At 47.1% G+C, this 41,655-nt stretch carries 34 protein-coding genes and 1 riboswitch; of the genes, 29 read left to right on the top strand and 5 right to left on the bottom strand.

The features are described 5' to 3' along the window. Window positions 1–160: 160 nt before the first annotated feature. Window positions 161–1,819, bottom strand: coding sequence for an adenine deaminase (gene ade, locus AOQ32_RS02605; protein ID WP_059393463.1), 1,659 nt, complete (start codon window positions 1,817–1,819; stop codon window positions 161–163). Between the two features lie 238 nt (window positions 1,820–2,057). Here ade and glmS point away from each other — a divergent pair, with 238 nt between their 5' ends. The 24 genes from glmS to AOQ32_RS02485 all read left to right on the top strand — a co-directional run bounded on the left by glmS (window position 2,058) and on the right by AOQ32_RS02485 (window position 33,243). Further along, window positions 2,058–3,863: a glutamine--fructose-6-phosphate transaminase (isomerizing) gene (gene glmS / locus AOQ32_RS02600; RefSeq protein WP_059393462.1), complete on the top strand. Its 1,806-nt coding sequence runs from the start codon at window positions 2,058–2,060 to the stop codon at window positions 3,861–3,863. A gap of 146 nt (window positions 3,864–4,009) precedes the next feature. Then, entirely contained in the window at window positions 4,010–4,795 is a 786-nt protein-coding gene (locus tag AOQ32_RS02595; protein WP_083994365.1) for an isoprenyl transferase, read from the top strand. A 92-nt stretch (window positions 4,796–4,887) separates the two neighbouring features. Further along, the gene (locus AOQ32_RS02590; protein WP_047975237.1) at window positions 4,888–5,685 is read left to right on the top strand and encodes a phosphatidate cytidylyltransferase; all 798 of its coding nucleotides are present in this window, start codon (window positions 4,888–4,890) and stop codon (window positions 5,683–5,685) included. Window positions 5,686–5,765: 80 nt separating this feature from the next. Beyond that, a complete protein-coding gene (rseP, locus tag AOQ32_RS02585) occupies window positions 5,766–7,019 on the top strand; it encodes an RIP metalloprotease RseP (RefSeq protein ID WP_059393461.1) in 1,254 nt (417 codons plus the stop codon). A 78-nt stretch (window positions 7,020–7,097) separates the two neighbouring features. Then, entirely contained in the window at window positions 7,098–8,834 is a 1,737-nt protein-coding gene (locus AOQ32_RS02580; RefSeq protein ID WP_059393460.1) for a proline--tRNA ligase, read from the top strand. A gap of 55 nt (window positions 8,835–8,889) precedes the next feature. Beyond that, window positions 8,890–13,203 (top strand): PolC-type DNA polymerase III, encoded by a 4,314-nt coding sequence (locus AOQ32_RS02575; protein ID WP_059393459.1) that lies wholly within the window; start codon window positions 8,890–8,892, stop codon window positions 13,201–13,203. Between the two features lie 246 nt (window positions 13,204–13,449). Continuing rightward, window positions 13,450–14,901: an NCS2 family permease gene (locus AOQ32_RS02570; RefSeq protein ID WP_047975241.1), complete on the top strand. Its 1,452-nt coding sequence runs from the start codon at window positions 13,450–13,452 to the stop codon at window positions 14,899–14,901. Between the two features lie 121 nt (window positions 14,902–15,022). Further along, a complete protein-coding gene (locus AOQ32_RS02565) occupies window positions 15,023–15,238 on the top strand; it encodes a cold-shock protein (protein ID WP_059393458.1) in 216 nt (71 codons plus the stop codon). Window positions 15,239–15,240: 2 nt separating this feature from the next. After that, entirely contained in the window at window positions 15,241–15,849 is a 609-nt protein-coding gene (locus tag AOQ32_RS02560; protein WP_059393457.1) for an NUDIX hydrolase, read from the top strand. Continuing rightward, a complete protein-coding gene (locus AOQ32_RS02555) occupies window positions 15,806–16,114 on the top strand; it encodes a hypothetical protein (RefSeq protein ID WP_059393456.1) in 309 nt (102 codons plus the stop codon). The genes AOQ32_RS02560 and AOQ32_RS02555 overlap by 44 nt, the downstream gene beginning before the upstream one ends. Before the next feature lie 21 nt (window positions 16,115–16,135). Further along, window positions 16,136–16,813 (top strand): 5'-methylthioadenosine/adenosylhomocysteine nucleosidase, encoded by a 678-nt coding sequence (locus AOQ32_RS02550; RefSeq protein WP_059393455.1) that lies wholly within the window; start codon window positions 16,136–16,138, stop codon window positions 16,811–16,813. A 51-nt stretch (window positions 16,814–16,864) separates the two neighbouring features. Continuing rightward, window positions 16,865–17,521 (top strand): YtpR family tRNA-binding protein, encoded by a 657-nt coding sequence (ytpR, locus tag AOQ32_RS02545; RefSeq protein ID WP_059393454.1) that lies wholly within the window; start codon window positions 16,865–16,867, stop codon window positions 17,519–17,521. A 14-nt stretch (window positions 17,522–17,535) separates the two neighbouring features. After that, window positions 17,536–18,870, top strand: a complete 1,335-nt coding sequence (gene murC, locus AOQ32_RS02540; RefSeq protein ID WP_059393453.1) for a UDP-N-acetylmuramate--L-alanine ligase — start codon at window positions 17,536–17,538, stop codon at window positions 18,868–18,870. A gap of 82 nt (window positions 18,871–18,952) precedes the next feature. Further along, complete coding sequence (locus tag AOQ32_RS02535; RefSeq protein WP_059393452.1) at window positions 18,953–19,678, top strand: Bax inhibitor-1/YccA family protein; 726 nt, start codon at window positions 18,953–18,955, stop codon at window positions 19,676–19,678. Window positions 19,679–19,759: 81 nt separating this feature from the next. Continuing rightward, window positions 19,760–22,450: a DNA polymerase I gene (gene polA / locus AOQ32_RS02530; protein WP_059393451.1), complete on the top strand. Its 2,691-nt coding sequence runs from the start codon at window positions 19,760–19,762 to the stop codon at window positions 22,448–22,450. A 31-nt stretch (window positions 22,451–22,481) separates the two neighbouring features. Then, entirely contained in the window at window positions 22,482–22,820 is a 339-nt protein-coding gene (locus AOQ32_RS02525; RefSeq protein WP_059393450.1) for a MerR family transcriptional regulator, read from the top strand. A gap of 136 nt (window positions 22,821–22,956) precedes the next feature. Next, a complete protein-coding gene (glnA, locus tag AOQ32_RS02520; protein WP_059393449.1) occupies window positions 22,957–24,309 on the top strand; it encodes a type I glutamate--ammonia ligase in 1,353 nt (450 codons plus the stop codon). Window positions 24,310–24,432: 123 nt separating this feature from the next. Continuing rightward, a riboswitch (FMN riboswitch) is annotated at window positions 24,433–24,563 on the top strand. 153 nt (window positions 24,564–24,716) lie between these two features. After that, the gene (gene ribD / locus AOQ32_RS02515) at window positions 24,717–25,775 is read left to right on the top strand and encodes a bifunctional diaminohydroxyphosphoribosylaminopyrimidine deaminase/5-amino-6-(5-phosphoribosylamino)uracil reductase RibD (RefSeq protein WP_059393448.1); all 1,059 of its coding nucleotides are present in this window, start codon (window positions 24,717–24,719) and stop codon (window positions 25,773–25,775) included. Between the two features lies 1 nt (window position 25,776). Next, window positions 25,777–26,379 carry a riboflavin synthase gene (locus tag AOQ32_RS02510; protein WP_059393447.1) on the top strand — a complete coding sequence of 201 codons (603 nt, stop codon included), beginning with the start codon at window positions 25,777–25,779 and terminating at the stop codon, window positions 26,377–26,379. Further along, window positions 26,372–27,574 carry a bifunctional 3,4-dihydroxy-2-butanone-4-phosphate synthase/GTP cyclohydrolase II gene (locus AOQ32_RS02505; protein ID WP_059393446.1) on the top strand — a complete coding sequence of 401 codons (1,203 nt, stop codon included), beginning with the start codon at window positions 26,372–26,374 and terminating at the stop codon, window positions 27,572–27,574. Before AOQ32_RS02510 ends, AOQ32_RS02505 begins: the two co-directional genes overlap by 8 nt. Before the next feature lie 215 nt (window positions 27,575–27,789). Continuing rightward, a complete protein-coding gene (ribH, locus tag AOQ32_RS02500; protein ID WP_059393445.1) occupies window positions 27,790–28,263 on the top strand; it encodes a 6,7-dimethyl-8-ribityllumazine synthase in 474 nt (157 codons plus the stop codon). A 367-nt stretch (window positions 28,264–28,630) separates the two neighbouring features. Continuing rightward, window positions 28,631–29,815, top strand: a complete 1,185-nt coding sequence (locus AOQ32_RS02495; protein ID WP_059393444.1) for a metallophosphoesterase family protein — start codon at window positions 28,631–28,633, stop codon at window positions 29,813–29,815. Next, window positions 29,805–32,210: an AAA family ATPase gene (locus AOQ32_RS02490; RefSeq protein WP_059393443.1), complete on the top strand. Its 2,406-nt coding sequence runs from the start codon at window positions 29,805–29,807 to the stop codon at window positions 32,208–32,210. The genes AOQ32_RS02495 and AOQ32_RS02490 overlap by 11 nt, the downstream gene beginning before the upstream one ends. Continuing rightward, on the top strand, window positions 32,203–33,243 hold the full coding sequence (locus AOQ32_RS02485) for a 3'-5' exoribonuclease YhaM family protein (protein ID WP_083994362.1): 1,041 nt from the start codon (window positions 32,203–32,205) through the stop codon (window positions 33,241–33,243). Before AOQ32_RS02490 ends, AOQ32_RS02485 begins: the two co-directional genes overlap by 8 nt. Window positions 33,244–33,433: 190 nt before the next feature. On the opposite strand, the gene AOQ32_RS02480 is transcribed toward AOQ32_RS02485, so the two are convergent. Genes AOQ32_RS02480 through AOQ32_RS02470 form a run of 3 tightly spaced genes read right to left on the bottom strand, consistent with a single transcriptional unit; the run spans window position 33,434 to window position 35,054 of the window. Continuing rightward, complete coding sequence (locus AOQ32_RS02480) at window positions 33,434–34,333, bottom strand: peptidylprolyl isomerase (RefSeq protein WP_059393442.1); 900 nt, start codon at window positions 34,331–34,333, stop codon at window positions 33,434–33,436. 49 nt (window positions 34,334–34,382) lie between these two features. After that, entirely contained in the window at window positions 34,383–34,622 is a 240-nt protein-coding gene (locus AOQ32_RS02475; RefSeq protein ID WP_059393441.1) for a hypothetical protein, read from the bottom strand. 3 nt (window positions 34,623–34,625) lie between these two features. Beyond that, window positions 34,626–35,054 carry an HIT family protein gene (locus tag AOQ32_RS02470; RefSeq protein WP_059393440.1) on the bottom strand — a complete coding sequence of 143 codons (429 nt, stop codon included), beginning with the start codon at window positions 35,052–35,054 and terminating at the stop codon, window positions 34,626–34,628. Between the two features lie 96 nt (window positions 35,055–35,150). Here AOQ32_RS02470 and AOQ32_RS02465 point away from each other — a divergent pair, with 96 nt between their 5' ends. From AOQ32_RS02465 to trmB, 3 genes are read left to right on the top strand one after another with little or no spacing between them, the layout of a single operon-like run. Next, window positions 35,151–35,861: an ABC transporter ATP-binding protein gene (locus AOQ32_RS02465; protein WP_059393464.1), complete on the top strand. Its 711-nt coding sequence runs from the start codon at window positions 35,151–35,153 to the stop codon at window positions 35,859–35,861. Beyond that, window positions 35,858–37,144, top strand: a complete 1,287-nt coding sequence (locus tag AOQ32_RS02460) for an ABC transporter permease (protein WP_059393439.1) — start codon at window positions 35,858–35,860, stop codon at window positions 37,142–37,144. Before AOQ32_RS02465 ends, AOQ32_RS02460 begins: the two co-directional genes overlap by 4 nt. A 12-nt stretch (window positions 37,145–37,156) precedes the next feature. Beyond that, entirely contained in the window at window positions 37,157–37,816 is a 660-nt protein-coding gene (trmB, locus tag AOQ32_RS02455; protein ID WP_059393438.1) for a tRNA (guanosine(46)-N7)-methyltransferase TrmB, read from the top strand. 194 nt (window positions 37,817–38,010) lie between these two features. Here trmB and AOQ32_RS02450 read toward each other — a convergent pair whose 3' ends face one another. Next, on the bottom strand, window positions 38,011–38,256 hold the full coding sequence (locus AOQ32_RS02450; protein ID WP_059393437.1) for a hypothetical protein: 246 nt from the start codon (window positions 38,254–38,256) through the stop codon (window positions 38,011–38,013). Window positions 38,257–38,616: 360 nt separating this feature from the next. On the opposite strand from AOQ32_RS02450, the gene AOQ32_RS02445 reads away from it, so the two are divergent. Next, window positions 38,617–41,067 (top strand): hypothetical protein, encoded by a 2,451-nt coding sequence (locus AOQ32_RS02445; protein ID WP_059393436.1) that lies wholly within the window; start codon window positions 38,617–38,619, stop codon window positions 41,065–41,067. 329 nt (window positions 41,068–41,396) lie between these two features. Then, window positions 41,397–41,561: a hypothetical protein gene (locus AOQ32_RS08635; RefSeq protein WP_158531858.1), complete on the top strand. Its 165-nt coding sequence runs from the start codon at window positions 41,397–41,399 to the stop codon at window positions 41,559–41,561. Window positions 41,562–41,655 lie beyond the last annotated feature (94 nt).

The raw sequence follows: 41,655 nt of genomic DNA, 5'->3' as shown, positions 1-41,655 counted from the left end.
GCCGGCCCCCGCCATGGCTGACGGCAGGTGGCGGTCCTGATTTTCCTTGGCAACCAGGAGGAACTGGCCGGTCATCTTTTCGTCAGCCGTGACTTCTTGGCCGGCGAGGACGTTGAGTAATTCGGTTGGGGTAATATTAATAGCTTGCATGAGAAATAGTTTAATCCTGAATTTGAATAAAGGCAAATTGCGCGAAGTCAAAGAGTCCTTGGTCGGTAATTTTTAGCGAAGGAATCACGGGTAGGGCCATGAAAGAAAGGGTCAAGAATGGGTCGAAGGCTAGTGGTGAAATTTTGGCAAAGGCTTCATTTAGGGTCTGCTGCTTTTGAATTAATTCTTCGTAAGGCAAATCAGACATCAAACCGCCGATAGGCAATGGTAAGGTCGTTACCTGACCGTTTCTGACAACCACTTGGCCACCACCGATTTTCTTGAGGGTTTCAACAGCCAAGACCATATCGTCATCATTGACACCAGCAACAATCAAGTTGTGGGAATCGTGGGCAATGGTGGAAGCGATAGCGCCATCTTTTAGAGAAAGACCCTTGATGATACCTAGACCGTGGCCGAGGTCGTGGTAGCGCTCAATCACGGCTACCTTGGCGAAGGTTTCGTTTGGTGCAAATTGGCCGTCTTCATCAACTGGCACCATTTCTACCTGGTGCTTCGTGGTGATGTGGTGGGGCTCAATTTCAATCACGTGGGCTTTTTTGCTGGCATCTAATGGCAAGGCCAAATCGGCTTTGCTAAAGGTCAAATTGATTTGTTGACCGGGAAGGCGCAAGACGTTCTCTTGCTTGTTTTGAAAGAATTGGCCACCGACCATGACCTGGTCAATGGTAACTTGCTTTGGATCAGTCAGCATGACCAAATCCGCCTCGAAACCTGGAGCTAAGGCACCAACATTTTGCAGGTGGTGGGCGGTTGCACCGTTATAGGAAGCCAGGGTGTAGGCCAATTCGGGCTTTAACCCATTCTGGATGGCCAAGGCGATATTAAAGTTGATGGAGCCTTCTTTTTGGATATCTGCAGCTGATTTATCATCGGTAGCGAAAGCAAAGTGACCTTCGTTGGCCTTTGTCACGGCTGGGAGAAGGGCGAGCTCATCGCGTTCAACGGTTCCTTCGCGCAAGAAGACGGCCATACCGGCGTTGACACGGTCTAGAGCTTCTTTTTTACTCGTTGCTTCGTGGTCGGTATCAATACCGTAGGCGCGGTAGATAGCTAGTTCGGCAGGACCTAATCCAGCACCGTGTCCGTCAACGTGCCGGTGGGCTTCCTGGGCGTCTGCAATTTTTTGCAACATGTCGGCCTGGCCGTTAGCGACTGCTGGAAAGTCCATGACTTCGGCTAAACCAGCGATTTCTGGATGCTGGTAGAAGGGCCGCAGGGCGTCCGCATTTAAGATGGCACCAGCGTGCTCAAAGGGAGTGGCTGGCACGGAGGATGGCAACATATAGTGGATGTGTAATGGTGTCTTCTTGGCGGAATCGAGCATGTACTGGATACCCGAAATACCGGCCACGGAAGCAATTTCGTGTGGGTCAGCGAAGATTCGGGTAACGCCGTTTTCAAGGGAAAGACGGCCGAATTCAGAAGGGGTTAGCAAAGACGATTCGATGTGAAGGTGCGCATCGATAAAACCGGGCACGAGCCAGCGACCGTGGTAATCGATAGTGGTCTTGGCCTCCAAGTCCTGGTTATCACCGACAAAGACAATCTTTTCGCCTTTAATCCAGACATCCTTTTCCTCAAATTCCTGATTAAAGACGTTTAAGACTTGACCGCCGGTAAGACGGTAATCGACTTGCTGTACCATTGTGCACTCCTTTTTTCGTTTTGAATTTTATCTAGTTTAGCACATGTCAGCCAGGCTTTGGAACTGATTTAAACGCCTGGAAAATCAGCTTTGTGAAGAAAGTTGACTACTGCTGGTCATTTAGTCTATACCAATTATTAATTTTGGGATTGACTAAGCTATGAATACTGATAAAATAGCAGTTGTTAACTTAAAAAGTATTACCAAACCAATTTTTTTTGAAAGCGAGAAATTTTGTATGTGTGGAATTGTTGGAGTAACCGGTGTTGAACAGGCTTTGCCATGCCTTTTGCATGGTTTGCAAAAGTTGGAATACCGTGGTTACGATTCTGCCGGTGTTTATCTGATGGATAATGCAGGCAATGATGCCTATATTCGTGAGAAGGGACGGGTTGCCAAATTAGCTGAAAAGGCGAAGGCCAACGGCTTTATTGGTACTTCTGGTATTGCGCACACTCGTTGGGCAACCCACGGGAATGTGACGATTGAAAACGCCCACCCACAAAAGTCAGCCGATGACCGTTTTTACTTGGTTCACAACGGTGTCATCGAAAATTACCAAGAGTTGAAGGCTGAATACTTGCCAGGTGTTCACTTTGTTTCTGAAACTGATACGGAAGTCGCTGTTCAATTGGTTGACAAGTTTGCTACTGAAGAAGGCTTGTCAAACGTTGAAGCTTTCCGGAAGATGATTTCTTTGTTGGGTGACAACTCAGCTTATGGTTTCTTGTTGATTGATACGAAGGAACCTGGTACTTTGTTTGCCGCTAAGAAGAAGTCACCACTTTTGGTTGGTGTCTCTGACCATGGTAACGTGGTAACGTCTGATGCCGCAGCCATGATTGACGTGACCAAGGAATTCATCGAATTGCGCGATGGGGATATCGCCATCATTAAGCCAGATTCAGTGGCTGTTTATGATGCTAATGAAGAACCAGTTGATCGTGAACACTTTACATTGGAAATTGACCCAGAAGACACGGACAAGGGCGCTTACCCTTACTACATGTTGAAGGAAATCGATGAACAAGCGGTCGTTGCTCGCAACATTGCTGCTCATTATTTCGATGAAGAGGGACAGTTGCAAGGAATCGGTTGCGCCATCACCGACAAGATGAAGGAAGCGGACCGCCTGTACATTGTGGCAGCTGGAACTTCTTACCATGCCGGTTTGGTTGGAAAGCGTTACTTCGAACAATGGGCAAAGATTCCAACGGAAGTGCACATTGCTTCGGAATTTGCTTACGACCAACCAATGTTGTCAGCTAAGCCATTCTTTATCTTCTTGTCTCAGTCTGGTGAAACGGCTGATTCTCGTGAAGTGTTGGATAACGTCAAGAAGCAGGGATTCCCAGCCTTGACGTTGGCCAACGTGATGAACTCAACGTTGACCCGCGAAGCTGATTTTGCCTTGCCAGTCTTGGCCGGCCCAGAAATCGCCGTGGCTTCAACCAAGGCTTACACGGCCCAAGTTCTGGTTCAAGCCATCTTGGCTTCAGCCTTGGGAAAGCCAGGCTTTGATTTGAAGGCCGAATTGGCCAAGGTCGCTGTTGAAATTTCAGCCATTACGGATGAAAAGGAAACCTTTAAGAAGATTGCTGAAACGGCCCTGAAGGATCAAAAGTCAGCCTTTTATATCGGTCGTGGCTTGGATGCTGCGGTTGCTTTGGAAGCGGCTTTGAAGTTGAAGGAAATCTCTTACGTGCAGACAGAAGGCTTTGCGGCCGGGGAATTGAAGCACGGTACGATTTCTTTGATTGAAGATGGTACGCCGGTCTTCGCGTTGTTGACGCAAAAGAAGACGGCCGGCTTGCTCCGTGGTGAAGTGGCTCAAGTTGCTGCCCGTGGTGCTAATACGGTTGTGATTGCTTCAAAGAGCTTGACTAAGGATGGCGATGCTTTTGTTTTGCCTGAAGTGGAAGAATTGTTGATGCCAATCTTGGCTGTTATCCCAGCCCAATTGATTGCTTATTATGCAACATTGGACCGTCATTTGGATGTTGATCGTCCTCGTAACCTGGCAAAATCAGTCACGGTTCAATAAAGTGTTTGGCTGCCCAATCATCAAAAAACAACACTAGTAACCAAAATGTCGGCGAATTTCAGCCGGCATTTTTTTGTTTGCCCGCTTTTTTCTGGTAAAATAGTGAGGAATGAATTAAATGACGAAAGTCGGACGGAGACAAAACGATGAGCCTGTTGGCAAAGGTATTTTCACATAAAAAGAAACATTTAGTCGGCCACCACTTGGTCTTAAATGAATTAAAGATTCCAAAGCACTTAGCCATTATTATGGATGGAAATGGTCGTTGGGCCAAAAAGCGACATATGCCTCGGGTAGCGGGTCATAAAGAGGGGATGGAGACGGTCAAGACGGTTACTAAATTAGCCTCTTCGGCTGGCGTTTCGGTCTTGACACTCTACGCCTTTTCAACGGAAAATTGGTCCCGACCCAAGGATGAAGTTTCCTTTTTAATGAAGCTACCTGTCACTTTCTTTGATACCTTTGTGCCAGAGCTAATTGAACAAAACGTTCGGGTGGAAACCATTGGCGATATTGATGCCTTGCCCGAAGCAACCAAAAAGGCAGTTTACGACGCTAAGGAACAAACCAGTCAAAATACTGGGATGGTTTTGAACTTTGCCTTGAACTATGGTGGCCAAAAAGAAATCGTTGATGCCGCAGCGGCACTGGCTAAAAAGGTACAAAATGGCGAAATGGCGGTTGAAGACATTAACCCAGCGGCCTTTGCTGCTGAATTAACGACAGGCTTTTTAGGTGACTTGGCCGATCCTGATTTGATTATTCGGACCTCTGGTGAAGAACGACTCTCGAACTTCTTACCTTATCAGGCCGCCTATTCAGAGTTTTACTTTACGCCGGTTCTTTGGCCTGATTTTGACCAAGAACAGTTCGAATTGGCACTGGAGAGTTTTACCAAGCGTGATCGTCGCTTCGGTAAGGTCAGCTCATAAAATCAGTAATCACGACATCTAGTCGCTACCCGGATGCAAAAGAGGGTGGCATAAACGAAAAAAGATTTAAATTTTGAAAGTGAGAAATTCCGATGAAAACGCGGATTATTACGGCCGTTTTGGCCTTGATTGTTTTTATTCCCTTAATTATTATTGGGGACTTACCATTGCTAGTTTTGACCATTGCTTTGGGAATTGTGGCGATGAGTGAAGTTTTGAAGATGACCCACACGCTATTGGTTTCTTTTGAAGCCCTGATTTCTTATATCGGAGTTGTCGCTATCATCCTGCCGAAAGATTTTTGGCAAAGCGGCTTTTGGCCGGCAACGGTCAATAGCCAATCCGTGATTTACGGTCTGGCCTTTTTGTTCCTTGCTCGAACGGTTTTTGCTAAGAAGAGCTTTAATTTCCAGGATGCTGGTACGCTATTTTTGGCCATGGTTTATATTGGAACAGGATTCCACTATTTCTACTTGGCTGATTTCCGTGGCTTATCCGTCTTATTCTTCGGAATGCTTTTGGTTTGGTTGACAGATTCATTTGCTTACTTTGTCGGCAAAGCCTTTGGTAAGCACAAGCTGTCACCGAACCTCTCACCTAACAAGACCTGGGAAGGTTCTGTTGGTGGGACAGTGATTGCGGTGGTTGTTGTGGTTACCTTGTACGCTTTGACCAATGCTTTGCCATATGCCGTCTGGGATTTGGTCATCATGGCTGTTTTGCTGTCAATCGCTGGTCAAATCGGTGATTTGATTGAATCTGCTTTGAAGCGTCACTTCGGTGTTAAGGATTCTGGTCGCATTTTGCCAGGTCACGGTGGTATCTTAGACCGCTTTGACTCGATGTTGGTCGTGATGCCCTTGATGGCTGTCTTGGGGATGCTTCAGTAACATCCAAAACCTGTTGTCTGGCTGCTTTTTTCAGCTAAATTAGAACAAGAACTTTGTAGCTATTTTTAAGGATGAAATAAATGAACATCACTGCGATTATCGCTTTTTTGATTGTTTTTGGCCTGTTGGTCGGTTTCCATGAATTTGGACACTTTATTGTCGCCAAAAAATCAGGTGTCTTGGTTCGTGAATTTGCTATTGGCATGGGCCCAAAAATTTTATCATGGTATAAGAATCAAACGGCTTATACGATTCGTCTTTTACCCGTTGGGGGCTATGTGCGCATGGCGAGCGAGATGGAAAAAGATGAGCTCGAAGCTGGGCAGCGTTTTCGACTGGTCTTAAATCAGGCCGTCGAAGTTGAAAGCATGGATGAGCGGGTTGACCAGGATGGCCCCGGCTTCTTTTTCCAAGTCGATTCAGCTGATTTGGTCCATGACATGACCATGACCGGTTACCGTCAGGATGAAGAAAACTTGCAAACGTTGACGGTTGCCCAAACGGCGATTAAGACCGACCAAGAGGGGATTACCACGCGTATTGCTCCCGCAAGCACGTGGGTTGAATCAGCGCCTGTTTGGAAACGGTTGTTGATTAACTTTGCGGGACCGGCGATGAACTTTATTTTGGCTATTTTAGCTTCCGGAATCTTAAGTTTTGCCTTGCCTTCAGTTCACTTTAATGAACCAATTATTGGCCAGGTAGTCAAGAGTGAACCGGCCGCTCAGGCTGGCATTCAGTCTGGTGATAAGATTTTGGCCGTCAACGGTCAAAGCGTTCAGAGCTTTACTGATTTTGCTAATGAGGTGACGAAGAAGGCCGACCAATCACTGCAATTGAAAATCAGTCGGTCAGGCAAGACGTTGAATAAAACAGTAACGCCTGAATTGATCGAGGTTTCAGGACAAAAACAAATTCGAATCGGGGTTGGGGTGAAAAGTTACCGCGATCCGCTGTCAAGAATTAAGTTTTCTTTCCTCAATACGGGTACGTGGTTTACCCAAGTAGGTAACGGAATCAAGGATCTTTTTGTGGGTGGCTTTTCAATCAACAAACTGGGTGGCCCCGTGATGTTAGCCAAGACAACTGCCCAGGCATCGCACCAAGGATTTGTCACGGTGCTAGCCTTGCTGGGACTGCTATCGGTTAACCTGGGCTTAATCAATCTTTTACCAATTCCGCCATTAGATGGTGGTAAAATCTTTTTAGACCTTATTGAAGGAATCTTCAGGCGACCTGCGCCTGCCTGGTTAGCAACAACATTGACTGGTGCTGGAACAGCCTTGCTGGTTGTCTTGATGATCTTAGTGACCATTAAGGACTTGGGTCAATAATGATTTACAAATAATGTTATTCGCTTTTTCATGACAGGCCATTGCCTATTAATTAAAATTAGTCGAAAGAAGGACTTTATGAAACAATCACAGCTTTTCATGCCAACCTTGCGGGAGATTCCCGCTGACGCCGAAGTAAAATCACATCAATTGCTCTTGAAGGCCGGTTACATCCGACCCGTTACGGCTGGGATGTTTGCTTACTTACCATTGGCAAAGCGTGTGTTGAACAAAATTGAAGCCATCATCCGTGAGGAAATGGATGCGGTTGATGCCAACGAAATGTTGGTGCCTGAAGTTTTGCCTGCTGAATTGTGGGAGCGGTCAGGCCGTTATGCTACTTATGGCCAAGATTTATATAAGTTTAAGAACCGTCAGGACCGTGATTTTATCTTGGGCCCAACGCATGAAGAGACCTTTACGGAACTTTTTGCTAACGATGTGAAGTCTTATAAAAAGTTACCATTATTGGTTTATCAAATTCAAGCCAAGTTCCGTGATGAAGGTCGCCCACGTTTTGGCCTTTTGCGGACGCGTGAATTCATTATGAAGGATGCTTATTCATTCTCAGCTGATCAAGCTGGTTTGGATGCTGCCTTTACGAAGATGGAAGCAGCTTACGTGAAGATCTTTGATCGAATTGGCATTGATTACCGGGTAATCGTTGGTGATGCTGGTGCCATGGGTGGTTCTGATTCAAAGGAATTCTCAGCACCCGCAGCTGCTGGGGAAGACACGATTGTTTATTCTGATCAAAGCGAATACGCAGCTAACTTGGAAATGGCCAAGGATGCTTATGTTCGCCAGGAAAATCCACAAGAGGGGCAAGAATTAGCTGAATTACAAAAGATTGATACGCCAAATGCAAAAACAATTGCAGAATTGGCAGAACTTTTGGATGAAGATCCTGCTCAACTAGTGAAGACAATCATGGTGGTAACACCCGATGAAGACTTGGTTGCCGTTGTGACAACTGGTGACTTTGAAGTGAACTTGGTTAAGGTCCAAAATCATTTGGGCTATCCAGAAGTTGAATTGGCCGATGAAGGATTGGTTAAGGAAACTGTTGGGGCATCATTTGGCTCATTAGGACCAGTTGGTTTGCCAGAAAACGTTCAATTACTGGTTGACGAACGTGCCGCTGATTTGGTCAACTTTGCCGCAGGAGCCAATGAAGATGGCAAGCACCTCTTGAACGTGAACTGGGGTCGCGATGTGGAACTAAGCGATGACCAGGTTGCTGATTTCCGGACGGCCAAGGAAGGGGACCTTTCCGTTGACGGTAAGGGAAAGTTGCAATTCACCAAGGGAATTGAAATTGGTCACATTTTCAAATTAGGAACGAAGTATTCAAAGGCCTTGGGTGCGCAAGTGCTTGATGAAAATGGCCGCAATACCGACATGATTATGGGTTCTTATGGCATTGGTGTTTCTCGTTTGTTGGCAGCGATTGCAGAGCAAAAGAGTGACGACAAGGGATTGGTTTGGCCAGCAAGCGTTGCGCCATTCGATGTTCACCTTGTGCCAATCAACTTGAAGGATGATGACCAGGCCAAGGTCACGGCTGAATTGGAAGCTTCATTGACTGACCAAGGATTAGAAGTCTTGGTTGATGACCGTAAGGAACGTCCAGGTGTCAAGTTCGCCGATGCTGATTTGATTGGTTTGCCAATCCGCATTACGATTGGTAAGAAGGCCGGTGAAGGGATTGTGGAAGTCACTGTTCGTGGTACCCAATCTGAATTTGAAATGCGTATTTCAGAAGTAAATGAATCGATTGCCGTCTTATTAGATGGGCAAGAAGATGCACAGTAAGTTTGACAAAAAGCCGATGTAGATCGGCTTTTTGCTGTCATAGAAAGGTTTTTGTATGCCGCTGAGCCCAAAAGAACAATTAGAACAATTACTCACCCAAACGAAGCAAGGGGAAGAGAACCGGGCGTATTTTCAAGGTGGGTACTTAAAGGCGGTTGAGGTTAATCCGGTTGAAAAGTCTTGGCGCTTTGTCTTGGCGTTAAATCAGGTTTTGCCATTCCAGGTTTATCTGAGCTTTTCCCAAGGTCTAAAAGGAAACTTCCAACACGTTTCCTCAGTTAATTTGGCCATTGAAACCGCTGATATAACAGTTAGCGACGAAGTGATTCGCGACTATTTTCATCTCGCCTTGACCAAAACCAGTCTGCCTTTTGCCGTTGGGCAACAGTTAGCGGCTTCTTCTCAAATCAATTTGGCGAAAGACCGTCAGGTATTGATTGCCACGGCAATGCCTAATTTGGCTGCTGCCATGACGAAGGATGTTTTGGCTGAATTGCAAGCAGTCTATCAAAGCTTTGGCTTGCCTGATTTGACCTTTGCCATCCAAGTCGACGAAAAGATGCAGGAAAAGTTGTCGCAAGATTACCAGTCTCACCATCAGGCTGTTCAAGAAAGTATCAATCAGGCCATTGAAAAGGCCAATGCGGCCAAGCCAAAGAAGTCTGCATCTGGGGTTGCACTGCGCCTTGGCCGCGCCATCAACGCTGATATCCCAGTCACTCGCTTAGAGGAAATTGATGGTGAGGAGTCACGGGTCGTCGTTGAAGGGTTTGTCTTTGCCGATGAAGTTCGCGAACTGCGGTCTGGTCGTAAATTAATGACCTTAAAGATTACGGACTACTCTTCATCAATTACGGCGAAGAAGTTTTCAAATAATGAGCAGGACGAGGCCGTTTTCGATCAATTAAAGGCGGGCCAGTGGGTTAAGGTCCGTGGAAACGTGCAAGAGGATACCTACGCTCGCGAATTAGCCTTAAACATCTATGACCTTCAAGTCGTTGACCACGAAAAGCGATCCGAACCCTATGAGGGCGAGGAAAAGCGTATCGAACTGCATGCTCACACCAATATGTCTGGGATGGATGCGGTCACTGATTTTAACGGCTTGGCTGGCTTGGCTGAAAACTGGGGCCAGACGACGCTGGCGGTCATGGACAACGGCAACGTTCAAGGGTATCCAACGGCGATTGCTGCGGCCAAAAAGCATAATTTGAAAATGATTTATGGTATGGAAGCCAACGTCGTTGAGGATGGCGATCCGATTGCTTATAACACCAAGGACTTAGATCTCTTAGCCAAGGACCAAACCTACGTCGCCTTTGATTTGGAAACGACGGGGTTGTCGGCCGTTTCGGACCGAATTATTGAATTATCGGCCGTGAAGATGGAACTGGGGAACGTGGTTGACAAGTTCTCAGAATATATCAACCCCGGCTTCCCACTGTCCGAATTTACGACGAACTTAACGTCGATTACCGATGCCATGGTGGCTAACGCCAAGCCCGAAAAGGATGTGATTAATGCCTTTCGGGAATGGTCCGCTGGGACGATTTTGATTGGTCATAACGTGACTTTTGATGTGGACTTCTTGAATGCTACCTATGACCGATATGGTGAAGAAGCAATTTCAAATCCTGTGATCGATACGTTGACCCTAACGCGTTGGCTGTATCCCGACTATAAGTCTTATCGTTTGGGTACTTTAGCCAAGAAGTTTAGTATCGAGTTGGAGCAGGCCCACCGCGCCATTTACGATGCCGAAACGACCGGTCACTTGGCTTGGAAGTTACTAAAAGAGGCTAAGGAACGCTTTGATCTATCAAACCTGAATCAGTTAAACGACCATATGCTCGATGGTGGGGCTTGGCGTCATGGCCGGCCATTCCACCTGTCTGTCTTGGTGCAAAATGAGACTGGCCTAAAAAATCTGTATCGCCTGGTTTCGGAATCAAATGTCCTCTACTTTAACAAGGTGCCACGAATTCCGCGGTCCGTTCTGGTTAAATATCGGGAGGGGCTGTTGATTGGAACCGGTGATACTGATGGTGATGTGATCGTCACGCTGATTGAAAAGGGTTATCAAGCGGCTAAGAAGAAGGCTGCCTTTTATGACTACTTGGAAATTCAGCCATTGGCAAACTACCAACCAATGTTGGATAGCCAATTGATTGCCAATAAAAGTAAGCTGGAAAAGCTGATCAAGGAAATGATTCAGCTTGGTCAGGAATTGAATAAGCCGGTTGCGGTAACGGGCGACGTCAAGTATACGAACCCCGAAGATAAAATTTATCGCAGTATTTTGATTGGGTCACAACCGGGAAATCCGTTGAACCGGACAAACTTGCCGGATTTGCACTTCCGGACGACCCAGGACTTGCTCGATCAGTTTGCCTTCTTGGGCGAGGATGAGGCTAAGCAAGTCGTCATCACGAACACACATGCCATTGCCAATCAGGTGGAGGATATTTCACCATTGAAGGAGGGATCATTCCCACCAAAGATTCCAGAAGCCGGTGATGAATTGCGCGAAAAGACCTTTGCTGCTGCCAAAGAAGCATACGGCGACCCACTACCTGATTTGATCCAAGAACGAATCGACCGGGAGTTGAAGTCAATCATCGGTAACGGCTTTGCGCCGCACTATATGATTGCCCAACGCCTGGTGGCCAAGTCCAATAAAGACGGCTACCTGGTTGGTTCTCGTGGTTCGGTTGGATCGTCTTTCGTGGCCACCATGTCTGGAATTACCGAAGTGAATCCCTTGCCACCACATTATCGGTCGGCTCATGGCGATTACTTTGAGTTAGCCGATGAAAAAAAGTATGGTTCGGGCTATGATTTGCCCGACAAGGAAGACCCAAACCACCCCGGTGAAATGCTGATTGGTGACGGGCAAAATATTCCTTTCGAAACCTTCATGGGCTTCACCGGAAATAAGGTGCCCGATATCGATTTGAACTTCTCAGGTGACTACCAGCCGATTGCCCATAATTATATGAAGGTGATGTTCGGTGAAAAGAAGGTTTACCGTGCCGGCACGATTGCGACCGTGGCTGAAAAGACGGCCTTTGGTTATGTGAAGGCCTATGAACGTGACCATGATAAGCACTACCGTGGCGCCGAAGTAGAACGGTTGGCTTCCGGTATTACCGGGGTCAAGCGGACGACGGGGCAACACCCCGGTGGTATTCTAATTGTCCCAGCCGACTATGATATTTATGATTTCACCCCAGTACAATATCCAGCCGATGACCAAACGGCCTTGTGGCAAACCACCCACATGGATTACCATTCGATTCATGATAATCTTTTGAAGATGGATATTCTGGGACATGATGATCCCACGATGGTCCGGACGCTGAAGGATTTGTCCGGGATTGACCCACAGTCAATCCCAGCCAATGACCCAGGTGTTTTGAGCCTCTTTACCTCAACCGAGGCCTTAGGGGTGACCCCTGAGCAAATTAATTCGAAGACCGGGACCCTTGGGTTGCCCGAATTTGGAACGAACTTTGTGCGGGGGATGTTGGAAGACACGCAACCACACACCTATTCGGAGTTGCTACAGATTTCTGGTCTGTCCCACGGAACGGATGTGTGGCTGGGAAACGCCCACGACTTGGTCGAAAACGGTACGGCGACAATCGCAACGGTGATTGGAACCCGTGATAAAATCATGACTGATTTAATCGGCTATGGCCTGCCTTCTGAGGATGCCTTTAACATCATGGAAAAGGTTCGAAAGGGAAAGGGTATTACCGATGAGTACCAGGCACTGATGCGCAAGCATGAGGTGCCGGAGTGGTATATCGAATCTTGTTTGAAGATTAAGTATATGTTTCCCCGGGCGCACGCGGCGGCCTACGTGTTGATGGCGTTGCGGATTGCCTACTTTAAGGTCTACTTCCCAGCGGTCTATTACGCCACTTATTTCTCAGTCCGTGCTTCGGCCTTTGATGTGGTTGCCATGGCCCGTGGTAAGGAAGCGGTTAAATCAGCCATCGCCAAGATTCGTGACCTCGGTAATGATGCCACCAAGGGTGACCAAGACCTACAGACTGTCTTGGAAATGGCCAATGAAGCGCTAGAGCGAGGGATTTCCTTTAAAATGGTCGACCTTTACCGATCAGAAGCGACGGATTGGGTCATTGATGGTAATGAATTAATTCCGCCGTTCTCAACGATTCCTGGTTTGGGCGACAACGTGGCCAAGCAAATTGTGGCGGCCCGCGCCGAAAAGAAGTTTATCAGTAAGGAAGACTTGAAGAAGCGGGGCAAGGTTTCTCAGACCATTATCGAGTTCTTAACGCTACATTCGGTTATCTCGGACTTGCCGGATGAAAATCAGTTGTCTTTGTTTGATTTTTAAGTAGGGCCATCAGATAGTTCGTGTCTACTTTTTAGATGGGACTGTCGGGCGGTTATTGCTTGACTTTTAAGTAGGGCTATCAGAGCGTCAACGTTTGCTTTTGAAGCAAGACTGTCAGAACGTTCATGTTTGATTTTTCAGCAGGACCGTGAGATAGTTAAGACAAAAGTGCATCACTGCTGTGGCGGATATCAGCAGTTATCAAAAAAATAAGAAAAGGAGCCGGCGCTTTGCCAGCCGGATATCATGCAATCATTTTTTAAACTCAAGGAAAACAACACCACGGTGCGCCGTGAAGTGGTTGCCGGGATTACGACTTTTGTGTCTATGGCTTACATTTTCTTCTTGAACCCACAAATTTTGGGACAAACGGGGATGCCAGCTTTGGCTGTCTTCGTGGCTGCCATTATCGTTGCTGTTTTTGGAACCTTGGCGATGGGCTTGTATGCCAACGTTCCCTTTGCCCTAGCTCCCGGAATCGGGATGCAGGCCTATTTCACTTATACCATCGTCTTTGGCTTTGGCTTTAAATGGCAGCAGGCTTTGGCCATCGTCTTCTTGGTTGGAATCTTGGATGTCATCATTACGTTGACCCATGGTCGTCAAGCAATTGTGAAAGCCATTCCAACTGAGTTAAAAGCCGCAATCGGTGGTGGGTTAGGCGTCTTCGTGACCTATATTGGTTTGAAGAATGCCGGATTCATCAACTTTGTGATTGATGGCAACAACTTGATTACCGTTAATGATAAGGCCTACAACGGTGGGTCAGTTCACGGACCATTGACTTCATTGTTGGCCTCTGGCGGGGTAACGCCAGAATTAACGAAGTTTACACAATCACCAGCACTTTTGGCCTTGATTGGCTTGCTGTTATTGACCTTTATGTTGATTAAAAAGGTCCCAGGTGCATTCTTGATTACGTTGGTTGCAACGACTTTGATTGGTATTCCAATGGGTGTGACAGACGTGCATATGTCAGCCGCCACTTCTTTGCCACACGCCTTTTCTGAATTCTCATCAACCTTTGGTGCTGCCTTTGGGCCACACGGCATGCAGTCGCTCTTCGGTACTTGGCAAAAGACCATTTTGGCAGTCGTTACGATTTTCGCCATGGGCTTGACTGGCTTGTTTGATGCCATTGGAACCTTGATTGGAATTGGTAACCAGACGGGTATCTTCTCCAAGGAAGATCAAGAAGCCTTTGTTGCTGATAACTCCTTTAATTCTAAGATGGATAAGGCCTTGGTCGTTGATACCTTTACGACAACTTTGGCCGGAGCCGTTGGCACTTCGAATACAACAACCTTTATTGAATCAGCAACCGGGGTCGCTGCGGGTGGACGAACTGGTTTGGCCAATGTGGTGACTTCAGTTGGCTTCCTGCTGATGCTTTTCTTGGCACCATTGGTATCAATTGTACCAACGGCCGCTATTGCACCACTTTTGATTGTGGTTGGAATCATGATGATGGCCGAATTCAAGAAGATTGATTGGGCGGATTTGGCCGTTGCCTTGCCAGCCTTCTTTACATCGATTTTCATGGCCTTCTCTTATTCAATTTCTTATGGAATTGCCGCTGGCTTTATTTTCTATATCGTGGTTAAGATTGCGCAAAAGCAATTCAAGACGTTGTCACCAATCTTGTTGGTGATTACTGCCTTCTTCTTAATTAACTTTATCTTGATTGCGATTATTTAAAGCAAATCAGGATTGAAAGACGACTTTGGTCGTCTTTTTTTGTTGGCAAATTTCGTTCCTGATTTTACAGAAAGAAGACTTTTACCAAGCGATTCAGGCCGTTTTTTGCTATAATAGAGCTATGAAATATGGAACAGTAAAAATTTGGCAAGCCGAACGCGGCTATGGCTATATCACACCCGATCAAAAGGGACCGGACGTTTACGTCCACTTTAACGGCATTGCTGGAGATGGTTTTAAATCTCTCCACCAGGGGCAACGAGTTGCCTACGTCCTGGTTCAAGGCAAGGACGCCTTTCAAGCTGCTCAAGTCCAGGTTATTGACGGAAAGGACTGAGCATGGCGGAAAAAGAACGGTTTTTATCAAAGCAGGACGTTTACCAGGGCAAAATTTTCTCCGTTGAGAAGCGCCAGGTGGAACTTGCTGACGGGAGTCAGGCGCAACGCGATATCGTGCACCACGCCTTGGCCGTTGGCATCTTGCCATTAGTAGATGCCGATCACGCTATCTTAGTTCGTCAATGGCGCGCTGCAGCTGATGATTTTGTCTTAGAAATCCCGGCTGGGAAAGTTGACAGTCGCGACCATGGGAACGAAGAGGAAGCCGCACGACAGGCAGCTATCCGAGAATTGAACGAAGAGATTCGTTTTCATCCCGGTTCTTTGACTAAATTTGCGACCGTTTATGAAGCCATTGGCTTTACGGATGCCAGAATTGCCCTTTACCTGGCAACCGATATGACGGCTCTAGCAAATGCTGAACAACTGCCGCAGGACCATGGCGAATCCTTGGACCTATTGACGGTTTCCTATGATGAAATGACCGCACTTTATCAACGAGGCGAACTCAATGATCAAAAGACGTTGACGGCTTATTTCTACTGGACAAATTGGAGATTAACAAATGGCAAACAATCATTTTTTCACCCGGTCACGGCAAAGTCGTGAAGATAAGAAGCGGGCAAAGATGCGCAGGCAAGTTGAACGCGAATATGAAAAGGCTCATCCGGATGAAATCACAGTGGTTGAACCGGAAAACCGAGCCGAGATGCGCCTGACGAAAAAGGGCCGCTTTGAACTGGGATCAAATGGTGAATTAACGGAAAAAGGTAAGACGGACCGCCTAGCATACCGCTATAACCGCGGCATGATTTTTGTGGCGGTTTTGATTGTCTTGACTTATCTCTTCTTTTTCTTTGTCAACTTTAACTAAAAATCAGTGAGGACACCTACTTTGAAAGTTGGAATTATTACCCCAATGCCTGAAGAAAAAAAGGCATTGACGAACGCTATCCAAAATCCCGTTGAAAAAAGCTTTGCTGATTTGACGGTTTTGGTTGGTGAGTATGCCGGTCAAGAAATCTTTTTAGCGGAATCAGGGATTGGTAAGGTTGCTGCCGCAACGGCAACGACGATTTTGACCCAGGTCTTTCATGTGGACGTGGTTATCAACACCGGTTCTGCCGGTGCATTGCAGCCGGAATTGGCTATTGGTGATTTGGTTATCGGTACGAAGTTGACATACTTTGATGCCGACGTCACAGTCTTCGGCTATGATTTTGGTCAGTTGCCAGCCCAACCAGCTTACTTCGAAGCTGATGCGGACTTGGTTAAGGCATTTGAAGCCTTGACGGATAGCCAAGCTGGCTTGATTGTGTCTGGTGATAGCTTTGTTCAGCAGGACAAAAAAGAAGAAATTAAACAACACTTCCCCAAGGCCCTCTTGGCCGAAATGGAAGGGGCAGCGGTTGCTCAAGTGGCAACGCGCTTTAACGTGCCGTTTATTGTTTTGCGGGGCGTTTCTGATTTGGCCAATGGTGAATCATCTGTGACCTTTGACGAGTTTGTTGTCGAAGCCGGCCAAAAATCAGCCCAGTTATTACTGGCTTATCTGGACTCATTGTCTGCCTAATGAGCGGACAGCCAGCGATTGAAAATATTTGAAATTAGAGGATGAAAAATCATGATTGCAGTTTATAATCAAGCAGCAGTTGGCGATATTTTGATGTTAACTTTTGCTCCAGCGACAGGGAAGGTTGCCCAAGAAACCAAGGGACAGGTGACTAAGGTTGTTGATGCCGAAAGTCAGCAAACGTTGGGCATCAACATTGAAGGTGCCGGCGCAGCTTTGGCATTGACCGACCAAGCTGGTCAAGTTTTCTTGACGGAAAGCCAAGTGGCACAAGTTAACCAGATTTTGCAAGATGCTGGTTTTGACGATGCCATTGCCGTTGAACAATCAAACTTGGTTGTTGGTGAAGTCGTTTCAATGACTGCTCACCCTGATTCTGATCACCTACACGTGACACAGGCAAACGTTGGCAATGGTGAAAGCCTCCAAATCGTTTCTGGTTCCCCGAACATGCAAGAGGGAATCCGTGTCGTGGTTGCTAAGCCCGGTTCGATGATGCCTTCAGGTGCCATCATTTGGGATGGTGCTTTGCGCGGTGTGCCATCAGCCGGTATGATTGTTTCTGGCCGCGAATTGAAGTTGCCAGGGGCACCCGATAAGCCAGGGGCCTTGGTTTTGCCAGCTGACTTTGGCCAAATTGGCCAGGCTTTTGATTTTGCTGCTGCCCAAAGTTTGTATGCGGACGGCTTGATTGATACAAACTATTAAGAGGGGCGACTGTCATGTCAGAGAAGTATTATTTTATCGGGATTAAGGGGACTGGGATGGGACCCCTTGCCCAAATTTTACATGACCAAGGCAACGAGGTCTTAGGGTCGGATATTGACCAGTTCACTTATACGCAAGCGCCATTGGAGCAAGCGGGCATTAAGATTTTACCTTTTGACGCTCAAAACGTCTTGGATAATCAGGATGCGATTTTTATTCGTGGTAATGCCTTTGAAGATGACCAGGTGGAAGTTCAGGCAGCATTGCAGGCCGGGGTCAAGATGATTTCTTATCCGGAAGCTGTTGCGCAACAAATCGACCAGGCTACGACCATTGCGGTCGCTGGGGCTCACGGTAAAACTTCAACCACTGGTCTTTTATCACACGTCTTTAAGAATGTTGCGAATACCTCGTACTTGATTGGGGACGGAACTGGTCACGGTGTGGCGGATTCTGATTTCTTCGTTTTGGAAGCTGATGAATACCGGCGTCACTTTGCGCCATACCACCCCGACTATGCCATTTTGACCAACATTGACTTTGACCATCCGGACTACTACCACGATTTGGCAGATGTCCGCTCGGCCTTTGTTGACTTTGCCAAGGGTGTTAAAAAGGGCATTGTGGCTTGGGGTGATGATCCGAGCTTGCAAAATTTGGGTGTTGACGTGCCCGTGTATTACTACGGTGATCAGGCCGGTCGTGATGACTTCTTGATTAGTGATGTTAAGAAGACGACTTCCGGTTCCACTTTTTCAGTGAGCTTTAAGGGGCAGGACTTGGGCGAATTTGCAATTCCAATTTTTGGTCAGCATAACGTCTATAATGCCACAGCGGTCATTGCCGTTGCTTACCTGGAAGGGTTGGACTTGGCAAATGTGCGTGCGCACTTGTTGACTTATCCTGGGGTGAAGCGTCGCTTCTCTGAAAAGAAGGTCCAAGATATTGTCATTATCGATGACTACGCTCACCACCCAACGGAAATTCAAGCAACGATTGATGCCGCTCGGCAAAAGTACCCAACGAAGGAAATTGTGGCGGTCTTTCAGCCGCACACCTTTACTCGGGTAATTGCTTATAAGGATGAATTTGCGCAAGCTTTGCAGGCGGCTGATACTGTTTATTTGACGCCTATCTTTGGTTCTGCCAGAGAAAGTAAGGGGACAGTTTCAGCCCAAGATATTGCCGATGCTTTGCCAAATGGCGCTGTTGTCTTGAAGGAAGACGATGTCTCACCATTGTTGAAGCACCACGACGCCGTCTTGGTCTTTATGGGTGCCGGCGATATTCAAAAGTACGAGTATGCTTATGAAAAGTTGCTCGGTCAAACTTTACCTGATTTGAATTAAGGGGCCATCCTTTAATCTAAGATTAAGATTTTTTTGTTATCATATAGATAGAAAAATTGACAATACCAATGGGAGGTATCTGATGGATAATTTTGATATGAACGCTCGCCGCGATGTGACGGGCGCTGATGAAGGCATGAAGTCCTTCTTCCAGCGTGTTTATGGCTATATGGCAATTGCCTTGGCTGTAACGGCCGTTGCAGGCTACGTCGTTCAACATTTCTTTTTGCAACAAGTTGCCCAACTATTTTTGGGTAGCTGGATTGGGATGGCAGCGGTTGTTGTCGTTGAATTGGTCATTGTGGCCATGATTCGTAGCGCTTCATTCGCGAATAATCCCTCAAAGGCCTTTGGCCTTTTGATGGCCTTCTCGGCCGTCCAAGGCTTAACGCTTGGTTTGATTTTGGCCGTTTACACGGCCGCTTCAGTCGGCGCTGCGTTTATCTCAACTGCGGCATTGTTTGCCGGAATGGCTGCCTATGGCTACTTCTCAAAGAAGTCAATGGCTTCAATGGGCCCAATCCTATTTGGTTCATTGATTGGGATTATCGTGGCATCAGTGATTAACATCTTCATGGGTTCTTCAACCATGCACTTGTTGATTTCAGTGGCAACTGTTATCGTGTTCGCTTTGTACACGGCTTACGACAACAATACATTGCGTCAAGTTTATGTTCAATTGTCAGCTAATGGTGCTAGTGAAGCTCAGACAACCGGCTTGGCCGTGTCAGGGGCTTTGATGCTCTACCTTGATTTCATGAACATTTTCTACGCTTTAATCCAACTTTTCGGCGATAACCGAAATTAACACGTCAGAAAAACTAACATTGCTCGCTTCGGCGAGCTTTTTTTGTGCTAAACTACAAACAAGTTAAATAAGGACTAACCAATGACTAAAAAACTACTCTTAATTGATGGGAATTCGCTGGCGTTTCGGGCTTTCTACGCGATGTACCAACAGCTAGACCGAATGGTAACACCGGAAGGATTACACACCAATGCCCTTGTGGCTTTTAATAACTTTTTAGAATCAATCGTCTTACCAATGCAACCTGACTTCGCTCTTGTTGCTTGGGATGCCAAATCAGGTAAGGAAACCTTTCGCGGTGACCTCTATGCCGACTATAAGAGTGGTCGGGATAAGACGCCGGTTGAATTTAAGGAACAGTTTCCATACCTTCGTGAGATGGTGTTGGCCCATGGCCTTCATAATTACGAACAAAATGGTTTGGAAGCAGACGATATCATTGGGACACTGTCACGGGAAGGAGAAAAAGCGGGTGATGATGTCATCATCATTACTGGAGACCAAGATTTGACGCAGTTGGCCACCGATAAGGTGACTGTGAAAATTACCAAAAAGGGTGTGACTCAGATTGAAGAATACACACCCGCTTATATCCAAGAAAAGTTCGGGTTGACACCGGCACAGATTATCGATAAAAAAGCCTTGACTGGTGATACTTCTGATAATTATCCAGGGGTCACAAAGGTTGGTGAAAAAACAGCCTTGAAGTTGTTGACTGAATATCATGACCTGGATAACTTATATGCCCACGTTGACGACATGAAAAAGTCCAAGATGAAGGAAAACTTGATTGCGGATAAGGAAGTCGCTTACCGGGCACAGAAGTTGGCCACCATCATTACGGATGCTGATTTATCAATCTCCTTGGATGACCTGGCATACAATGGGCCAAAAACCAAGGGCTTGGTTGAACTGTTTGAAAGTTTGCATTTCAAATCAGCACTGGCCAAGCTGAAGGCACACCAATTGGTCGGTCAAGATGATACTTCCGTTGAGGATGCTGAGTCACAGAGTGCTAACTTCCACCCAGTGAAGGAGTTGGACGAAGCGGCCCTAGCTGATCTTGCCAAGGCAGATACCTTGGCCATCCAAATTGATACGGATGCAGATAATTATCATACGGCCGACATGCTCGCTTTTGCTATCGGTAATGATGATTTAGGGTACTTTGCTAGTCGTGACTTTACCTGGTTTGAAAATCAGACACTACGTGACCTGATTGAAAATCCAGAACAGAAGTTGCGCCTCTTCAATGCCAAGGAAGTTTGGGTATTGATGCACCGCTTGGACTTGACGCTTGCCGGAGTTGATTTCGACTTTATGCTCGTCGCCTATCTGCTTGATACGGTTGGCAATGACAACGTCCTATCGACTTTGGCCGCTCGCTTTGGTTTGTACCTGCCAGCCGATGAAGATTTTTATGGCAAGGGTGCTAAGTTCTTTGTACCAACCGATGATCAAGAAGTCTTTGATCACCTCGGCCATAAAGCAGAAGCGCTTTATGGCTTACGTGACAAAGCCTTTGAGGAATTGGCTGAGCACAAGCAAACGGACCTCTACCATGATATCGAGTTGCCATTGTCATTCGTCTTGGCCAAGATGGAAGCCCAAGGGTTTGCCGTTAAGGAAGACCGTCTGGAAAAGATGGGCCAGGAACTCGACGAAAAAATCGGCCAACTCAAAGAAGAGATTTACCAGATTGCCGGTGAAGAATTCAACATTAATTCAACCAAGCAATTAGGAACGTTGCTCTTTGAAAAGATGAACTTGCCAGTGATTAAAAAGACGAAAACTGGTTATTCAACCGCCGTTGAAGTCTTGGAGGAACTGGCACCGCAGGCGCCAATTGTTAGCCATATTCTTGAGTACCGGCAACTGGCAAAGATTAAGTCAACTTACGTTGATGGCCTCTTGGCCGTGGTTGATCAAGCCGACCAGAAGATCCACACCCGGTTCTTACAGACGTTGACCCAGACCGGCCGATTGTCATCAGTTGATCCAAACCTGCAAAATATTCCGATGCGGACGGAGGAGGGGCGCAAGATTCGCCACGCCTTTGTTCCCAGTAATCCGGATTGGCTAATCTTTGGAGCCGATTACTCGCAGATCGAATTACGAGTTTTGGCCGCCATCACCGGTGATCCCAACATGAAGAAGGCCTTCATGGAGGATGAAGATATTCACGCCGAAACGGCCCGCGCCGTCTTTGGCCTGAAGGCAGATGAGCCGGTTGATGCCAACCATCGAAGGACAGCCAAGGCCGTCAACTTCGGAATCGTCTACGGTATTTCTGATTTTGGTTTATCAAAGAACCTTGGCATTTCGCGCAAGGACGCCAAGTCCTTTATCGAAACCTATTTCAAAGAGTTTCCTAAGATTCATGGTTGGATGGAACAGATTAAGGAGCAGGCCCATAAGGATGGCTTTGTTGAAACAATTGAACATCGCCGTCGCTACTTGCCCGAGATTAATGCCAAAAACTTTAACCGACGATCATTTGCTGAACGAACAGCGATGAATTCGCCAATTCAAGGTTCGGCGGCTGATATTATCAAAATTGCCATGATTAAGGTTGACCAGGCCTTAACCAAGGAGGGCTTGCAAGCCAAAATGCTTTTGCAGGTTCACGATGAACTGGTCTTTGAATGTCCAAAAGAGGAGTTAGAGCAAGTACGAAAGTTAGTAACCTCCGTGATGGATTCTGCCGTTTCTTTGTCCGTACCATTGAAAGTTGAGGACCACGCCGGTCCAACTTGGTACGAAGCCAAGTAAGGTGGTCATCACCAGCTGAAAGGAGTTTTTCATGTCCAGTTCTGAATTGCAACGTAACCGAGCCGTTTTACCGATGTCAACCGTCCGCGAGTTGACCCTGCTAACCGACCGCCAGATTCGTTACTACGAACAGCACGAATTAATCACTCCAAAACGGGGTAAGGGGGGTCAACGCCGTTTTTCTTTAAACGATATTGATCGGCTCTTGCAAATTAAGGACTACCTTGATGCTGGTGACTCTACCGCGGATATTAAAGAACTCTTTGCCAAGGCCGAACGGAAAAATCAGCAACAGGCCGGCGTTGATAGTAGCCTGCGCCGCTCGTTGCAAGATGAATTTGCTCAAATCGCCCGCTTTAATAACCACTGATTTGGTCGGTTAATTGACCAAACGTGAACAATGAATTGATGATTGAAAAAGCTGACCAGCTGGCCAGCTTGGCTGGAGAAAGCCTTCAGCCAAGAAAAAATGTACCCACTATAGCAGCCAAGTAAAGGAGTTTCTAATGGCAAAACCTTCTTACACCAAAGCAGACATTAAGCAAATCGTTCAAGACGAACAAGTTGAATTCATTCGCGTGACATTCACTGACGTTTTGGGCGCTATCAAGAACGTTGAAGTGCCAGTTTCACAACTGGACAAGGTCTTGGACAATGACCTGATGTTCGACGGTTCTTCAATTGAAGGATTCGTTCGGATTAACGAATCTGATATGTACCTCTATCCTGATTTGTCAACGTTCATGATCTTCCCATGGGCGACTGACGAACATGGTGGTAAAGTTGCCCGTTTGATTGCGGACGTGTACTCAAAGGATCGGACACCATTTAAGGGTGACCCACGAATTGCCTTGAAGGATGCCGTTGCCCGTGCCGAATCTGAAGGCTTTACTGCCTTCAACGTTGGTACGGAACCTGAATTCTTCTTGTTCAAGTTGGATGAAAAGGGCGAACCAACCATGGAACTAAACGACCATGGAAACTACTTCGACTTGGCACCATTGGACCGCGGTGAAAACGTTCGTCGTGAAATCGTTTTGACGCTTGAAAAGATGGGCTTTGAAGTTGAAGCTGCCCATCACGAAGTTGCTGCTGGTCAGCACGAAGTTGACTTCAAGTACTCAGACGCCGTTGACATGGCCGACAAGATTCAGACTTTCAAGTTGGTTGTAAAGACAATCGCTCGTAATAACGGTTACTACGCAACCTTCATGCCAAAGCCTGTTTCAGGTATTAACGGTTCAGGAATGCACACGAACATGTCTTTGTTTGACAAGGACGGGAACGTCTTTGATGGCCACGATGCTGACAAGAACTTGGGCTTGTCTGACACGGCTATGCACTTCTTGGGTGGTGTCTTGAAGCACGCCCCAGCCTTGACTGCTTTGGCTAACCCAACGGTTAACTCATACAAGCGTTTGACTCCTGGTTTTGAAGCCCCAGTTTATGTTGCTTGGTCAGCATCAAACCGTTCACCAATGGTTCGAGTACCAGCCTCACGTGGTTTGGCAACTCGTTTGGAATTGCGTTCAGTTGATCCAACGACTAACCCATATACGGCCTTGGCTGCTATTTTGTCAGCTGGTTTGGATGGTATCGACAACAAGTTGGAACCATCAGCTCACGTTGATAAGAACATCTACTTGATGGATGAAAACGAACGTAAGAAGGCTGGCATCGTGAACTTGCCTGATACGTTGTTGGCTGCCCTTGATGAATTGGCTAATGATGATGTTGTGATCGATGCCATCGGTACACACATTACTGATAAGTTTATTGAAGCTAAGAAGATTGAATATACTTCATACCGTCAATTTGTTTCACAGTGGGAATTGGATAACTACTTCATGAACTACTAATCAATACTTTAAAACCGGCTGATAGTCGGTTTTTTGATTGCTTTTGAATAAATCAGTCCTCGTTTTTTCTAATTTTAGGCTTGTTTTTCAAAAGTAGGATGTGCTACACTAAGAAAAAATAATATAAATCTTCGGGGCAGGGTGTAATTCCCGACCGACGGTGATGGCGCAAGCCTTAGTCCGTGAATCAAGCAATTGATTGATACAGTGAGAATCTGTAACCGACAGTAAAGTCTGGATGGGAGAAGATAAACAAAGAGGGCTTTTTTAGCTAGTTTTTTTGTCGTCCTTTTGACGACAAAAAGACGGGTCAAGGAGTCTTGCTTTGCTGAATCTAATTTCGATTTGCTCCGGTGTGATTTTCAATCACACCGGTTTTTTTATGCCCGGAGTAGATCGGAGTCGAAATGAATGATGAAATTGGTTTAGCCTGGGCAATCGCCTTAGCAAAACAGGCGGACCCAAAGGATACGTGGAAAAATCCTCGGGTGGGGGCGGTTATCGTGGACCATAATGGCCAGGTTTTAGGTCAGGGCTACCATCATCGCTACGGTGATCGCCATGCGGAGGTCGATGCCTTGGCTCAGGTTGAGCCGGGGACTGATTTAAAATCAGCGACCCTCTACGTCAGCTTAGAACCCTGTTGTCAGCAGGGAAAGGTGGGCCCTTGTACAACGGCGTTGATTGAGGCCGGAATCGGTCGAGTGGTAATTGGCAGTCTGGATCCAAATCCGGCGGTCAATGGCCGCGGAGTTGCTATTCTGCAGGCGACGGGTGTTGAAGTCGATGTGCAAGGGGCCGACGATAACCGGCAGGCGTTGTTAAATCCCGCTTTTGTCTATTATCACAAGACCGGAAAACCTTATGTGCAATTGAAATTAGCCGAGAGTGGCGATTGGCAGGTAGCGGCTCAGCAGGGCCAGCAAACGAAAATCACGAACCAAGTGGTTGATCAAGCCATCCATGCTCTGCGTGGCCGACAAAGTGCTATCTTGATTGGTTCGGAAACGGCCCTAGTTGATCAGCCAGCCCTAACTGTTCGTTCCGTGAAAATTGACCATGACCAACCCTTACGGATTATTTTGGACCGGCGGGGCAGTCTGCAGAAGCAAGTGGCCGCCGGCCAGTGGGCAACGAGAACGCTGATTTATAGTCAAAATAAGGACTTTGTGCGGGACTTTGACCAAGTCCAAGAATGGTCGGGTGACTTGCAGGAATTGTTGGTTGACCTAGGGCAACGTGGTTGTCAATCACTGTTAGTCGAAGGCGGGCCAACCATCATCAAGGCCTTCTTAAAGGCCCAGGCTTGGCAGAGTTTTGATTTATATCAAACGGCGAGTCGTTTTGGTTCAGTCGGGGTTCAGGGTTTGTCGCCGGCGACAATCGCAGCGGCTGGTGGTCAATTGAAAGCGACCAAGGTTGTTGGCCATGCCATTGATTTTCATTTTGAGCGGGAGGTTCACTAAGATGTTTACAGGAATTGTGGCGGCGGTTGGCCGGATTACGGCAGTGGAAGAAATAGACCGTCAAAATTATGCTTATACCATCCAGGGACCCACGGGGTTCTTTGATGATAGTCGGTTGGGAGATTCGATTATGGTTGCTGGGGTTTGCCTGTCGATTGTTGATAAATCAGACCAGCAGGCGCGCTTTGAAATTATGGCGCCAACGGTTGCGCAAACAACGTTTGGCAATCTGGCCGTTGGGGACCGGGTCAACCTTGAGAAAAGTTTACCGCTGACTGGTCGATTGGACGGTCACTTTGTTTTGGGCCATGTTGATGGCCGGGGCAAAATTATTAGTCAAAAGAAAGTGGGGCAGACTATTGAGCTGGAAATTCAGGTCGAAGATGAAAGCCTCTGGCCATATTTTGTTTCCAAGGGGTCGGTCGCGCTGGATGGAACGTCGCTGACGATTGTTCGGGTTGTCGGTCCGGTGCTTACCATTGGTCTGATTCCAATCACGCAGGCAAACACAACTTTTGGCACGAAGCAGGTTGGCGATTTTGTCAATGTCGAAACGGATATTTTAGCCAAGTACAGCCAACGACAGGAGGCCCTCCATGTCTGAAAAAATCAGAAAAGCTATTGCGGCACTGCAACGAGGAGAATTGATTATTGTTCAAGATGATCAAAGCCGTGAAAATGAAGGCGATTTGGTTGGTTTGGCCGCTTTGGCCAGCCCGGCTAAAATTAACCAGGCATTGTCAATCGGTCGGGGCGTTCTCTGTGCGCCGATTACAGCCGACCGGGCGCAGGCCCTTGACCTGCCAGAAATGGTCCAGCAGAACAGCGAAAAATTTGGCACACGGTTTACGATCGCAGTCGACCATGTGGCCACAACGACTGGTGTATCGGCCAATGATCGAGCACAGACATTAAGGGAACTGGCTAATCTTTCGGCGAAAGCGACTGATTTTGACCGACCGGGTCATATCTTTCCTTTGATTGCGGTAGCTGGTGGACTGAAGGAACGACAAGGACATACGGAAGCGGCTGTGACCCTGGCTGAATTGGCGGGTGTTCCCCCAGTAGCCTATATTATTGAAATTTTGCGTGAGGACGGTACGATGGCCCGACAAGAGGATCTAGCAAAATTAGCCAAGGACCAGGGATTGGAATATATCAGCATTCGAGACATCCAGGATTATATTGATCAAGAGAAAGGCACCAAATTGACTGCTGGACCCAGGGTTACGTTGCCAACCCGTTATGGCCAGTTTTTCTTGACTGATTTTATAGCGAGAGGTCAAGAGAGAGAACCAGATTTGTTGCTTGAAAGTTGTCAACCGACTGAGACTGTGCCACTCGTACGTGTGCATTCGGAATGCGCTACCGGGGACTTATTTGGTTCCAAACGCTGCGAGTGTGGGCCGCAACTTGAAACTGCCCTAAGCCAAATCGGACAAGAAGGTGGTGCGGTTGTTTATTTACGGCAGGAAGGCCGTGGGATTGGTCTGCATGACAAGCTCAAGGCCTATCTCTTGCAGGAAAATGGTTATGACACGGTGGATGCGAACTTGGCTCTTGGTCATCAGGCTGATGAACGCGATTATGAGCGGGCAGCACTGATGCTCAAGCAGGCGGGGCTGACCAAAATTCGTCTGTTGACGAATAATTTGGATAAGGTAGCAGCCTTGCGTGCCTACGGGATTGATGTGGTTGACCGCGTGCCATTAGAAGTTGGCCAGGCAAATGAGAATACAGCCTACTTGCAGACGAAGGCTGAAAAATTAGGTCAGGTTTTTACTCGCTATCAAATTTAATGGTTTGCAGTTGCGAACGGGGATGACCAGGTAGATTGTTAGCCAAACGGTAAGCAGTTGATGATTGAGGTTGCCGGCAGATTGTTAATCACTCTCAGATTTATTGATGAGTATTCGATGACGGTGGCGACCTGTCGATAAATTAAACAGCCTTACCCTAAAAATAGTCATTCAAGCAGTTGGTACCCAAAAATAGAAAAAGGATTGAAAAGACAATGAAGACATACCAAGGAAAAATGTTAAGCCAAAGTGAAAAGCCCGTTGCGATTATCGTTTCGGACTTTAATACCGCGATTACGGAGCCCCTTGTAACGGGGGCGATAACACAATTACAGCAACAGGGATTAACGGAAGACGAAATGGTGGTGGTCCATGTGCCCGGTGCCTTGGAGATTCCAGCCGTGGCACAAAAGTTGGTTGATAGTGAGCGCTTTTCGGGACTAATTTGCCTTGGGGCCGTGATTCAGGGAGAAACCGACCATTACCAAGTGGTCGTGAACCAAACGGTTAGTCAGATTGCTAACCTTGCCAGAGTCAGTCCGATTCCGGTGGTCAATGGCGTCCTAACCACCAACACTTTTGACCAGGCGGTACAGCGGTCGGGTGGTAAGGCCGGCAATAAGGGCTTTGAGGTGGCTGGTTCGCTACTACTAATGCGGTCATTGTATGAGCAGTTGGCGATGCTGTAAGTCGGGCCGCGAACCGTTGCTACTAATGCGGTCATTGTACGAACAGTTGGCGATGCTGTAAGTTGGGGAGCGAGTCGTTGCTGCTCATGCAGCCAGTTGGCGACGCTGTAAGTTGGGCCGCGAACCGTTGCTCTACTAATGAGATCATTATACGAGTAGTTGACGACTCTTGAGGCATACTAATCCGCAAGCAGCTGGTAACTTTCTAATTTCTTAGGCAATGGCGTTCTGCCATTGCCTTTTTCTATGAAAAAATGTGAAAATAGCCGTGGATAGTGGCGCAAGGGGAAGTATATTTTGTATAATAGAGGATACGAACGCCTGTTCTCTTTAGGCGAGTTGATGCAAAGAAAGTGGAAGGAAGACGATGCTTAGTTTTATTCATGCCGGGGACGTTCACCTGGGCAATCCCTTTACCGGGTTGAGCCAAAATCTGAGCCCGGACTTTCAAAAAAATGTGCAATTGGCAACCTTTACGGCGCTGGACCGCTTAGTTGAATTTGCGGTCGATCAAGAGGTCGACTTGGTCTTATTCCCAGGTGACCTGTACCACGGTTCCGATAATTCACCACTGATTCAGGAGCGCTTAACAAAGGCTTTGACCCAATTGGACCAGGCTGGTATTTGGTCTGCTATTTCCTTTGGAAACCACGATTTTCAGCAAGGACAGCAGGTTCATCCAACCTGGCCAGACCGAGTTTTGGTTTTTGGCCCAGAAGTTGAAACAAAGACGATCACGACAAAATCAGGAGCGAAGGTCGCTATTTCGGCCTTTTCTTATACGGACCGGCAGCACCGCCAGTCGGCTTTGCCGGACTTCCCGGTTAAGCAGGCGGGGGTTGATTATCACTTGGGGATGTACCACGGTGTCGTTGGCCAGGATGGCGAGAACTATGCAGCCTTTTCACTACCAGACATGGTGGCAAAGGGTTATGATTACTGGGCTCTCGGCCACATTCACGTCCGCCAAATTCTCCACCGTAACCCCGTAGTCGCCTATTCTGGGAATCTTCAGGGCCTCAACCGCAATGAGGATGGCGAAAAGGGCTTTTTCCTGGTTTCCGACCAGGACGGCCAGGGTCTAGTACCGGAATTTTATCCGGTTGCCCCCGTTTTGTGGCAGCGAGTTCAAATCCAAAACTGTCCTGATTTGGCAACTTTGCAGAGCCAGTTAAATGCTTACCACTGGGAACAGCCAACTCTGGTGATACTTGAATTAACGGGGCAGGTTGGTCCGGACATTGAGGCGGCTGCACGCTTTGGCACCTTACTGGAAAGTCTGCAGGCTAGCCGGAAAAGTGACAGTGACTACTGGCCGGTGAAAGCCCAGATTGTCACAACGGCTGCTAACCAAAAGCGCCCAGCGTTGCCCGCTGATGTTGATTTGCAGGCGGCCATTCGCCAAGTGATCCAAGCAGACAGCGTTGGTCAGTGGCTTTCGGACCAGGCGCCAACATTTATTAGAGATTATTTTTATTCAGAAGAGGGTCAGGCCGACTTAGCCGACCGCCTTTACCAGGACCTAGTGGAAGGAGGCCAGGATGAAGATTAAAACGATTCATATTTCTGGTTTTGGTCGCTGGTCGGATTTAACACTGACTGATTTGGCCGACTTTCAGGCCTTTTTTGGTCAAAATGAAGCTGGTAAATCGACTCTCAAGGCCTTTATCTTAGGCGTTTTATTTGGCTACAAGGCGAGAGCTAGTCAAAAATACGAACCCCGGTCGGGGGCAGCCTATGGTGGCTACCTCGACTTAGAAATCAGCCAGGGAACCTACCGCATTCAACGGATGAACCGAACGCAGTCGGAGTTAACGGTCGTTAACTTGGCGGACGGTCAGGCCCTGGCCGATGGCGAAGGATTTTTGATCCAACTATTTGGGCCGCTTAGTCGAACAGACTATGAGCAGATTTTTGCTTTCGATGCTAAGGACTTGCAACTAGTCAACCAGTTAACGGGTCCTGATTTGGAAAAGCATTTGTTGACCTACACACAACCGCAAGCGTCGAAGTGGCTAGCATGGGCGACAAACCAGCAAAAAGAGGGGAGCCAACTCTTTGCCAAACAAAAAACGGGGAAGCGTCCGCTGAACCTAGCCAGCCAGGCCTACCAACAACGGCAAGAAAGTCGCTTCGATCAGGCGCAATCGCTAAACCAGTACCTTGAAAAGGGCAACCAGGTGGAAGCTCTGCAGAAAAAGATTGCGGGTCAAGACCAACAATTAGCAACCATCAAGGAGCAGCTAACAGCGGCTCAGGATTTGTTGTCCTATTGGGACCTTTATCAAGAAGCACTGGCATTGGAGGCCGCGGGGGCCGATGGGGGCCAGCAGGTCAACCGTCCCCAACAAAAAATCAGCACCGCAGACCAGGACAAGTTACAGCAACTAGCCCTGCAACTTGACTGGCTTAACCAGCAGCTAGCGGAGGCGAATGAGCGGCGGGCGAAACTCAAAGATGGTCAACTGGCCAACCTCAACCAGGCCGAAATTGTGGCTGTACTCCAGGAACTGACCGAAACGAGCCAGGCCCTCAAAGGGCTACTTGGCCAAATCCATAGTGCCAACCAGCAGGTTGAAAAGTTCAACCAGCAATTCCAGGGTCAGGCACCAGAACCGCTTGATACCGCTGATTTCCGCCTCCTGCAGGAACGCAACTATTGGTTGGGTGGAGCAGTGGCCAGTGTGGTTCTGTTAGTTGGCGCCTTTGCCTTAGGGCTGGGCCTTCCAGTTGCGGGACTGCTGGCCGTCACCATGGTGGCCACGGGTTATTTGGCCAAGCGCCACCATGACCGAGTCGCCGAAGTGATGGCTCCCTTTGCGCCATGGGATAAGGAAATGATTGTAGCGGGCCAGTATGATGCCATGTTGGCCCAAGATGCTAAAAAACGATCACGTGACCTCGGTCGCCAGGTTCAGACATTAGCTGACCAAATCAGTCAACGCCTGAACCAGATTGATGCCAAGCGCTTTGCCCACCTGCAAGAATCAATGGGGGACAATTACCAGGACCTTCTGGCCGCAGTGGACCAGGCCGGTCAATTGTACGGTTTGGATCCGGCTGCTGGCTTAAAGCGTCGGGTCGAAAAGGACCATGCGGCAGACCTGGAGCACCAGCTTTATCAGGAACGAGACCAGGTTCAGACCCAGTTACAAAAAATTTTGCAGGACAACGGTTTGGCCTCACTTGACCAGTTGTCCGCTGCCTTGGCCAAGCAAAATGACCGGGCTAAGAACGACCAGCGCTTGGCTGATTTATACCAACAGATTGGTGCAGACCGCCGCAAACAGTTGGTCAAATATCGAAATCGGCCTGCATTAGAAAAGGCAGTGGCTGATTTGGCAGAGGAGCAAAAGGGCCTCGAATTTGCTAAGGAACAGGCGACCAAGCAGGTCCAAGCCTTACAAGTTGACCAGGCCGCCATGGTTTCCGAAAGCCAGTTCCAGGATTTGACCCAGGAAGTGGCCAATCAGGAGGCACGCTTAACTGAGGACTTTGGTCGATATCTAGAGAAGTCGCTCTTGCCAGCCTTGATTCAAAACATTTTTAACGGCCAGGATCAGGACTTAAGTACTCGGGTCCAAGACCAGGCGGGAACGTACCTTCACCGCTTGACCCTAGGGCACTACCAAAAAATGCAAATTACCGAGAAGCAGGTGCAGGTCTTTGACCGAGACAACCAGTCCTTTACCTTGGCTGAATTGTCGACCGGGGCAGCGGACCAGGCCTATTTGGCCGTTCGCTTGGCCTTGATTACAAGCTTGCAGCTAACAGAAAACCTGCCCATCCTAGTCGATGACGCCTTTGTGAATTTTGATGAGAACCGTCAGGCTGAAGTGCTATCCTTATTACAGGACCTGGCACGTGACCGGCAAGTCTTGTTCTGGACCTTTACCAGTCAGAAAGTAGCCGACCAAGAGATTAATTTAGGAGAGATAAATGGCTAAGTTATTACTGCAGTACCATGAAAATGACGCGGTGGACGCCTTTGCCTTGTTAAAGAAGGCCGACGTTCGCCAAACCAAAACTGGCAAGGATTACCTGGCTTTGACCTTTTCGGATAGGTCGGGTGATATTCCCGGAAACCTCTGGGATGTAACCAAAGAGGGTATCGACCAGTTCCAGGCTGGTCGAGTCGTTAAGGTGACGGGTACCCGGTCAGCCTTTAAGGGCAACCCACAAATTCAAATCAGCCAGCTCCGCTTGACTGAAGGTGGTGAGCCTAGCTCAGCGGCAGATTTTATCAAAAGTGCCCCCGTTAAGAAGGCTGATTTGGAAGCGGAATTAACGGATACAATCTTTAAAATTACTCAACCAACATGGAACCGCTTGGTTCGTCAATTGTTTAAGAAGTTCCATGATGACTTTATGGAATTTCCGGCGGCCAAGACGAACCACCACGCCTTTGCTCGTGGCTTAGCCTTCCATAGCTTGTCAATTGCACGCTTGGCGGATAAGGTGAGCGACCTGTACCCTCAGTTAAATAAGGATTTGTTGCTGGCCGGTGCACTGCTGCACGACTTGGGTAAGGTGATTGAGCTTTCGGGTCCAGCCTCAACGGAGTACACTCGGGCCGGTAAGTTGATTGGTCATATCACTTTGATTGACGAGCAGCTAGTGTTGGCAGCGAATGATCTTAAGATGGATTTGAACCAGGAAGATGTTCTGATTTTACGGCACGTTGTGCTGGCCCATCATGGTCTTTTGGAGTACGGATCACCCGTGCGTCCACAGATGATGGAAGCGGAAATTCTTCACCAACTGGATGAAATGGACGCTTCAATTCAAATGATGACGGGCGCCATGGAACAAACCGAACCTGGTGAGTTCTCGAAGCGGATTTTTGCCATGGATAATCGGGCTTTCTACCGTCCGGAGAGCGTTCAAAGGGCAGCCGGTCCGACGGACGATGACTTGCCACCACTGCCACCGGAAGACCCGGAAGCGGGTTCGCCAATCGACCCAACGGCGCTGTTTTAAGCCCGAAACGGTGGCGCGTGGCCTTAAGTAAAGCTCAACAAGAGCGGGACTAAACCAAGTCCCGATAAAAGGGCTTGCTCTGGGACTGCGAATACCTGGGCTAACCCAAAGCCCATCCACAATTCAACCACATTAAAAAAGAGGATTCCGATTGGAATCCTCTTTTCTTTTTTTAATTGTTACTGATTGATTAAACGCCAGCGGTTAAGTAACCTGACAAAGAGTTTTTCAAATCAGAATCCTTGATACTAACATCATCCTTACGGAGAATCTTACCAACAATCTTTTGAATCTCAGTTGCGTTGTTTGAATCGCTCAAGAAGTCGTTAGTCAACTTATCCTTCAACTTCTGCTCAACCTTGCTTTCGGCTGGCTTACTTGCCATCTTGTCAGTGCGGACAACATAGTAGTTTGAACCAGATGAAGGCTTAACAGGTGATGATGAGTAAGAACCTGCATCCTGGTTAAAGGCGGCCTTACGGATTTCAGAATCAACAGTAGTATTTGTTGAATCGAAGGCAGGCAACTGACCGGACTTGTTAACTTGTGTATTCTTTGATGAATATTGCTTGTAAACGTCATCCCATGAAGTACCGTTGTTTAAGGCATCGATGGCCTGTTGAGCGGTATCTTGGTCCTTTGCCGTAATCAAAGAAATCGTCGTCTCAGGGACGTAGTTGTTATAGGCGTCGTTCAACTTATCCTTTGAAATCTTGTAGTTAGCCTTAACTGCTGCATTCATCACAAGCTTTTCGCGCAGTGATTCTTTGTACTGAGTGTCCGTCAACCCTGACTGAGTCAACATAGTAGCAAATGAATCACCATATTGAGCCTTAGCTGTTGTGTAAGCGTTGGTTACGTCTGATTTTGAAACTTGTGATCCGTAATGCTTTTCCAAGACCTTATCAATCACCATTTGGGCGAAGACTTGCTTACCAGCAGACGAGGATTTTACCTTGTCGTAGTATTCTTCTTGGGTGATTTTACCGGCATCGGTCGTGGCCAATGTCTTCGAAGTGGACAAACCGAGGTAGGCAACGCCAGCAACAAAGACGATGACGATGAATCCCCAGATAACTTTGCGGTGCATAAAATTAGTTTCCTTCCGAGTTGAAATAATTGATACAAAGACTATTCTATCACAGTTTTGAATCGTTCGACTGCGTTGCCTTCATTTTTTCTTGAACTTCTTTGATTCGATCGAGGTGAACTTGGTTTTCATATTGGGTGCGCTTGGCTGCCCGTTGTAATTCTGCCAAATCAGCCTGGTTTGCCTCGAGCGCTTGCGTTAAGACGGTGACTTGCTTTTTTGCCCGCTGACTGAGGCGCAAAATCGTCTTGAATTCCGTGATGGTTGCTTTTACTCGTGCAAATGCCATGGCTTACTCCAATTCTTTCTTAATATTTTGAGCGAGTTCCTCGTAACGGCTTTCGTCGTACTGGTCAGAATTGTCAATCGTTGGTGCTAGGGCGTCGTTTAAACCGTCACCATCGCGACGAGGAATCAGGTGCCAGTGAGAATGAATGACGGTTTGACCAGCTGAAGGACCATTGTTGGATGAGATATTGATACCGGTAATGGTTTTGTCGGCAGCCTTGATGGCGCGAGCCAAGACCGGTAACTTCAACAAAACCTTTTGAGCGATGTCATCATCGTAGGCGAAGATGTCATCGACGTGCTTTTTGGGAATTAAGAGCGTGTGACCAGGGGTAACCTGGGAAATATCCAAAAAGGCGAGTAAGTCGTCGTCTTCATAGACTTTATAAGAAGGAATTTCTCCTGCGATGATTTTGTCAAAGATATCTGCCATAATGGCCTCCTTTTTCCTGTATTGCTTTATTTTCTATTATAGCAAAATTCAGGCAAAACAACCGTTCTCAGACTAGAACCTGGTATAATAATGGCTATGGGACTATCAATTACAAAATTATATGGGGGCTATGCTGGCCAGGATGTCTTAAAAGACGTTTCCATCACGGTACCTGATGGGCAAATTGTCGCGTTAATCGGCTTAAATGGAGCCGGAAAGTCGACTACCTTCAAACATATTATTGGGGAACGACCAATTCGAGCAGGAAAGGTGGTTTTGAATGAGGTGGACCTCGTCCAGAATCCAACCGCCTTTAAGGAGCAGTTGGCCTATATTCCAGAACAGCCAATCCTTTATGACGAGTTGACCCTGGCGGAACATATTCATCTCATGTTGGCCAGTCATGGTCTTGATGACCAGGCACATTGGCATCAGGCGATGACCTTGTTGGCAACATTCCGCTTGGATGATAAGTTACACTGGTTGCCTAAGCATTTTTCCAAGGGCATGCAGCAAAAGGTGATGTTAGTGGCAGCTTTCAGTCTCGAAGCACCATTAATGGTCATCGATGAGCCATTCCTTGGTCTAGATGTTTTGGCCCAAAAGGCTTTGGTCCAACTAATGGAAGACCGAACCAAGGCGGGTGGCGCAATCCTTTTGACGACACATTTGCTGTCCTCGGCGGCAGCCTTTGTTGATCAATTTGTCTGGCTGGACCAGGGCGAGGTTCGCGAGCAGGCAAGCCCCGAAGAATTGGCGGCCGAACACCAGATATCCTTAGCTGAAATGGATGAACTCTTTTCATGACGGCTGACAGTAAGAAACTTGACTTAAACCGGCTCTACAAGAACCGGTCAGCGGCTACGAATCGGCAAAATCAGCGTTACCTTCGCCTGCTGTTTAACGATCATTTTGTCGTCTTTCTTCTTATTGTAATAGGGGTGGCCATCTTGGCCTTTCAATCACTAGCCAAGAAATCCCTGGAAACGCCAATTGCTTTTTTACCATCCTATTGGCAGTTGGGTCTGATTTTCTGGTTGGTTTTGGGTCAACAGTTCGGCTCCTTTGTGACTTACCTCAAGCCGGCCGACCGGGTCTTTCTCTCGGCTAGTGATGACTTCCTAACGAAGACTTACCTTAACCAGGCTTGGCGTCGTTCCTTCATCTTAGCCATTGGTTGGCAGATTGCTTTTCTCGGTCTTGCCTGGCCAGTGATGAATATCATTGGTCTCGGCAATCCTGTTGATTGGTCGCTATCCTTGCTTACCTTAGTGGCAAGTAAGGCCTTTATGCTCGTTCAGGCCCTTGACCGCCATGAGCGGGGGAATACCTGGACTGGATTTGACCAAACGCGAGCAAGCTGGTTAATTCGCCTTGCCATGCCATTTGTTTTGGTCTTGGTGATTGTATTATTACCTGATCCATGGCGACTTTGGGTTTTGTCGGGATTAACGGTGATTCTAGCAGCGGTTGCAGTGACTTGGTTCTTGCAACACCAAAAGGCGCAGCGGGCGATTGATTGGCATGTCGCTTTGACAACGAGTCAGCGGCACAGTCAGGCGGTCTGGCAGTTTTATGGTCTCTTTGCCCAGGTACCCAATCAGGGTGCGGTGGTCAAACGACGGGCCTACCTGGACAACTTGCTTGGCCGGTTCTCCTTTCAAAAGGAGCCGATGCGCCGGTTGTTCTGGATTAAGCTCCTGCGCGGTGGGGACGAGCTCGTCTTAGTTCTTCGCCTGGTTGTGGTTGGGCTGATTTTACTGGTGGCCTTGCCCAAGGATAGCTATTACCTGCAGGCAGCCGGGATGGCGGTGTTGGTCTACTTAATCAACTTCCAGCTACTGCCGGTCTTTGAAAAGACGCGGGCGGTGCTGTGGTCACGGTTAGCCTTCGCGGATAAAAATCAGCAAGAAAAAACCTTCTTGGTTGTCTTAGCCGAAATTACTAGTACCGTGATTGGCTTGACCTTCTTGATGATGTTGCTGATAGCGGGTCCTGCGGCTGCCCTAGCTGTTTTGGCTGGCGGTCTACTTTTAGCCTTAGTTCTTTATGGACTTTGGCTTCCAAAAACTTTACACAAAAAGAATTAAAAGGAAATACTTATGCATTTACGTTCAAAACCATGGGCCAAACCTTGGCTTGAAGCTCACACTGATTTGGTCATTGACCAGGAACACGCACAAAAGTTGCGCGGCCACTGGCAAGAAATTTTTGACCAAGACCAACCAATTCACGTTGAAATCGGTTCCGGAAAGGGTCAGTTCATTATGGAAATGGCCAAGAAGAACCCGCATATCAACTATATTGGGATGGAAATTCAAGAAACGGCCGTGGCGATTGCTGCCCGCAAGTCTTTTGAGGCTGTTGGTATTTTGCCAAACCTGCGTTATCTTTACGGTAATGGTTCAGGAGTGGAAACTTATTTTGAGAAGGGTGAAATCCAAAAGATTTACCTGAACTTCTCTGATCCATGGCCAAAGTCACGACACGAAAGCCGTCGTTTGACTTATAAGACCTTCTTGTCTTCTTACCGAGCAGTTTTGCCAGAGGGTGGGGAAGTCGAATTTAAGACGGATAACCGCCATCTCTTCGAGTATTCTTTGGTTTCCTTCATGGACTTTGGAATGCGCTGGACACCAGAAGACTACACTTTGGACTTGCATGCTGATGCTGACAAGGTTGAAGGCAACGTTGAAACGGAGTATGAACAGAAGTTCATGGCTTTGGGTCAGCCAATCTATAAGGTGAAGGCTCATTTTTAAAGATGTTCTAAAAAACGACCGAGAGGTCGTTTTTTTATTGTCTTGAGAATGTTTGGGCGGGGAATGGATAGGTTTGAAGCCAGCAACGCCTGACGGCAAAATAAAAAATCCTCTTATCAACTTTGACTGGGAAGCGCAACAATACGACCAATCAATTTGCTGGTAAGAGGATTTTTCTGTGGGGATGTTTCTTTTTAAAGGAAGTTTCTAGTGTTACGGAAACCATCGATTGCAAGCTTGGCTGAAAGTTGGTCAGGGAAGCGCTGGACGTGGAGGTTAACGATGTCGGAGTTAGCAAACAGCTCGACTCGCTGAACAAGGTAGTGGGGGGTGTCAACGCCAGTTGTTAGCGAAACGATGTCACCGCTTCGAGGGGTGATGGGCAGTTGAACGTCAGTTTCAACGCGGGCTGAGGCCATAATAAAGTTGTATTGAACCATGGGCAATTTCCTTTCACGAATTTGATGGTTGTGTACGAATGATTGATTTCCTACTAATATTTTATTGAAATTTGACCGGAAAGTAAATCAGATTGGCCGAGGCCGAGATGAAATTTTGCTTTTGGCTTAGTTAACTTTTATTGTATACCTTCGACTTATAAATGCAACAATTGTTTTCCTTTGATTGATAAGATTGCTTAGTTTTTAACAGTGTGGTTTTTATTAGAAAATAATTGTATAATCGACACCAGTACGACACATTATTCTAAAATACTGTTGCGTACCTTTTGTTGCGAACCGGATTGGTGAAAATTAATACGAGTGTGGTTAAGTTTAGAATCAGAGGGGGACAATTAAACAATGAGTAATACCAAGAAAATTATTGGACTGGCAGCCGCGACGGCTGCTCTGGCAGGAGTTGCTGCTTCAAATACGACAGCGCATGCCGATGACACCACCCAAGGGACGTCAGCTGCTAGCTCCGGTCAGACAGGAACATCGACGCAAACAAAGGCGCAGGCGCAGGCTGCTGTTGATACCCAGCAAAAAGTGGTGGACTCTGACCAGCAAGCTGTTGATTCCCAACAGGCTACTGTGAATAGTGCCCAACAGAATCTGACCAGTACCACGGCTGCCACAGCAACTGCCAATTCCGCTTTGGCGACGGCTAAGCAGGGAAGTCTTACCTCTAATCAGCAATCACAGGTTGCAACCGATAACCAATCTCTTGCAACAGCTAAGGCAAGCCTGGCACAAAATCAGTCAGCCTTGACACCGGCACAGCAGACGTTGCAAACGAATACCCAGACTGTAACTGATTTGCAAAACAAATTGGCTAACACACCAAAGACTGTTGATGGTACAAGCGTAGCAACACCCACGGCTGATGATGGTGGCATAAGTAAAGGTGAGACGAATGGTACGATTAATTCGCAACAACAATTGCCATTGACATTGGTTAAGCCGGCTAATGTGGACCAAACAGCGAACAATGATAGTTTTTATGGTTGGTATACTGTCGGAGATGGTGACACATCAGCTAAGTTTGACGTGACTAATCAGGAACAATTGCAAGAATTACGTCAGTATGCGATGACCATTGTTAATTCTGGTCGTGCATCATTTGGGGTCAATCCGGTTAGTTCTTATGCACAGTTGGATACCAACATGCAGAAGGAAACGCAATTGCGTTACCAAGACCCAAAGGTAAAAAGTGGCTATCCCCACTATATGAATATTGATTATTTGAAGGGGATTGGTTTTATACCAAGCACTTATTCACAGGACTTTAGCACTTCTGGGGACTCAAGCCAAAATCCAACAACCATGTTACAGGCAAAGGTTTGGATTTTAAATGTTATTACCGCCATGGTCTATCAAGACGGATCCAACCAATGGGGTCATCGCGATTCCTTGATGGGTATTACAGATGATTTGAAGCCAACAGCTGAATCGGCTAACCAGGGTATTGCGATTAATTTCAGTTTAAGCCCAATTAATGGTCAGGTTGAACAACTATACGATGTTTATGCTATCAATAGTGCTTCGCAACAGGCTTTGCTTGGACAGCAGACCAAGTCTGCTAATGATTCAACGGTTGATCCTTCAATTTATACTGCTTCATCGACAAGTTCGACTAGCACGCCATCAACAAGTGCGGCCGCTACCTCAGCCGTTACGACGGATAGTGTCGATGAAACGGAGGAGCTCGGTGCCAGCGAGGTTGCTGATACATCAACACAGGTGACAAATCCAACTTATACTGATTTGCAAAACCAAATTATCTTGGCCCAACAGGCGAAGGCTAATGTGCAGACAACTGTTGATAATTTGAACAGCACGATTGCTAGTCTTAACCAGCAAATTTCTGATTTACAAAATAAAATTAATTCTGAAAGTAATGGTACAGCTGATACGGCGGATGTTGCTGCTAAGCAAAAGGATTTGGAAACTGCTCAGGCAAATCAGGCTCAGGCACAGTCAACGTTGGATGCCGCTCAAAGTAAGTTGACTGATCTGCAAAAGCAGTTGAGCACTGATACTGATGATTTGAAGTCGAAGCAGGCATTGCTGTCGCAGATTGAAGCGATTGATAATACCTCAGCGACCGGCGGAAGCACGAGCGGTGGAACGTCAACAAGCGGTGAATCTACGAACAGTGGCACGTCAACAACAGGTGGCACGACGAATGGTGGTACATCTACGACCGGTGGATCCACGAATAGTGGAACTTCAACTACTAGTGGCAATACAACTAGCGGAGCGTCAACCACAGGCGGCACCACGAATAGCGGTTCGTCAACGACCGGGGAATCCACGAACAGTGGAACTTCAACAAGCGGTGGATCTACGAACAGTGGCACGTCAACAACTGGTGAATCCACGAATAGTGGAACGTCAACGACCGGGGAACCCACGAATACTGGAACGTCTACAACCAGTGAATCCACAAATACTGGAACGTCAACAACCGGTGGATCCACGAATAGTGGAACCTCAACGACCGGTGAATCCACGAACAGTGGAATTTCAACTACTGGCAGCTCAACGAGCGCTAATGCTGCAGTACCAGCAACTGCTGTTTTGAATAATGGCATGGCGAGTGAAACGCCAGTTTCATCGATTGCTTCGACAACTGGAACGAATGGCGGAATCACAGCAACGCCAGTAGCAACAACTCGCGTTGAAAAGAACAGTTCGGTCTTGCCGGCTACTGGTCAGCGTAATCGTGGCAATCAAGGAATTTTAGCACTTGCATTTGCTGGTATTTTGGCAATCTTCGGGGTAACTAGCAAGAAAACCCGCGAATAAAAATAACAAGTTCTTCATTGTTTTTAACTGAAGCCAAAGGTTTTTAGAACCTTTGGCTTTTTTATGTCTAAAAAATGTCGGATGAAATCAGAATTGTGATTTTAAAGAGAATATCATGTCGAATGAAAGCTATTAAGAAATATATTGATTATAAAGAAATGTTATCACAATAATTATATCGTTTCGTGATATAATTGTAACAATAAAGGTGATTAGTTGCTACTGATGGCGTTTCATAACGTTTTGTTTGAAGTGTCAATCAGTTAAAGACACTGACAAATTTAAGCAGGTTCAAAAATTAATTCAATCATAAAAAGGGGAGTAGGGCAATGAATGTAAAAGCGGTAGTAGGAACAATTGCAGGTTTAGCAGCGGTGACGGTGATTGATGTAATTGCCTTTTACCTCATTGCCGTCTTGTTGATGCACAATATGGATCAAATTTTAGCTGTCTGGGGGATGATGACTAAAATTGCGTTTTTGCATCAGTTTTAATTAATGAATACACGTAAGTATAAGTAACATCATTATTTGTTATAGTGAATGGCTACTCGCTAGTTTTAATAGCAATGCTTGCTGAACCTTGTTT

It is taken from the genome of Fructobacillus tropaeoli, from assembly GCF_001047135.2.
GTDB classification, from domain to species: Bacteria; Bacillota; Bacilli; order Lactobacillales; family Lactobacillaceae; genus Fructobacillus; species Fructobacillus tropaeoli.
This window is presented reverse-complemented; position numbering and strand designations above follow the sequence as displayed.

Coding starts and splice junctions, on each gene's coding strand:
- ade (WP_059393463.1), bottom strand. CDS start 1,819: ATGGTACAGCAAGTCGATTACCGTCTTACCGGCGGTCAAGTCTTAAAC.
- glmS (WP_059393462.1), top strand. CDS start 2,058: ATGTGTGGAATTGTTGGAGTAACCGGTGTTGAACAGGCTTTGCCATGC.
- AOQ32_RS02595 (WP_083994365.1), top strand. CDS start 4,010: ATGAGCCTGTTGGCAAAGGTATTTTCACATAAAAAGAAACATTTAGTC.
- AOQ32_RS02590 (WP_047975237.1), top strand. CDS start 4,888: ATGAAAACGCGGATTATTACGGCCGTTTTGGCCTTGATTGTTTTTATT.
- rseP (WP_059393461.1), top strand. CDS start 5,766: ATGAACATCACTGCGATTATCGCTTTTTTGATTGTTTTTGGCCTGTTG.
- AOQ32_RS02580 (WP_059393460.1), top strand. CDS start 7,098: ATGAAACAATCACAGCTTTTCATGCCAACCTTGCGGGAGATTCCCGCT.
- AOQ32_RS02575 (WP_059393459.1), top strand. CDS start 8,890: ATGCCGCTGAGCCCAAAAGAACAATTAGAACAATTACTCACCCAAACG.
- AOQ32_RS02570 (WP_047975241.1), top strand. CDS start 13,450: ATGCAATCATTTTTTAAACTCAAGGAAAACAACACCACGGTGCGCCGT.
- AOQ32_RS02565 (WP_059393458.1), top strand. CDS start 15,023: ATGAAATATGGAACAGTAAAAATTTGGCAAGCCGAACGCGGCTATGGC.
- AOQ32_RS02560 (WP_059393457.1), top strand. CDS start 15,241: ATGGCGGAAAAAGAACGGTTTTTATCAAAGCAGGACGTTTACCAGGGC.
- AOQ32_RS02555 (WP_059393456.1), top strand. CDS start 15,806: ATGGCAAACAATCATTTTTTCACCCGGTCACGGCAAAGTCGTGAAGAT.
- ytpR (WP_059393454.1), top strand. CDS start 16,865: ATGATTGCAGTTTATAATCAAGCAGCAGTTGGCGATATTTTGATGTTA.
- murC (WP_059393453.1), top strand. CDS start 17,536: ATGTCAGAGAAGTATTATTTTATCGGGATTAAGGGGACTGGGATGGGA.
- AOQ32_RS02535 (WP_059393452.1), top strand. CDS start 18,953: ATGGATAATTTTGATATGAACGCTCGCCGCGATGTGACGGGCGCTGAT.
- polA (WP_059393451.1), top strand. CDS start 19,760: ATGACTAAAAAACTACTCTTAATTGATGGGAATTCGCTGGCGTTTCGG.
- AOQ32_RS02525 (WP_059393450.1), top strand. CDS start 22,482: ATGTCCAGTTCTGAATTGCAACGTAACCGAGCCGTTTTACCGATGTCA.
- glnA (WP_059393449.1), top strand. CDS start 22,957: ATGGCAAAACCTTCTTACACCAAAGCAGACATTAAGCAAATCGTTCAA.
- ribD (WP_059393448.1), top strand. CDS start 24,717: ATGAATGATGAAATTGGTTTAGCCTGGGCAATCGCCTTAGCAAAACAG.
- AOQ32_RS02510 (WP_059393447.1), top strand. CDS start 25,777: ATGTTTACAGGAATTGTGGCGGCGGTTGGCCGGATTACGGCAGTGGAA.
- AOQ32_RS02505 (WP_059393446.1), top strand. CDS start 26,372: ATGTCTGAAAAAATCAGAAAAGCTATTGCGGCACTGCAACGAGGAGAA.
- ribH (WP_059393445.1), top strand. CDS start 27,790: ATGAAGACATACCAAGGAAAAATGTTAAGCCAAAGTGAAAAGCCCGTT.
- AOQ32_RS02495 (WP_059393444.1), top strand. CDS start 28,631: ATGCTTAGTTTTATTCATGCCGGGGACGTTCACCTGGGCAATCCCTTT.
- AOQ32_RS02490 (WP_059393443.1), top strand. CDS start 29,805: ATGAAGATTAAAACGATTCATATTTCTGGTTTTGGTCGCTGGTCGGAT.
- AOQ32_RS02485 (WP_083994362.1), top strand. CDS start 32,203: ATGGCTAAGTTATTACTGCAGTACCATGAAAATGACGCGGTGGACGCC.
- AOQ32_RS02480 (WP_059393442.1), bottom strand. CDS start 34,333: ATGCACCGCAAAGTTATCTGGGGATTCATCGTCATCGTCTTTGTTGCT.
- AOQ32_RS02475 (WP_059393441.1), bottom strand. CDS start 34,622: ATGGCATTTGCACGAGTAAAAGCAACCATCACGGAATTCAAGACGATT.
- AOQ32_RS02470 (WP_059393440.1), bottom strand. CDS start 35,054: ATGGCAGATATCTTTGACAAAATCATCGCAGGAGAAATTCCTTCTTAT.
- AOQ32_RS02465 (WP_059393464.1), top strand. CDS start 35,151: ATGGGACTATCAATTACAAAATTATATGGGGGCTATGCTGGCCAGGAT.
- AOQ32_RS02460 (WP_059393439.1), top strand. CDS start 35,858: ATGACGGCTGACAGTAAGAAACTTGACTTAAACCGGCTCTACAAGAAC.
- trmB (WP_059393438.1), top strand. CDS start 37,157: ATGCATTTACGTTCAAAACCATGGGCCAAACCTTGGCTTGAAGCTCAC.
- AOQ32_RS02450 (WP_059393437.1), bottom strand. CDS start 38,256: ATGGTTCAATACAACTTTATTATGGCCTCAGCCCGCGTTGAAACTGAC.
- AOQ32_RS02445 (WP_059393436.1), top strand. CDS start 38,617: ATGAGTAATACCAAGAAAATTATTGGACTGGCAGCCGCGACGGCTGCT.
- AOQ32_RS08635 (WP_158531858.1), top strand. CDS start 41,397: ATGAATGTAAAAGCGGTAGTAGGAACAATTGCAGGTTTAGCAGCGGTG.